This is a genomic window from Rhodoferax sp. P1_F3, assembly GCF_056405715.1.
Map to the genome: position 1 here is coordinate 1 of NZ_JBFUBO010000014.1, position 57,671 is coordinate 57,671.

A 57,671-nucleotide genomic window follows, 5' to 3' on the forward strand; every position below is an offset into this window, starting at 1 on the left:
CCACAGGAAAGTCATCGTGTCACGGTAGACGCTCCACGGAAAAAACTGTAAGAGCAGTGCCACCAGCCCGAAAAAGGTTAGCGGCATGAGCACAATGAAGGAGTCACGGACCACCGTCAACCATAGATTCCCCCGTTCCAACACCTTCTCACTTAGCGATTTCATGGACATATGCTTGTCGAACCTCTCTACGTGGAAGGTGGATTGAGTGCGTGAATTCATCTAGCCAACACAGCTTGATGGCGCCCTTGCGCCTTGGCTTGGTATAGCGCCTCATCAGCGTTCTTTAGCAACTGTTCCGAACCGCCCCCATGCGCAGGCACCATAACCGCAATACCTACACTTACGGTGACATAGTCGAGCGGTGAAAGGGCATGGTTGAGTGCTAGCGCTCGCACTACTGCACACAAGCGCTCAGCAAGTGCGAGGGCGCCCGCCACTTGTGTGGAGGCAGAGAGGAAGACAAACTCCTCACCACCATAGCGCGCCACGAGATCCCCCGCGCGGGAAGCTTGTGTTTTCAATGCTTGGGCAACGCCCCGCAAGCAGTCGTCTCCGGCCTGATGACCATAGTGGTCGTTGTATTTCTTAAACCAATCTACATCGACCATGGCCAATGCCAGTGATGTCCCTGCTCTCTGCGCGCGGTGCCATTCCAGTTCCAGCGCTCTATCAAAATGCCGACGATTGGCAATGCCTGTCAACCCATCGGTCACACTGAGCTCCGCCAGCTGCCGATTCGCCGCCTCAAGTTCTGCCGTGCGCTCCTGGACCTTGGACTCCAACTGTGATTGGCTCTCTTGCACACGCTCCACCATGTTTGAAAAATCGCGCGCCAACGCACCGATTTCATCGGCAGATTCAAGAGGAAGGGCGTCCTTGTCCAAACGTTCTTTGGAAGCCCCAAAGCGCTGTGTCGCGTGAATCAACCGGTGAAGTGGGATAGCCACCTGCTTCTGCAAAATGGATCGCAGCAGAAAGACCTCCACCAGCAACGTCATCAGCCCCAGAGCAATCACGATGGCCAGGTTACGATAAATGTCCGGTGCCATCAGCGTTCGGGGGTAGTGCACGCTCAACACCCAAGGAGTTCCGGGAATCATGCCCATTGCAATGATGTTTTCTTGCGTATGAAGGATGGTGGCCTTGCCCGGAATCAACGCATTCGCCGCTTGCAGCAGTGGGTAATCACTCGCAATTCGCAGCGATTGGATGGAGGCCGTACCTTCGCTACTTTTGATGTCACCCACAAACTGAGGGTGGTAAATCAGCGTGCCTTGGGCATCTGCCAAAAAAATGGTGCTATACGCCCCTTGAATGGATGGCCGAGCTGTTCGACCCATCAGCTCATCCAGCAACACGTCCACACACGCCAGTATCCGGTGCTTGCCCAAGGTGTCGGGGGTATCCGGAGTAGCGATGGTGGTCATCCACGCGTTGTTGGAGACGTCCCAATACATGCGGGTGAAGAACGCGTCTTCATCAGGCGCCGCAAATCCCCTTGTATAGAACTCGTAGGTCTCGAGTTTCAGTGCGTCGGGGCCGGAGTAAGTAAATGCCTGAGCAACGTCACTGGTCTGGAAGATCGGGAATCCCTTCTCCGGAACGACGCCATAAAAGTTGAACAATCGCCCTTGGGCACTGGAGCCGTACTTGTGAGAGAGGATGTAGGACAGGGCAAACCGCGCCTTGGTGTCGTCATTGGGCGGAATGTCTGGGGCATAGGTGGCCGACATGCCAGCAAACTGCCGGCCATCTGCAAGCGCTTTGCCTTCAAACAAGTTTGGACGCTGGGTATACGACCCGCCGGGATGGCGATAGAAAAATCGGTCAAAGTCCCGTACCAGAATCGCCTTTTGACCCGGACGTGTATAGATGCCCTGAAATTCCCGCAAAAAGTTGCGTTCCAAATCCTTGATTTCTTTGAACGGCAGAGATTCGCGTTGCAGAGTCTGTTCGGTCGAAAGCAGGAGCTGTTTGATCACCGACTCTTCGATCGCCGATTGGTTGACGAAGTACGAAACCACCCCGCCCAAAAGGGCAACGAACCCAATGCGTACAACGGCCAAGCGTAGCGCGCGCCCAGCTAAGGAAGTGGTACGAAAGAGCTCGGCCATAAAAATTACTCTGGTGTATCTGCCAATCCAACACTGGCAGGCAGTGCATACACTGCTTTTGGTCATCTCTTCAGCCCTGGTCCGGGCACTTTGAGCTTACGTTTTGCGACGCACGCTCAAGTTGAAGAAACCCGGAAGAAGCCCATGACTTCCTGCAGTTGTGCCGCTTGCCCGCTCATCTCTTCCGCCGTGGCAGCCAGCTCCTCACTGCTGCTGGCGTTTTGCTGCGTGATCTGGTTGAGCTGATTCATGGCCGTGTTGATCTGGCCCACGCCGCTGGACTGCTCGCTCGATGCCGCAGCAATCTCCTGCACCAGCTCCGAGGTCTTGCCAATCGCGGGCACTATGGTCTCCAGTAGTTTTCCCGCGCTCTCGGCCTTCTCCACGCTGCCGCCAGCCAGTTCGCTGATTTCCTGTGCCGCCACCTGGCTGCGTTCGGCCAGCTTGCGCACTTCGGCGGCCACCACGGCAAAGCCCTTGCCATGCTCGCCGGCACGGGCGGCTTCAATGGCGGCGTTCAGCGCCAACAGGTTGGTCTGGTAGGCAATGTCGTCGATGATGCCGATCTTGCCGGCAATGCTCTTCATTGCTGCCACTGTTTCTTTCACCGCAGCACCACCCTGGACTGCTTCTTTGGCCGCTTGCGAGGCCATGCCGTCCGTCACCTTGGCGTTTTCGGTGTTCTGGTTGATGCTGGCGCTCATCTGCTCGACCGAGGCACTGGTTTCTTCCAAGCTTGCCGCTTGTTCGCTGGTGGCCTGGCTCATGCTCTGGGCAGTGGTACTGACTTGTTCGCTAACCGATGCAATGTTGGTGGCGGCGCTGTTGACCTCGCCGATGATCTGCGAAAGCTTGGCCACCGTGTTGTTGATGGACAACTTGAGCGTGGCAAAAGCACCGCGGTAATCCTTGCGGATACGCTGTGTCAGGTCACCCTGCTCCAAATATCCCAACACCTTTATCACATCGTTCAGGCCGCTTTCATTAGTGCCCATGACCTCGTTCATGCCTTCGGCGACCTGCTTGTAGAAGCCCTGCTTGCCGGCGATGTTGACGCGTTTGGAGAAGTCACCCTCGGTCGCAGCGGTGACCAGCATAGCAATCTCCTGCTCAGCAATCACCTCTGCGGTGCGGTCCGTCCATTCGAGCACGGTCCCCAGGCGCTTGCCATCACCACCAAATATCGGACTGGCACTCAGCTTGAAGATGATGTCGCCCACGGTGATCTGGGTCTCGTGGGTACCCGTCAAATGGGCCAGCATGTTGCGCTGGTGGCTAGGGTTCTTGTGGAAGATATCGAAGTTCTGGTCAATGATCTTGTCAGCACTGAAGTGCGGCAAGGCCTTGCGCAGGTTCGACTCCGAACGGCGCATCAGCGCCTCGGTGGCCTTGTTCATGTAGCGGATGATGCCGTCGTTGTCGGCCATCATCACGTTGACAGCGGCATTGTCCAGCGTGGTCTTGACCTGTATCGCGGCTTGAGTCACCGCTGCGGCTTCCTTTTCGGCAGCCACGTCGGCGGTGCAGTCAGTCCACTCCAGCACCGTGCCCAGGCGCTCGCCCTTCTCGTCATGAATCGGGCTAGCGGACAGCTTGAAGATCATGTCGCCTACCGGAATCTGGGTGACGTGCGTGCCACGCAGGCTGCCCAGCAGGTGGCGCTGGTGGCTGGGGTTCTTGTGGAAGATGTCGAAGTTTGCGCCGATGATCTTGTCGGCGCTGAATTGTGGCAGCACCTTGCGCATGTTGGCTTCGGAGCGCTGCATCAGCGCCTCGGTGGCCTTGTTCATGTAGCGGATGATGCCGTCGTTGTCGGCCATCATCACGTTGACAGCGGCGTTGTCCAGCGTGGTCTTGATGCGCATGGACACTTCAGCAGCGGACGCTGCGTCCCGAAGCACCTCGCTCATGGTCTTCATCGCGGCCATCAAGCTGGTGCGGTCGCCTGACTTGAGATCGATTTGGGTACTCAGGTCGCCCGCGGCTATTCGGCGCGCAATATCGGTGGCGGTCTGCGGTTCACCACCAAGCTCGCGCAGCAGCCCGCGCGTGATCAACCAGCCCATCAGCACCGCAAGCAGCATGGCTGCCACACTCAAGCCCAGCAGGGCCTGGCGGGCGCTGGCGTAGCTCTCGGCGGAAGCGCGCGCATCGGCATTCATGAGTTCACTCTGGAAACGGCTCAAGTCCTGCAGCGCCGCCATATAAGCTCGGTTGACGGGAACGAATTCCTTGAGCAAAAATTCATGGGCATGGGCCTTGTCATTCTTGACCACGCCATACAGCGATTCGTATTTAGCGGCCAGCTCGCTGCGTTTGCTCACGGCTGCGGCGAGCAATTCGCGGCCTTTGGGCACCACCTCCATTTTGTCGATCTTTGCCAAGAGTTCGTCGTTCTCAGCCTTCAGCGTATCGATCTTTTGTCGCATACCCGCGACTTCGCTCTCGGGGACCAAGATCACATCGCGCAGCCGCAGTCCCTGGTCCAGTGCATTGCGCACCACGGTATCGAGCATTTTCACCTTGACGTTGCGGTCCTCAAGGATCAACGTGGTGCTGGCGTGCATGGATGACATGCTGTTGAAAGACATTACCACGATGCCCAGCAGCAACGCCACGACGATGCCAAAACCCAGTGCGAGCTTGGTGCCCACACGCATTTGCGTTTTCATTTTTAGTCCCTGTGTTTCCGCATAGTTGAAAAAACGCATGTCGCCTGCACTAGGCTGGCGATGCTTCGCCGCCCGCCACCCCAGCCAGCGTTGCCATCTCATCGACCGAGAGCACATGGTGGATGTTGAGGATGATCACGAATTTGCCATTGACCTTGCCCATACCGTTCATGAACTCTGCGCGGATGTTGGCACCAAAAGACGGTGGAGGTTCGATCTCGTTTTTCGGTATCTCCAGCACCGCGTTGACCGCATCCACCATCACCCCCACCACCTGGGTTTCGACTTCCGCGGCGTTGCCGCTGGCCACTTCCACGATCACGATGCAGGTACGCCGTGTGACGGTGGTGGCAGCCTTGCCGAAGCGCGCGCTCAGGTCAATCACCGGCACCACCGCGCCACGCAGGTTGATGACCCCGCGAATGAAAGCAGGCATGCGGGGCACTTCGGTCAGGTTGCCGAATTCAATGATTTCCTTGATGGCCAGAATGCCCATGGCGTAGACCTCGCCTCCGAGCATGAAGGTCAGGTACTGGTCTGTTTGTCCCACGCCCTGCCCCATCAGAGTCGCTGGCGTTTGTTGTCTGGCTGCTACCAATGCGTTCATGGCATGGCCTCCTTAGAAGCGTACAAAGCTGGCTTCACTCACCGGCATGTTTTTTGACGCTGTCACCCGGCTTGCCTTGGTTTTTGGAGCCATGGAAGTAGGGCGAGCCGGATTGGCCCTCTGCGCTGGGGCTTGTTCCCCGGTTCTGAAGAAGCCCATCACCTCCTGCAGCTGCGCGGCCTGGCTGCTCATCTCCTCGGCCGTGGCCGCGAGCTCTTCACTGCTGCTGGCGTTTTGCTGCGTGATCTGATTGAGCTGATTCATCGCCGTGTTGATCTGGCCCACGCCGCTGGACTGCTCGCTCGATGCCGCAGCAATCTCCTGCACCAGCTCCGAGGTCTTGCCGATGGCGGGCACGATGGCGTCCAGCAGCTTGCCCGCGCTCTCGGCCTTCTCCACGCTGCCGCCAGCCAGTTCGCTGATTTCCTGTGCCGCCACCTGGCTGCGCTCGGCCAGCTTGCGCACTTCGGCGGCCACCACGGCAAAGCCTTTGCCATGTTCACCCGCGCGGGCCGCCTCAATCGCCGCGTTCAAGGCCAGCAGGTTGGTCTGGTAGGCGATGTCGTCGATGATGCCGATCTTGCCGGCAATGGATTTCATGGCCGTTACGGTTGCCTTGACGGCCTCACCGCCTTGCACCGCTTCTTTGGCCGCTTGCGAGGCCATGCCGTCCGTGACTTTGGCGTTGTCGGTGTTCTGGTTGATCGACGCACTCATCTGCTCGACCGAGGCGCTGGTTTCCTCCACGCTGGCCGCTTGCTCGCTGGTGGCCTGGCTCATGCTCTGGGCTGTGGTAGAGACTTGTTCGCTGGCCGAGGCGATGTTGCTGGCCGCCGCGTTGACCTCTCCAATCACCTGCGAAAGCTTTGCCACCGTGTTGTTGAGGGCTTGCTTGACTTGGTCAAACGCACCTTCATAGTCGCGGGTAACCACCTGGGTCAGGTCACCACGCTCCAGGGCCTGCGCTACCTGGATGGTGTCTTTGAACGCGGTGTCGACCGTATCGGAGAGCTGGTTGAGCAATTCGGAGAGATCCTTGGTGAAGCCTGCCTTGCCCTCCAGGCCCATCTTGGTGCTGAAGTCCCCCATGTTGGCGGAGGCAACGATGTCCCGGATTTCACCAACGATGCCCTTGAGGTTGCCGCGCAGCTGCTCGATAGTGTTGTTGATGAACACTTTCTTGCCAGGCAGCTTCTCCATGGGGGCGTCAAGGTTGCCTTCACCAAACTCCTTGATGCAGGCCATGGCCTTTTTCTTGACTTCAATGTGTCCAAACACCATGGTATTGACGCCCTTGGCCATCTGTGCAAAGTCGTTCTTGAACTTGCCTTCGTCGATCCTGACGTCAATGTCGCCCTTGTCGTGTTCGGCCGACATATGGTTCATCTCGGCAATCAGTCCCTTGAGGTTGCCGCGCATCTGTTCGATGGTGTCGTTGATGAATACCTTTTTGCCAGGCAGCTTCTCCATCGGTGCATCGAAGTTGCCATGACCGAATTCCTGGATACAAGCCATGGCCTTTTTCTTGACCGCGATGTGGCCGCCCACCATGGTGTTGACGCCTTCGGCCATGGCTTTGTACGAACCACCGAATTTGCTGCCGTCCATCGCCACGTCAATATCGCCCCGGTCATGCTCGGTGGACATGTGGTTCATCTGGGCAATCAAGGCTTGCAGGGTGACATTCATGTTCTTCATCGCCGCCATCAGGCTGGTGCGGTCACCTGCCTTGAGCTCGATCTCGGCGCTCAGGTCACCAGCCGCTATCTGGTTGGCAATATCCGCTGCCACATCCGGCTCGCCACCCAGCTGGCGCAGAAAGGAGCGTGTCACGGTGAGGGCGATGATGCCGACCGCCGCCAACGTGAGGCCGGCAATCAGAAGCGAAAGGTTCAGCGCATGGCCCTTGATGGCAGCAGCCTCCTCAGCGCTCTTTTTACCCAATTCGATGTTGTATTGCACATCTTCATCAAAAACCGCAGCCATTTTCTCGGCAACCGGGCGGTTCTTTTCCATGAGCGCCCGCGCCTTTGCCAAACCGGCTTCGCCTTTGCGGGACTCCACCAGGATGGGCTCAATCAGGGTCACGTACTCCGCGAACAGGTTTTTAACCTGAAGCAGCAATGCCTTGTCTTTGTCGTCGCCAATGCAGGAAGCACCCATGCAACCGTCCTTTTCGTACTTCTCGATACCCTCTTGCACACCCTGGATATTTTTCTTGAGGGCAGCCTCAATTTCGTCCCTCCTTGCATCGTCGGTGTTCAGGACGTGCTGGGCTATGCCGAGCCGGGTACGCAACAGATATTTGCGGATATCGCCCAGGAGAGCCAGGCTGGGCACGGTACTGGCGTTGCCGTAATTGGCCGCCTCATACACCTGGTTCATTTGCCGCTGGCCGAGGCCGGTCAGCAGCGCAATGCCGAGCAGCGCGGAGCTGGCCAGCAGAATCATTTTTTGGGTGACGGTGAGTTTCATCTGATTTCTCCTTTATTTGGAACGACTTTTGTTAGATATTTACGCTTGCAGCCCCCGTTGAATGGGCGCAAGCAGCTACTACTTTGATAGCACTCAGCGTCCCAACGCGAGTGTCCGGTTATGTTCTTCCATCGGGTCCTCCCCGGTCATCACCTGGCGCATCAGCCCTGGCACGTCCAGAATCAGCGCTACCTCGCCACTGCCCAAAATGGTGAAACCACCAATGCCTTGGATCAGATTGAACACCTTGCCCAGCGGCTTGATGACGGTCTGGAACTCTCCCATAAGGCGGTCCACCACGAGACCGGCCTTGTGTTCTCCGTAGCGCACCACCACGACGTTTTCGCGCCGTGTCGGCTGGCCCAGCACCTCAAAGTGCTCGCGCAGGCGTCGATAGGGGAGCACCTCACCGCGCAAATTGAGGTAACGCTTGTCGCTGCCGCTTTCGTGGTCCATGTCACTGAGCTCTATACACTCGACCACCGTGTCCAGTGGAATGACGTATGTGGCGTTGCCCACGCCCACCAGAAAGCCATCGATGATGGCCAGCGTCAGGGGCAGGCGGATACGCACCGTGCTGCCTTGGCCCTCCACGCTGTCCAGGTCCACCGTGCCGCGCAGGGCGGCGATGTTGCGTCGCACCACGTCCATGCCAACGCCGCGGCCCGACAGATTGCTCACCGCATCGGCGGTGGAAAAGCCGGCCTCGAAGATCAGGTTGTGAATTTCCTTGTCGCTTAAGGCTTGGCCCTCGTTGACCAGGCCGCGCTCGATGGCCTTCTTGAGAATGCGCTCCTTGTTCAGGCCGCCGCCATCGTCCGAGACTTCGATCACGATGCTGCCCGCGTCGTGGAAGGCGTTGAGCTTGAGCGTGCCCTTGGCCGGCTTGCCCCGGGCCAGTCGCAGCTCGACCGATTCGATGCCGTGGTCCATGGAGTTGCGCACCAGATGGGTCAACGGATCGCCAATGCGCTCCACTACAGTCTTGTCCAGCTCAGTGTCGGCACCGCTAATGTGCAGCTCGATGTCTTTGCCCAGTTCCTTGCCAACATCGCGCACCACGCGCTGGAAGCGATTGAAGGTGCCGCCGATCTGGACCATGCGCAGGTCCAGTGCGGAATCGCGCACTTCTTCCACCAGCCGGGAGATCGTCGCCGTGCTCTCCAATAGCTCGGGCACACCGGCACGCCGGGCGGCCAGACTGGCGCCGGCGCCGGCGATGATGAGTTCACCGACCAGGTTGATCAGAGCGTCCAGCTTGTCGGCATCTACACGGATCAGGTTGGCCTCGGCGGCCTTGCTGTCCTTGCGTTGCTTTTGTTTCTCCAGCGCGGCATCCACCACCGGGGGTTGCACCATGTGTTGCCCCACCAGCACTTCACCAATGGGCTGCGTGGCCTCACCTTGCATGTGGGACTGCGCTTTCTGGATGCGCAGCGCGGTGTCAAGCTCGTTTTGCGTCAAGGTGCCGCAGCGCACCAGCATGTCACCCAGCAGCAGATCCTGCTCCTGCTGCATGTCGCCCAACAGACTCCGGTACTCGTCGATCTTGCTGTGCGGTGGCAGGATGCGGATGCGGCAGTCCTCACGTACGAACTCGAACACGTTCTCGATGGTGGCCTTGTCGGCCTCGCTCTTGAAGCTGATTTCAAAGCCCAGGTAGCAGGTCTCGGGGTCCATGCTGGCTACCGGGGGAATGGCATCCAGCAGCGTGACGATATGCACCACCTGGCCCAACGTGCCCAGGTAGCGGATGAAGGACAGGGGGTCCATGCCGTTGCGCAGCACGTCGTGCCCAAAGCGCAGCGACAGGTGCCAGTGGTCGGCTTGCACCTCACCACCTACGTGGGCGGTGGGAACTGGCACGAACGCCACAGGTACCTTGGCTGCGGATGCAGACGCCTGCGCCGCAGGCTTGTCATCCAAATAGTCACTCAGCTGTTCGACCAGTGCCTGCCCTTGGGCCAACACCTGCGTGGATGGCTCACCGCCCTGGGCGAGGTGGTCCACCAGCTCCCGCATGTGGTCGCCACTTTGCAGCAGCACAGCCACCAGCTCGGGGGTCACATCCAGCTCGTTGGCGCGGACCTTGTCCAGCACGCTCTCAGCCACATGCGTAAAGGCCACGATGCCGTCCAAGCCAAAGAGCCCGGCCGAGCCCTTGATGGTGTGCGCCGCACGGAAGATGGCGTTGACGGTGTCTGCGTCGTCCGGGGCCTGCTCGATGCACAAGAGCGCCTCTTCCATGTGCTGCAGCAGGTCCCGGGCTTCGGCAATGAAGGTTTGTAGTGCGTCGTCGAAATTCATGGGGTGGACTCCGCTACGTGGACCAATACGGTGTCGCCAAAGAAGCCTTCCAGGTCGCACAGGTCCAAGATATCCAGCACGCACGGGCTGTGGTCGGTGATGCTCAGGGTTTTGTCCTGCGCATGCGCCTCGGTCTTGACCAGTACCAACAATTGCAATCCAGCGGAGTCGATCTCGGTGACGGCACCCAGGTTGAGTTCAACTTGCTTGTATTGCTCCAGCGGTGCCAGCAATTGATCCTTCAATTCTTGCGCGGTGTAGATCGTCATTTCACCCTCGACGAGGATGCGGCACAGGCCATCCTTGGTGCGTTCAACAGTCACTCCCATGGTGTCTCCTTGGTGGGTTGTGTTTGGGTGTGGGGCGAGGGACCACTCAAGGCAGAATCAGCTTGGCAACTGCGGCCAGCATTTGCGCCGGCTGGAAGGGTTTGACCACCCATGCCTTGGCACCCGCGGCTTGACCGGCCTGCTTTTTGGCCTCACCGGCCTCGGTGGTGAGCATGATGATGGGGGTGAATTTGTAGGCGGGTAGCTTCTTGGCCTCGGCGACGAAGGTGATGCCGTCCATGTTGGGCATGTTCACGTCGCTAATGATGAGGTGAATCTTTTGGCCGTTGAGCTTGGTCAAGGCATCGCGCCCATCGCAGCCTTCGATGACGTCATAACCCGCCCCCTTGAGGGTAATGCTGACGACCTGGCGCAGAGAGGCGGAATCGTCCACGATCAGAATGGTTTTAGCCACGTGTTTCTCCTAAAAAAAAGTAATTTCGGTTGAGTCGCTGAGTGTCTGGGTGTGTGTTGGGCCACTGCCACCGTGCGTCGCGTACTGTTCTTGCGTGGTGTAGGTGCTGGCCAGCTCCTCCAGCCACGCATGCGTGTCGATGGGTTGGGGCCGGGTGCCCTCCGCAATGGCGTGCGCGCTCTGCTCCAAGGTCTGGATGAGCTTGCCCTGGTCGTCCCGAACATGGCCCAGCATCTGGCTGACGCGGTCCTGGAACTGCAGGGCCACCAGCACATCGGAGATTTCGCTCTGCATGCGTTGACTTTCCTCGCGCAGCACGTCGGCAGAGTGGCTCAGATCGTTGGCAGTGTTGCCGAACTCCCCCAGCACGGTCTCGATCACTCGCTCGGAGTGGGACACCATTTGGGCGTCTTTGTCGGCGTATTGGCGTGAGACTTGCAACGTGCTGGCAATGGCCTTGTTGACGGTGTCCACGGTTTCGGCGATCTTCTTGCCGGTCTCCCCCGATTGCTTGGAGAGCATGCGCACTTCACTGGCCACCACCGCGAAGCCACGCCCGACTTCACCGGCGCGCGCGGCTTCGATGGCGGCATTGATGGCCAGCAGATTGGTCTGTTGGGCGATGGCACCCACGTCCTTCGCCATTTGCTGCAACGCGTCGGTAAAACTAGACAGGCCGTGCACCTCCTGAAGCAGGTCTTCTTTTTCTTTCAGGCTGGAGCGCAACGCAGCGATGATTGCATTGAGTTCGGTTTGGCTGTCGTTGAGGAGTGCCACCACACCCTTGGTGACACCATCACCACTGGCACTGCTATGTGAGGCGGCAACCGCACTTTGCAGGTGCTGGGACAGGTTGGCAAAGCGCGTCGCCAGGTCGTTGATGCCTTGTTCGGTCTGGGAGCGCGCCATTTCGATCTGGCTGGACCAGACCGGCAACACGCCCACGCACAGGGGCTCCAGGCCCGCTATGGACTGAGCGCGCACACCGTGTTCGACGCGCCGGCACAGGGCACGGGCTTGCCCCACGGCCCACCAGGCCGCGCCCATCGTGACCAACGCCGTACCCGCGGCCAGAACCAGCGGGGGCAGGTCCATGGGAACCATGATGGCCGCAATGCCGAAGGCACCACATGCAACAACCGGCCCACTCGCCTGGTAGATACCACTCCCACTTACAGTCTTTCGCATGCTCGTCCATTCCCAGGGTTGCCTTGTACGGTGGCTGTGTCGGAACCAAAAAAGCCCCTGACACTTGCATGGAGAATGAACGAACCGGGAACAATGGACTATCAGGCGATCTTGATTTGCGTGTAAGGAAATGTGTCAAAGGTGTAGGGATGGAGCCAAAAATTGGTAGGCCCATTCCTACGTCAAGACGAGAGCAGTCGCCTTCCTCCAGCGGTTCAATGCGGCGTCCGGGCCACCACGCCCATCTCGGCGCTGCCCATGAGCGTGACGATGTCCAACAAGATCAACATGCGGTCATCCAGCGCACCAAGGGCCAACAGGTGCTCGTTTCCGATGACCGACGACAACTCGGGCACCGCACGCAGTTGGTCTGGCATGAGTGTCATGACATCCGACACTCCATCAACCACCATACCTATCACCCGCTCGCCGATGTTGAGCATGATGACCACTGTCGCGTCGTCATAGTTCACCTGCTCCAGGTTGAACTTCATGCGCATGTCAATGATCGGCACGATCACGCCGCGCAGATTGATCATTCCCTTGATGAAAGCCGGCGCGTGCGCCATACGGGTGGGCTCCTCGTAGGAGCGAACCTCTTGCACCCGCAAGATGTCGATGCCGTACTCCTCGCTTCCGAGTTTGAAAGCCAAGAACTCACGAATGGAGGTGATTTGCTGTTGCTGCATACCGTCGATCTCACCAAGGTTCGTGAGTTATTTAGGCCATCATCCCTTGTCTAAAGGGCGCGAGATGCTATCAAAACAGTAGCATTTCTAGATTGACTCCGGTTGATCGTGGGCATCCCATCCAAGTGGAAGACGCCCACCATCCGGGACAAATCACTAGCCTTGTCCTGCAGTGCGCGGGCCACGGCTCCGGTTTCCTCCACCAGCGCGGCGTTTTGCTGCGTGACCGAGTCCATCTGCGCAATGGCGATGTTGATCTGCTCGATGCCCAGGAACTGCTCCCGGCTGGCGATGGTAATTTCACCCATGATGTCGGTCACCTTTTTGACGCTGTCGACGATGTCGCCCATCGTCTCCCCAGCTTCGCCAACCAGGCGGCTGCCAACCTCGACCTTGCTGACCGAGTCGTCGATCAGGGTCTTGATTTCCTTGGCGGCGTCGGCCGAGCGTTTGGCAAGGCCACGCACCTCAGACGCCACCACAGCAAAGCCCCGGCCTTGCTCCCCGGCCCGGGCCGCTTCCACTGCCGCGTTCAGGGCCAAGATGTTGGTCTGGAAGGCAATGCCATCGATGACACCAATGATGTCCACGATCTTGCGGGAAGAGTCGTTGATGGAGCCCATGGTCTGAACCACCTGTGCCACCACCTCACCCCCTCTGACGGCCACTAGCGACGCCGAGGTCGCCAGCTCGTTGCCTTGGCGTGCATTGTCGGCATTGGCCTTCACAGTACTGGTCAGTTCCTCCATCGCGCTGGCCGTATTCTCCAACGCGCTGGCCTGGTTTTCGGTACGTGTCGCCAGCTCCTGATTGCCTGCGGCAATCTGGCTGGTGGTGCTGACGACGGTGTCGGTACCCGCGCGTACCCCACCCACGATGCCGACCAGACTGTCGCGCATGGCTTTCATAGCCGCCATCAAGCTGCCTCGATCGTTGGGCGCTGTATGGATAGCAACAGTCAGGTCACCGGACGCAATCCTGGTGGCGATGTCGGCTGCATCGTTGGGCTCGCCCCCGAGTTGGGCGAGTAAACCGCGCACGATTCTCCAGAAGATCAGGGTGACCAAGCCACTGGAGGACAGCAGTAGCACCAGCATGACCCAGTTAGCGTTCTCGATTGCCGATCTGGCATTGGCTTCGTCGGTTTCGTTGCGTTTGTTGGCCAGCTCCACCAGGGTGTTGACGGCGCTGCGATGCGCATCGTAGCTTTGCTTCATGGCGTCCAGCGCAGCATTGGCCGCGGCCATGTCATCCTTTTCCAAGGCCGGTATCAATTGACCCAAGGCGACTTGGTAGAACGCCTGTGCTGGCTTGTCGGCTTGGTTAAGCAATTGGTCCTTGAGCGCCGCATCCAGATTTTCCTTGACCCAAAAGTCGTGCCGGGTGTCATAGTCCTTCTTCAAGGCTTTGAAACTGTCAATCAGGGTCGGGCGCTGGGCGGACGGTGCTGCCATCAGCTGCAGGGTCACCAGATAGGACTCGATGATGTACTCAGGGGGCGGGAGGATGTCGGCAATCAGATCCTTGCCCTGCACAATGCGCTGATAGAACGGTCCGTTGACCTTCAGGTTATTTAGTACCTTGAACGACCAAGCGCCATAGGCCACAAAGCTGAGCAGGATGATGAGCAACAAAGCGAGCAGACGCTGCGACAGTTTCATACGTTCAAAAATCATAGGGACACTCGATGGGAATAGCCGGAAGACGACAGACTACAAAAATCCATCCAATCGGACCATCGGACCGGTCTGATTTACCTGTAGGGATATGCAACAAGGCCCGTAGGGATGACCCTACTGCAACCCACTCGTATCACACGTCAACGATGCGAATCTCCAGCGTGGTGCCGTGATCAGGGGAGGATTCAATTGATAACTCGCCACCCAGGTGGAGCGCCCCCTCGGAAAGACCAATCAGGCCAAAGCAACCATCACCACGCAGTGCTGCCGGGTCAAAACCACAACCATTGTCGTGCACAACCAAGCAGCAGACACCATCATCGGCAACGAGTGAAACAGTCACCTGCGTGGCTGCCGCATGCAGGGCGACATTCAACAGGGCTTCCTTCGTGGCGCGGTACAAGAAAGTGTTGAATGCATCGCTGAGCACAATGCCATCTTGCAGGGTCAGGACGAAATCGAGCCCAACGCCCTTGAAATCGTCCGTAAGCCATTGCAAAGCAGAAACCAACCCCAAGTCGAGTACCGCAGGCCGCAGCGCGGATACCATACCGCGAATGCGGGCGATGCCGTGGTCTGCAATGCTGTGCATAGTTTTGAGCACTTGCGAGTGTTTGGCGTCGGCATCGCCCATCTCCAGCGATGCGAGGTGTAGGCGCAGGGCTGCAAAGTTCTGGGCCAAGTCTTCATGCATCTCGTAGGCCAACCGTCTGCGCTCCTTCTCGCGCTCGGTTTCCTGGTGCGCGGCCAGCGCGCGCACAATATCGCGGGATCTTCGCAGGCGCTCCTCCGCGATCCTGCGTTCCGAAATATTCAAGACAAAGCATGTCAGACCCACGACATCACCGGCCTCCGAACGGATGGGGGCCCAATGGTTCAACCAATGTTGGCGCGAAAGCAGCTCGCTGCCATAGGTTTCTTCCAACACAAAACTATCGCCTGCCAAAGCGCGGGCCATGCTAGTTTGGGCTACCAGACGGTCGGGGTGATCGCCAATCACATCCAGCATGTTCATGCCAATGCCGATATCTTTGCCCCAAATTGCTTGCATCGTCCCTCGGTGTTTGCGGTTGAAAGCCAAATAACGATACGTTGTATCCAGCGCAAAAATGATGATCTCGGGAGAGCTCTCAACGATGGCCTGCAAGAGCTCATTGCGCGACTGAATGTGCGCCTCGCTGGCCCGCAAGGCCAGTTCAGCTTCCTTTCGTTCAGTGATATCGCGGGCAATACCGAGCACACCTGTGACCTTGCCATCGGCTCCGTAAACCGGCACCTTACGTGTTTCCAATAAGGCTCGTCGCCCGTCGTCAGCGTAATTGACCCACTCCTCATTCAAACGAATGGTGCCTACCTCGATTGCTTTCAAATCCTGCTCGCGAAAAAAGTCGGCCAGCTCGGTATCAAAAAGATCGTAGTCGGTTCGTCCAAAAATATAGGACTCTGTCATTCCGGTCAGACGCGAGAACGCGTGGTTGCTTAGCTGATAAACACCTTCCGCATCTTTGAACCAAACCATGTCCGGCATGGTTTGCAGCACGCTCAACAGGCGCTTTCTGGTTTCATCCAGACGCTGCTGCGCCTCCATATTCTTTGTCACATCGCGCGACAAAACCAGGAACGTCGCATCGGATGGTGCGCGGCCTAATTTCTTTGCGATGGAGTGCTCGTACCAGAATGACTCTCCGCCCGGCTGTTCAACGCAGATGGCTTTGCTGAAAGACGAACCTCTTGCATCGGCCTCGGCGATGGCTTGCATGGCGGTTGCGGCATTTTCCGGGGAAAGCACATCGTAGAGTGTTTTGCTCAGAAGGTCGGATTTTTGAGTGGCCTGTACATTCGGGTTTTGCATCCACACATTCAGGTACCGCCCCTCGCGATCAACCTCAAACAGAGTGTCCGGGACTGCGTTGATAACCCCGTTGCTGAACTCCAGCGCTTCCTTGAGTCGCTGCTCGGCATGCTTGCGATCCGTGATGTCGTGGCAAATGCTGAACACACTCTTAACCTCGCCATCCGCACCCAATTCAGGCGCAAAACGGTTATGAAAATACCGCCGTTGTCCGTCTGCGTCTACATGCTCCACTTCGATTTCACCAGGTTCGCCCGTCTCGCAAATGCGCCGAACCAAGGCCACTATGGCGGCACCCTCATGGGTCGAAATGATTTTTCCGTCCGAAGACGCTCCACCCACTAGCAATGGGGCAGGTATCCCGGCGATGCGCTCAACGGCGGCATTGACATAGATACGGCGACCATCTGGGGCATAGCGGAAGATGGGCTCGGGTGCGTTTTCCACAAGGGTGCGGAATTCCTGCTCACGTGCGAGAAGTTCTGTCTCCATGCACTTTCGCTCTGTGATATTGACCGCAAAGATGGTCAATCCAATGATTTCACCTTGGTGGTTGCGAATCGGCGAGCCGTGGTTTTCGTGGAACTCGTTCGTTGTGACCCCATTCTTGACCATCACCTCATGCGATTCGAGGGAGAAACTATGCCCAGCCAGCACCCGGTCGAATCCATTGCGGCAAAATTCCCGGTACGCTTCGGTATCGACTGCATCAAGCATGCTCATACCGACCGAGATGTCTACTCTCCAAGCGCGCTTGGCCGCTTCTCGAAATTTTTCATTGAAGGCCAAGAAACGGTAGCTGCGGTCCAGCGCATAGATGTAAATGCGCGATGGGCTCTCAAAAATCGATTCCAGCAGGTTAGCGGTTTGCGCCTGCTTGCGCTCGGTGATGTCGTGAATGAAGCCATGCCAAACCACGCCTCCGTCTGTGTGGTGCTGCGGGTTGCTATGCCCCTCCATCCAGCGCTCCCCCCGCGCGGGGCGGACAATGCGGTATTCCACATGCCATGGTGTCATAGTGCGCGCAGATTGGGCCCCCGACTCGCGCAGCCGCTGAACGTCGTCGGGGTGGATCAGTGCCAAAAGGGGTTGTGCATCATCAACGACGTCTTGCGGACTAAGGCCGAAAAACTCCCAAATCCGCGGAGAAACATACGGTATGCAAATCGAACCATCCGCGCGCAAATGAAAGCTGACCGACATGCCCGGAGAGGCGTCCAACAGGGTTCGAAGTTCCTGTTCACGCTGCTCGAGGGTCAGTTCCCTGCGCCTACGCTCTATGCGCCCACCACAGGAAAACGCCAGCAAACCGGCCGCCAAACGCCGAAATAAACGAGTCCATTTAAGCGTCAAATCACTCATAGCCCGGATGCGACCCCTGTGATTTCTTCTTTGATAGCTGCAATTCACTCATGGATTTCTTATGGGCGTGGCTTTTTTTAAACGAATGGAAGAGATGCCACATCCGGATGACTATCAGGAATTCTTGTTTCCAGTGTATGGAGAGAGGTAATTCCTGTAGGGATAGGATTATCTGCACGCGGGGCTACTCCACAAGACCATGAGCGAGTGCGTAGCGCACCAGCTCGGCATTGCTGTGAATGCCCATTTTTTCCATGAGACGCGCTTTGTGGGTACTGACCGTCTTGTTGCTAATGGCCAATTCCTCCGCGATGTTATTGATACTTCTGCCACGACTCCACAGCCGCAGGATATGAAGCTCGCGATCAGTCAGTCTTTGGTGACGGGGCCCCTGGCCATCGGTGCTCCCCGCAAACACAATGTGCTCAGCCAGTTTAGGGTCAATATACTGCCCCCCAGTAGCAGTCTTTCGGATGGCGGCCATCAGGTCTCGCGGATCGTTGTCCTTGGTCAGGTAGCCGGTTGCGCCGGCCCGCAGCACACGCACGACGACTGCTGGTTCGTTATGCATGCTCAGCACCAGAATGGGTAGTGCCGGAAATTTAGCTTGCACCCAGCAAATCAGGTCTACGCCGCTGACGTCGGGCATGGTGAGATCGAGCAGCATCAAGTCGAACTCTCCCTCGCGCAGAAGCTCCATGACCCGAGCGCCATTCTCGGCTTCTGCCGCAACCACCACGTCGTCACTCAGGGCAACTATCTGTTTCACACCCTCTCGCATGAGGGCATGATCGTCAGCGACCAGCAACCGGATCATTGTCAACTCGATACTGCATATACCGAGAGCGTACCGGCAATCAAGCCATTGCGCTGTCAGGCGATCTTGATTGTCTGTAGGGATTTACTCAATCAGGCCATGCGCAACGGCATAACGCACCAGCTCAGAGTTATTCTGAAAGTTCATTTTCAGCATCAGCCGTGCCTTGTGGGTGCTGACGGTCTTGTTACTAATAGCCAGCTCTTCGGCGACGTCGTTAACGCTCATGCCCCGAACCAACAGCCGCAGAATATGAAATTCACGGTCCGAAAGAAGCTCATGTGGCGGGCGTTGCGCAGAACTCCCCACCTCGAACACCATTTGTTCAGCCAGACTGGGATCAATGAAGCGCCCGCCGGCCGCCACCTTGCAAATGGCCGCAATCAAGATTTCGGGCCGACTGTCCTTGGTCAGATAACCCGACGCTCCCGCATTGAGCGCACGCCGAGCAACCTGCAGTTCGTTGTGCATACTGAGAACCAGAATGGGAGGAGCTCCGTCCTGCGCACAGATACGGTTAATTAGATTCACCCCGCTTACTCCAGGCATGGTCATGTCGAGCAGCACCACGTCAAAGCGCTCTCTACGCAAAACCTCCAATACCTGAGCACCATCGGTCGCCTCACCCGCCACTACGACATCGACGTCCAATGCAAACAGTTGCTTCAACCCCTCACGCACGATGGCGTGGTCATCAGCTATCAATACCCGTATCATGTCTCTACCGCATTCATTGACTGATGGTGAATAGGAAATTCCAAACGGACTGTTACCCAGCCCGGTGTACCAGATATCTCCACCTTCCCTCCCAAGAGTAGCGCCCGCTCCCGGATACCAACCAGCCCAAAGGATTTTTCCTGGCGCAGGGTAGGATCAAATCCTATGCCATTGTCCCGCACTTCTAACCAGACGCACTCGCTTTTTTGCTCCAACGTGATATTCACTTGAGTCGCTTGCGCGTGCCGCACAATGTTGGTAAGCGATTCTTGGACGATTCGAAAAATCGCCGTTGCACGCACGTCATCCAAATGGATATCGTCCTCGCGTAAATGCAGTTCACACTGGATACCGGTTCGCTCAACATAGTCGCCGGCCAACCACTCCAGAGCCGACACGATCCCCATGTCCAGCGCCGCTGGCCGCAAAGAAGTCACGACGTCGCGCACCACTTTGATAGTGGAATCCACCATATCAACCAAGCGCAGCGTCTTTTCCCGCAGAGACACATTGCTCGCCCCGAACTCCAAGTCCACCACCGAAATACCCAAGCGCAGCGCCAACAAGTACTGCCCCAATTCATCGTGCAACTCCCGCTTGAGATGCCGACGCTCATCCTCACGCGCAACCTCATTGCGTGCCGCCAACTGACGCAGCAAATGCTGCGACTCCTCAATGCGAAGCTCCATCTGCTTGCGTTCGGTAATATCGCGCGAGATCCCCACAATGCGGTGAATGCGACCGCTGTCATCACGCACAGGAATAAGGGTTGAATGGTAGTGGCGCAGCCCACTGGGCATATCGAGCGCTAACTCCTCGTCGATCGCGATGCCGGCCGCAATGCATCTGCGGTATTTACCAATAACGAGCCGGGCCGTTTCTGGTGGCACCGCTTCTTCGACGAATTTTCCGACGAGTTCTGTGTTGGATATACCTGACGATTTCTCAAATGCGCGATTAACTTCAAGATTGCGAAAACGCCCGTCGGGCGTCACTTCGAGTAAATAGAGCGTATCCAGAACATTGTCGAAAATTCCTCTGTAACGCTGCTCCCGTTCGCTCAACGCCTGCTCCATGCGCTTGCGCTCGGTAATGTCCCGAGAAAGACCTATGAAGCGTGGCTCCCGCCCCGCAACGACATTTTTACGAGCGACCGAGAGTTCAAACCAAAACGTTCCGTGCGGGAGTTTCAGTTCCAACTGTTTGCCAAACGACGTGCCGGTTTCGTGAGCCTCGCGCAGTGCTGACATGCAGACCTCCGCCGACTCAGCGGACATGACGTCAAACACCGTTTTTCCGATGAGATCTTCAGGCGGCGCAACCAGCAAACTGGAGCGGGGGGGGTGAACGCTGTAGTAACGGCCATCCAGCCCCAGCTCGAACAACAAGTCCGGCATCGCGTCCAGGGTAGCCTGTAGCTTGTTCTGAGAGCGCCGCACTTTCTCATTCAGTATCTTCAGCTTGCGATTGGAACGTCGCAGATGGAGCAAGAAATACGCGCCTCCGGCACAAACAAGAGCACCGTTTCCGAACAGTGTCCATAACCAGCGCTGCAGGAGTTCGCGTTGGCGCAGCTCCGCGGTCTGTTGCGCACCGCGTTGCGTCAACGCATCAATTTCTCGTTGCGTGGCCTCCGCCTCATGCAGCTGGGCGAGTTCGACCACGCGTACGCCGGTTCTTTCTGCCCATACCGCAGTTGGCAGGCCAAGGCACCAACACAACGCCAACCAACCAACCAACGCTTGCACCAACGTCGGGCAGATGTTGTTTGCGCGCACCGAATAAACACCCGCTTTCAACAACTTCGTAGGTTTCACATGCATCAAGTTCACCCAAACAGATTTGTGGTCGATAAATCGTGATGAGACTGGGAAAGCGCACATCGATTCGTATGTAAATCCTTCGCGGCAAACTACTTTTTTATAAAAATGAACGCTGCAGATTGTAGTTCTATGGTGCTCATCTTGACAGGATAAGCCTATAACAAGTCTTCAAAAGATCAGAACTGAAATTGATGGCCTCAACCAGGAGAAAGGCTAGAGCTAACTCAGGAATCCAGTTTTCGTTTTCCTCTCAACAACTCTTTCAGTTCATCTTGCGGCAATGGTTTGCTGAAGTAATAGCCCTGCATCTCATCACAATCGTGTGCCAGCAAAAAATCCAGTTGCGCACGTGTTTCCACACCTTCTGCAATCACCTTCATTCCCAATGTATGCGCCATGTCAATAATGGCTCGAACAATGGCGCCGCCATTCAAATCGTCTGGTAAGTCCACCACAAAGGACCTATCTATTTTGAGATAGTCCAGTGGAAAAGTCTTGAGGTAACTGAGCGACGAATAGCCAGTTCCAAAATCATCAATGGAGAGGCGGACTCCAATCTCCTTCAATGCCTCCAACGCTTGTAAAACCCGCGCCGCATCATGCACCAACATGCTCTCGGTCAGCTCGAGTTCAAGCAAATGGGCGGGCAAGCCAGTTTCCTCCAGTACACGAACAACCAGCTTGACGATGTCAGCATCACGCAGTTGGCGAGCCGATAGATTGACCGCCACATTGACCGCGACGTTGCCCTCTTCCTGCCACTGCCGTGCCTGACGGCACGCCTCAAACAATACCCACTCCCCTATGGGCAGAATCATGCCGTTGCGTTCGGCTATGGGGATGAAATCGGCGGGAGAAATCTGCCCCACATCCTCCGCACACCAGCGGATCAACGCCTCAACCCCCGTCACTTGCCCATTGCCTAGCGACACGCGTGGCTGAAAATGCAAGGCGAACTCCGATTTTTTGAAAGCGCTGCGCAAGCGACTACTGAGATCAACGCGCCGTTGTATGGATGAATCCATTTCGGGGGTGAACCACTGGGCTCTATTCCTTCCGGCGTCTTTCGCTCGGTACATGGCCGCCTCGGCGTTACGTAGCAGTGCATTGCCATCACCTTGATTGAAGGAGTGGATCGTGACGCCAATGCTGCAACTCACAATGACTTCGTGGCCTTCAATGACGCGCGGTCGGGCTATTTCACTCAACAGCGCTTCCACCCGCTGGTTGATTGCCGTTGGGCTACCGCCGTCCCCAATCAGCACGGAAAATCCATCCGCCCCCATACGAGCCGCGATGTCAGATGCGCCCATTGAGGACGTCAGTTGCCAAGCCACGGCTTTGAGCACCTCATCCCCCATGGCGTGCCCCAATGTGTCGTTGATATCCTTGAAGTTGTCGAGATCAATGAACAAAATGCCCAACACCTGATCACGGCGCTGCGCAATAGCCCGCTCTAGCTGTTCACAGAAGAATCTGCGGTTTGGCAATGCGGTCAAGGCATCGTAGCTGGCCTGAAACAGCATCTGCGATTCGTATTGCCGCAGGTCCGTTGCGTCGCGCAACACAAAAAAGATACCTTGCACGTCACCCGTTACGTCGCAAAATTGCGTTGCATTGCAAACAATATCAGTCACGCCACCACTTGCATTTACGACTTTCCAAGCGTTGTCGCGCACTTCCCGCTCCAGCAATACCCGCTGAAGAATCAGCAGAACCAGTTCAGGCTGAGAAAAATAAAGAACAAACTCGCTTCCCAGCAGCTGGGCACACGAAACCCCTGTCATCTTGGCCATGGCTGCGTTGGCTTCAATAATCGTGCCCCGCAGATCAACAACGACCAAGGGGTCCGAGCTGAACTCGAACACATCCGTAAACAGACGTCCTCTGGCGGACTTGTCGGCCCAAGCGGACTGTGTGAGCGAATGGCCCATTAGCGCGCGCCCTGCAGCGCCCGAAGAATCTCCGCGGGGATGTCATCCAACGGCAACACCCGATCCACAGCCCCGAGTTTCACCGCCTCCTTGGGCATGCCGTACACCACGCAGGTCTCTTCATCCTGGGCCAGCGTTCGGGCGCCGGTGTCATGTAGTTCCTTCAGCCCACGAGCGCCATCGTCCCCCATGCCCGTCATGATGACGCCCAGTGCATTGCGGCCCGCGCACTTGGCCACGGAGCGAAACAGCACGTCAACAGAGGGACGGTGGCGGCTCACCGGTGGGCCATCGACGATCTCCACGTGGTACTGGGCGCCACTGCGCTTGAGCAACATGTGGCGTCCCCCGGGTGCAATCAGCGCCCGCCCCGGTATGACACGGTCGCCACTTTTTGCTTCACGCACTTCGAGCTTGCATAAGCTATCGAGCCGGTTGGCAAAGGCCTCTGTGAATTTTTCCGGCATATGCTGAACGATCACGATCCCTGGGCACACGCGCGGCAGCATGGTGAGCACGCCTTCTAGCGCCTGGGTGCCGCCGGTGGAGGTGCCAATAGCCACCACCCGATCTGTGGTTTCCGCCATGGCGTGGGTGAATGCAGGGAGCACCGCGTCGGCCGACAGCTTGGGTGGAACGGTTTGCTGCACACCGGCCGGGACCAAACGGCGCACATTGGAGCGCGCCGCGGCCTTCACCGCGCTGATCAGATCATTAGAACTGTCCTGCAAGAACTGCTTGAGACCCAGCGTGGGCTTGGTGACGATGCTGACCGCCCCGGCAGCCAGTGCGTGCATAGTTGTTGCCGCGCCCTTTTCGGTCAGCGTGGAGCAAATCACCACGGGTGTGGGATGCTCGGCCATGAGTTTTTTTAGAAAGGTGATGCCGTCCATGCGCGGCATCTCCACATCCAACACAATCACATCCGGCCACCGAACGCGCATGCGCTCCATAGCAAACACCGGGTCGGACGCAGCCCCAATCACTTCGATTCCCGGGTCCTGGCTCAGCGTGGCTGTCAGCACCTGGCGCACCACGGCAGAATCATCGACGATCAACACCTTCACTGCTCGCATAGCGCACCTTTTGAAACGTCGCCAAGCACCGGTGGTTGGTGGCACATCCAGACGTGACCATTCCACATGTCAAACATCAGGTTGCGATATCCCGCTCCCCCTAAGTGTTCAGCGTGCGTCGAAAAGCCATGGCGCTTCATTAACACGCGCGCCATCTCCACATTTTTCTTGCCCACATGATCTACGCCTGCGGCCTGGTGCGCAGAAAACATATGCCCGCCACCAAAAAGCTTGACCTGGTATTCCATGGGCGCGGTGTAGGCTTCGCGTATCTCGCACAACATCAACTCCATGGCTTCATCGGCGTAGCGGCCATCCAGCACATGCTGTCTTTCACGCGAAACGCGTGGCAGCATGTAGTGGCACATGCCGCCGGCCAGCATGCCCGGATGCCACATCGTGATGGCCACGCAAGAGCCCAACAAGGTTCGTATGCGTGTGTCACGCCCCCCAAAAAATACATCGCCCGGTTGCAGACAGATATCGACGGTGTGCACCGGCTTGTGCATCAATCAGGCTTTCTGTATATCGCCGGGGCAATGGGTTTGACTTCGGAGGTAACCCCATTCAGACTTTCTGAATGACCTATCAGAAAATACCCCCCAGGGCGAAGCAGCGGTAACAGATTCCTCACCACCTTTTGTTTGGTTTCCTGATCAAAATAAATCATCACGTTGCGCAGCAATATCACATCGAACTCACCAAGCTTTACAGGTGCGTCCGTCAGGTTGTGCAGCATGAAGCGAACCCGCTCGCGCAAGGTTTTATCAATCAACAAGGTGCCGTCATATTCGCCGACTCCCTTCAGGCAATGGCGGCTCAGGTACGGTTTGGGGATCTCAGGCAAACGATCCAGACTGAACAAACCGCTACGAGCCTTGTCCAGAATACGGGTACTGATGTCCGACGCCACCACCTCCCAGGGCTGGTTTCCCAACAGCTCGTCGAGAACCATAGCAACGCTGTAGGGCTCCTCGCCACTGGAGCACGCTGCGCTCCACACACGAAAACTCGTGCCTTTGCGGCGCTCAGGAAGGATGCGCTGGCGCAAAAAATCAAAATGCTTGGGCTCGCGAAAGAAGTGCGTCTCGTTGGTGGTCAGCATGTCCACCGCCATTTGCAATTCGTCTTTTCCCTGAGGAGAGTTGATCAACCGGAAGTAGTCGGCATAACTGCCCAGGTTGTAATGTTTCAGTCGCCTGGCTAGGCGACTAGAAACCAGCGGCTTCTTGGTCGGCGCCATGTTGATTCCGGCAATGCGGTACATCATGTCACTGAACTGAGCGAACTCCCTATCCTGCAAGACCACCACACCCGCCAACACACCATTGTTGTGATGGGGCACGGACTTATTTTTTTCTGCCGACACCGACATTGATTTTCCCCGCTATCAAAATCCGTTCGCCTTGAAACGAAGAACAGTGGAGGAAGAATGGCCCAGATTCAGGATGCCGCCTATCAGGCAATCTTGTTTGTTCTGTAGGGATTCAGCAATCGCATGTAGGGATTTCTTTACGCACAGACCGACAACTTTTCTTATTTGCAATTGCACAATCCCACTCCGCAACGGCAATAATCCAGTAGGGCAATGGCACAAGCACGCCAGAAGCACCGGAATCCCACCATCAAGATAGCGAAAGCAACCCCACCATGGAAAGCCCTAGCGCGCAGGTACCGCTGTCAACCATCTTGGACGAGAACCGGGAAACGGTCGAAAAAGACCTTGCCCGACGCTTGGGCAAGCAAGAGATGGCATCCGGTTTGTTTTCATTTCTCGGGTACGGGCCACAAGCACTGTTTTTGAAGGATGTGATTCGCCACGATTTTCTGTGGACATGGCTGGCCGTGGTGGTGGCAGCGGAAATGACCAATGCGGCGATCAGTTTCTTCCTGCAAAAATCGTACGAACAACCCGCCCAGCGCCGACGCCTCACGGGCTTTCTCATGGTCAGCCAGGCGATCAGCGGCAGCGTCTGGGGAAGCGTCATCCTGCTCCCCGGCTTGACAGACGCCCCCTTTACCTTGGCTCTGCAACTGGTTGCCATCGGTGTCGTTGCCATTGCTTCCACACAGGCGCTGGCCGCGCACCGGGGCTGTCTGGCCATATTCACCTTTGGGATGCTCGCGCCGACGATCCTGTCGGGCCTTTTCGGAACAACCGTTCCCCTTCCCTTCGGCATCATGGCCATCGGCCTTTTCATCATGTGCCAGCTATACGGCTGGACAACGCGCAAGCTGGTGATCGACGCCATCGTGGCGGAACTGACTATCCGCAAGGCCAAGGATGCCGCCGAAACTGCCAACAGCGCAAAAAGCGTGTTTTTGTCCAACATGAGCCACGAGCTGCGCACGCCGCTCAACGCAATCCTCGGCTATACGCAGATACTGTCCCGGGAAGACAACATGACAAGACAACAGCTGCGGCAGCTCGGGGTCATGCATGCCAGTGGCGAGCACCTGCTGACCCTGATTGGCGACATCCTAGACCTCAGCAAGATCGAAGCGCAAAAGATGGAGATCACCCCCGCTCCCTTTTCACTAAGCAAGCTGCTGGAGCAGGTCATCGACATCACGCGCCCCCGGGCGATTCAGAAAGGCCTAGGCCTGCACCTTGAGCCGGACCCATCGCTTCCAACTTGGGTACTGGGCGATGAAATCCGGATCCGGCAAGTCCTGCTCAATCTCCTGGCCAATGCTGTCAAATTCACCCCCACTGGCAGTATCACTCTGCGTGCCCGTTACTCCGCACACAACGGCGGCACACTTGTCTGTGAAGTGGAAGACACGGGAACCGGTATGCCCGGAGACAAACTGGAGGCGATCTTCGAACCCTTCACGCAACTGGCAACCGAAGCTCAGCGGGGCGAAGGCGCGGGCCTGGGTCTGGCGATCTGCCGCCGTCTGGCTGCACTGATGGATGGAAACGTGACGGCAACCAGCCGCCTTGGCTTGGGCAGCGTATTTCGCTTCCATGCCTTGCTGCCCACGGCCCTTATCGGCAAAACGACCTCCGCACCGAACCATCAAAAAATCCGCGGTTATCTTGGCGCGCGTAAACATATTCTGGTGGTGGATGACAACCCCATCAATGTCGTGTTGCTGTCCGACATTCTCGTTCCGTTCGGTTTCGACGTGAGAACGGCAAGCTCGGGCAGGGAAGCCATACGCCTGGCCGAGGAGTCGCCCCCCGACCTCTTGTTGCTCGACCTAGTCATGCCGGGTCTGGACGGTATCGAAACGGCCCGCGAACTGCGGCGCCAAACCAAGTTCGACGCCCTGCGCATCGTTGGCGTGTCGGCGACGGTCACTGACGGCGAGCGCAAACAGGCATTTACCGAGGCTTGTGATGCCTTTCTCGGCAAACCCGTGCAGTTGGAAGCGTTGCTGAAAACTATCGGCGGCCTGCTCAGTCTCGAATGGCAGATGGCCGACCAGCCCATGCCGATACAGCCCGCCGCAAGGCTCACTCCGGACATGCTTGCCACCTTGCCACCCGATCTCCGCAAGGAACTCGGCGATGCAGCCTTGGCTCTGGACGGCGAACGCATTGCGGCCCTCATTCCCCGTATCGAGACCGTTACCCCATCCTTGGCCCGGACCTTGTCTGACCTCGCAGAGCACTTCGACTATCAATCGATACTGAACGCGCTCGGGGAAGAACCCGCCTGAATAGGGGAAACACGATGCAGAACAAGGGAAGCATTCTCGCGGTCGACGATACCGAAGCATCGCTCAAGGTTCTTTCCGATCTCTTGAAGGGGGCTGGCTATTCGGTCCGTTCCGCGATCAGCGGAACACTGGCCCTGCGATCGGCCGCCCATCAGCCGCCCGACCTTGTGTTGCTCGACATCCGTATGCCGGACATGGACGGATTCGAGGTTTACCGACAGCTCAAGGCACGACCAGAAACGCGGGATGTTCCAGTCATCTTCTTCAGCGCACGGACCGAGACCGACGACAAACTCCGCGGATACGAGCTCGGCGCGGTTGATTACTTCACCAAACCCTACCGGCGCGAAGAACTGTTGGCCCGCGTCGCGACCCACATCAATCTGCGACGCAGCCAGTTGCAGGTCACGGCCCAGAATGAGGAATTGCGTCGGTATCGGGCAGAACTGGAAGAGCTAGTGACCCGGCGTACCGCCGAACTGCAGGAAAGCAACCGGCAATTGAGCCTCATGAGTTTCGCCCTTGACCATGTACGCGAAGCAGCTTACTTGATGGACGGGAATGGTCGTTTCTACTATGTCAACCAGGAAGCATGCCGGGCGCATGGCTACGGTGCCGAGGAATTGTGCCGCATGGATCTGACGGCGATTGATCCCGACTATTCACCGGAAGTGTGTGCCTCGGTCTGGGCACAGGCCTTGGCGGAGGGTGCAGTTACTTTCGAGACCAGGCACCGCCGACGCGACGGCACGATTTTTCCCGTCGAGATCACCACCAGTGCCATCCGCTTCGAAGATCGCGACCTGGCGCTTTCCCTTGCTCGCGACATCAGCGAGCGCAAGGAAGCTGAGCGGCGTCTGCATGAGTCCTACACCCAACTTCAGGCATTGAGCTCCCACCGGGAAACCGACCGGGAACAGGAGCGCAAGCGCATTGCCCATGAACTTCACGATGAACTCGGCCAACACTTGACCGCCCTGCACCTCGGACTCAGTACGATTCTCTATCGCATGGGAAACGAGAATGCATGGTTGGCCGAACGCTTGGAGGTATTGACATCCAACGCATACGAAACCATCCAGGTGGTGCGCAATGTTGCGGCTTCGCTTCGCCCGCCAGTGCTCGACATGGGCATCGGCGAGGCATTGGACAGCTTGGCCGAACAATTCCGAACTACGACAGGACTGGTCTGCAATGTCACCCTGCCCACGCCTTTCCGCTCCTTGACCAAAGAGGCATTGATCGCAATGTACCGCGTCGTGCAAGAAGCACTGACCAACGTTGCCCGCCATGCGCAAGCTACCACTGTAGACATTGCCATCGTGCAAGACAACTCTCGCTGCTGGCTCGAAATAAGCGATGACGGCCAAGGATTTGATCCATCGGTGAACCGGGGTAAGTCATTCGGATTGCTTGGTATGAAGGAACGCATCGAATTACTTGGCGGAGAATTTTCTATCAGCACCACCCCCGGGAAGGGCGTGCGCATCGAAGTACGCATTCCCGGTTAGCAACTCGCCTAGGGGGGTCTGCAAAACCGCCGTTGAATCGGCAGTTCTGCGGCTTCTCTTCCATCGTCCGGTTGTTGATATCCGCCACAGTTGCAAGTGGTGGATATCAGCATGGTCTCACGGCAAACGTCCGCCAATTTGCCGACCTTCCTTAGGTCATTTGCGCGACAAAACATCCGCTAACTGACGCTGAGCACTCTCGGGTGTGACCTTTGGATCATTGAAAAAATCTGCAACGATATCGATCCACCCTTGGGACATTTGCGATGGCATGATCATGGATTGAGCGGAAACTTGGGTGTTTGGACGCGAAATCAAATCCAAACCGATTTTTCCGCAAGCATCCAGAGTTTTGCGTTGAATATCGGTCCGCACCGGAATCGAACCCTTGGAACGGTTGAAGGCGAGTTGATTGTCGACATTCATGACCTGGCGCGCAAAGCGAAGCTGGGATTGACGATCTTGGTCGTTGTTGGTGGACGGAAAGGCAAAAGCGTCAACTACGACAAAATACACCGACTCTGTCCCCGGTGCCAACGTGCAACGGTAATCCTTGTCAACGACAAGGCCAGCGGCAGTTAGTTCGCCCTTGGCATAGTCGCCCATGAACTGCATTCCAGCCTTCCCCCGACCAACAGAGAGTGCCGCGTCGGCCCAAGACTTACCGGTCCGCTCAGTGGGAACAAAAGCGCTGAGACGTCGCAAAATACCAAGCGCTTTCAACATCTCTGGGCGCATAGCGAAACTCGGGTCACCCGCGGCCATCAGGCGTGCATAGCCACCAGGGCCATAAACAGAATAAACAATGTCATTGAAGATGAGAGAAATCTCCCATGTGCCAGATCCAAGTGCAATGGGGGTATGACCGGCGGCTTTGATTTTTGCGGCGCTATCCAGAATACTGTCCCAACTTGTCGGGGAGGGAAGTTTTAGTTTGTCAAATATCTTTGTGTTGGTCCATATCCAGTTTTCCGCATGAATATTGGTCGGCGCAAAATAAATATGTCCTTTGTAGCTTATCTGATTAAGCACAATTTGAGGCAGGAAATCTCGCCAACGATCGGCGGTTGCGACCTCTTCGATATCCTGGATGATGCCCATCGCCGGCAGCTCCTTGCTACCCTCATTCGCATGCCATTGCATGACAGTAGGGGGATAGCCATTGGCAATCCGATCTGAGACCATCTTCAATTCGGCTTGCTTATCCTTGGTCGGGGTATCGATCCATTTGCCGCCAAGGTTCTTCCAAGCGCTGCGATATACGTCAAGGGCATTACTTTCACTTCGTGAAATCCAGAAATGCGTCACCTCTATGCTGGGTTGAATTACGCTGCTGGTAGGTGCTGAAGGTGATTCAGCGTGCACGAATGATATTAGGGACAATGGGAGCAACAAGGCCATGCATTGTGAGAGGAAATAATATATGTTTCTTGTCATTATCAACTCTTTTAGTAGAAGCTTTTATGGAATTACATTGAATCACTGCATGCAGTGATCCGATTTCGATGTTGTGCTGGATCAAACGAATCATATGGAAATTCGCCTAGCTCCAACCCACGCGTTACAGTTTCAAATGGTTGCGGTTGTGCGAAAAAATATCCTTGCACAATATTGCACCCTGCTTGTTGCAAAAACAGCAACTGCGCCTCAGTCTCCACGCCCTCAGCAATACTGCTATTTCCCAGGTTTCTGGCGAGATCAATCATGGATTTAATAATTTGTTCTGATTTTTCATCGACTCCTATATTAGAAATAAAACTCCGATCAATCTTGATATCATCAAATGGAAAATCTCGCAGATTGGTTAAAGATGCAAAACCAGTCCCAAAATCGTCAAGCGCTATTGATACTCCAAGTTCGCGTAATTTAATGACGGTTGCCGAAATTTGTTCTGTATATTTACTCATAAAAACATCTTCCGTAATTTCAATCGAAAAATCACTCCACTCGAGTGCGTGACGCTTCACTGCATGGGCCAGCATGTCAAAGGCCATTCCGGAAATCAAAATAGCTTCGGGCATATTGATTGCCACACTTCCAGGAGATAAACCCTTATCACGCCAGCGTCGGATGTCTTGGGCTACCTGATTGACGACACACTCGGTCATTGATGTAATTGATGACCCGGTATTGAAGAGATGCAAAAAACGTCCCGGCGATAGAATTCCAAATTCTGGGTGAGGCCACCGTACCAGCGCTTCAAACGCCAATTGGTTATTTTGAATATTAATCTTGGGCTGATAATAAACAACGAGATCTTCATTCTCGACAGCCTTAAACAACGCGGTTCGAAGCTCACTTTCTGCCAGACGGTCCGCCATCATTTCTTCATTGAAGATGATCACGTTGTTGCGCTTTGTTTTTGCAGCATAGAGTGCAAGATCGGCACACCGAATAATATTCCCTGCGCTCGTACCGTGGTCAGGGAACATGGCACCACCAATACTGCCTGATATACGAAGCGTGTGTCCCTCGGTAGTAAAAGGCTTCGACAGGTTTTTGCGTATCCGCAAGGCAACCTCTTCAGCTTCGGCGGGGTTGGAAAGATTGGGCAATAAAATCGCAAATTCGTCCCCCCCCAAGCGCGCGGCGAAGGATCCGCCCTCCAAAGCTGAAGAGATTCGCTTTGCAGCTTCGACCAGCAACGCATCTCCGGTCTGATGCCCAAATATGTCGTTAACCGACTTAAAATGATCGAGATCAATCAAAAGAAGAACGAACGAGTCACTTTTTAAATATTCTTCATCTGCTTCTTTAAGCTTGACGAGTCGATCAAACATTTGATTGAACGACATGCGGTTGGGTAGGTTAGTTAGTTCATCCCTGTGTGCACGAATTGATAATTCTTGTTCAAATACCTTTTTTCTCTCATACTCTTCCCGCAGTTTCTTGAGTAATGGCATTAAGACAAAAACACCCACAATGAATAGTGCAACCAAAGGCGACAAAATCAGCAATGCGCTGATACTCTTTGCCGTGCCGATACTCGCCTCGCTCATGGAAAAGGATTTTTGAATCTGCTCCTGGAAGCTACGCATGATGAAACCATCCGACGCAGTGGCAAAATCAATGGGGCCCCAAAAGGCGTAACGACGACCACGACTGATATGGTCAATATCGGCCAGCCGCTCTGCCCGCTCTAGAAAAGTTTGAAGACGAAGATCAAGATCACTGGGCGCGGAATTCTCGTCAAGACGGCGATGAAGAATAAGCAATTGCGCATTAATATCGCTGAGTTCTATGATTTCATGGTGCATCTCTTCGGTTAGCTTATCAAGCACTTTGCTTGGAATAGCTTCGTCTGCAGATGCACGCATTAGAGCGCGCGCCGTATTGGCCAGTTGCTGGAATTTAATGAATTGATTGCTGGTGAGAAAACTGACATTTTGCTGCACAGAATGTCGATCAAGGACAAGCTGCATGGCAGCATAGATAATGAGCGCAACGATCGTAATCGCAGCAAAGGCGCCCACATAATAACGGGAGGCAGATTTGATATATCGATCAAGTGAAACGCGATCAATTTTTTCGATATAGCTATATTTCATGAGAGGATCTCAATGCTTTTTTCATACTCCCATTGCGTATTGGCCTGATCTTTCATCAGATTTGCTTGCAGAGTTCAGAATCGCCTTCTTTCTCTTAGCGACTGCTTTGAAGCAATATGTACCCCGGCTCCCTCCAAGAATGAAGGAACGGAAGAACTATGGCTATCAGACATTCCTGAAATTCAGGTCAGCAAATGACTACAGACAGTTGGGACGAAAGGGTGCGCGGTTTAGGTGTCGCAGCAGAACCTGGCCGACTGCGCAAGGTCATGGACTTCAAACGCGGCACGCTCTTCACAGTTCTTTGCAATCGACCGCGGAACCCCTCTGGTAATTTGCACCTCTCACCCTATCTGAGGGGCAGTTGTCCGCGCAACAGGTGTGCGGTGCGGCGTTCCATAGCCATGTTCTTTCTGACGGAGGTACTTCACCATGGAAACCAAACACAAATCGATATACATCAAGGCCACTGCGACAGGCCTGCTGGCCTCCAGCTGCTTCCTGGGCGGCTACGCGATTTCGCAACGCAGCCCGACGCCGCCTGGACCCGACGCGGCGCCAGCAGCCATCGTCGCTGCCGCGCCCGGCGCGCGCGGATTGCCACCCACCAACTTCTCCGACATTGCCGAGCAGCAGGGCCTGGCGGTGGTCAACATCAGCGTGGAGGGTATGGTCAAGACCAGCGCACAAGCGCGTGGCCCGCAGCTGGATCCCAATGATCCGTTTTACGAATTCTTCCGCCGCTTCCAGGCGCCCCAGGCCCCCAGCGACACACCCACGCGTGGTACCGGGTCGGGCTTCATCGTCAAGTCTGACGGCGTGGTGCTGACCAACGCCCATGTGGTGGCCGACGCCAATGAAGTGACGGTGAAGCTGCGCGACAAGCGCGAGTTCAAGGCCAAGGTGATTGGGCTGGACAAGGTGTCCGACGTCGCGGTGCTGAAAATTGATGCAAAGGACCTGCCCACCGTGCATATTGGCGATCCCAAGGCGGCCCGCGTGGGCGAGTGGGTGGTGGCCATTGGCTCGCCTTTCGGGTTCGAGAACACGGTCACCGCGGGCATCGTCTCGGCCAAGTCGCGCACGCTGCCGGACGACGGCTACGTGCCCTTCCTGCAAACCGACGTGGCCATCAACCCTGGCAACTCGGGCGGCCCGCTATTCAACCTGGCGGGCGAGGTGATTGGCATCAACTCGCAGATCTACAGCCGCAGCGGCGGCTACCAGGGCCTGTCGTTTGCCATCCCCATTGATGTGGCCATGAAGGTGGAAGGCCAGTTATTGGCACACGGCAAGGTCACCCGCGGCCGCCTGGGCGTGACCATCCAGGAAGTGAGCCCCGAGCTGGCGGAGTCCTTTGGCCTGGACAAGCCCACCGGCGCGCTGGTGAACTCGGTGGAAAAAGGCACGGCAGCCGACAAGGCTGGCCTACAACCCGGCGATGTGATCCTGAAGTTCAACGGCACCGCGGTCAGCCAGTCGTCGGAACTGCCGCCGCTGGTGTCGGACACCGCGCCAGGCGCCAAAGTCAACGTCACTGTATGGCGCAAGGGCCAGACCAGGGACATCAGCCTGAGCGTGGGCCAGATGGACGTGGCGCAAGCTGCGCCCGAGGCCAGCCCGGCGTCGGACAAGCAATTGGGCTTGGCCGTGCGCCCTCTGACGCGCCAGGAGCGCAACGAAGCACAGGTGGCGGGCGGCCTGGTGGTGGAAGACGTGGCCGATGGCCCGGCCAAACGTGCTGGCCTACGCCCGGGTGACGTCATCCTGTCGGTGAATGGCGAGATGGCGGGGGTGGACAGCCTCAAGGCCCAACTGGGCAAAGACCGCAAGAAACTGGCCCTGCTGGTGCTGCGCGACGACGCACGGCTGTTTGTGCCCCTAACCCTAGGCTAGCCCGCGTAGAACCTGCGCCAGCAGCTATAGTTTCAGGAGCATTTGCGCCAGCACCAGGCGCGCACTGGACAGGTTGGTGGCGCAGGGCACATCGTGCACGTCGCAGGCACGCACCAAAGCGTTGATGTCGGGTTCGTGCGGTTGGGGGGTCATGGGGTCACGCAAAAAGATGACCACATCCACCTCGCCCACGGCCAGCCGCGCACCGATCTGCAGGTCGCCGCCCCAGGGACCGCTGAGCATGCGCTCCACATTCAGCCCCACTTCGTTGACCAGGCGCCCGCCCGTGGTGCCGGTGGCCATCAGCGTGCACTGCTGCAGGTAGGGCGCGAACTCGCGGGCGAGCTCGACCATGGTGTCTTTTTTGCGGTCGTGCGCAATCAGCGCAATGCGCGGGCGGTCTGACGGGGTGGGGGTTGCAGGGGCATTGCTCATGCCCCCAATGCTAATCCAGCAGGCGCGAAGACTTGGGCACGTGGGCCATCAAAAACTCCATCTGGTCCGCCAGGATGCGGCGGTTGCGCAGGATGAAGTCTTCCCACAGGCTGGGCACATAGGGGGTGTACAGCAGCGGCATGTGCGCCTGCTCGGGTGTGCGGTGGCTTTTGCGGTGGTTGCAGGGCTTGCAGGCCGTCACCACGTTCATCCAGGTGTCGATGCCATGCTGGGCGAAGGGAATGATGTGCTCGCGCGTCAGCTCGCTCTCGTGGAAATGGCCGCCGCAGTAGGCGCACACATTGCGGTCGCGGATGAAGAGCTTGGCGTTGGTCAGGCCGGGGCGCAGATTGAAGGGGTTGATGTTGGGCACACCGCGCGTGCCAATGATGCTGTTGACCCGGACGATTGACTGCTGGCCGGTCATGGCGTTGTGTCCACCGTGGAACACGGCGACCTCGCCCCCCGACTCCCAGCGCACCTCGCCGGAAGCATAGTGAATCACCGCCTGTTCCAGCGAGATCCAGGACTGGGGAAGCCCCTGGGCCGACAACTTCAAGACTTTCACGCAACGCCTCCATCAACGGTAAAACCTACCACCAACACGGACTGCCAAATGTCTGCAAGTGCGCGCCAGACATGCGTCTGGGCCCTGCTAGGTGACAATATACAGTGTTTCCATGACAAATTGGCTTCAAGCCCCGGCAGCGTTTGCGCGGCCTGCTATCAAAAAGATAACAACTCCATGAAGGTTTTCCGCGGTTTCAAGCACCCTGGCGTTGCCAGCGCGAGTGCGGTCACGATTGGCAATTTCGATGGCGTCCACCGGGGTCACCAGGCCATGCTGGCCCTGCTCAAGGGCGAAGCCCAGCAGCGCGGCGTGGCCAGCGTGGTGCTGACCTTTGAGCCCCACCCGCGCGACTATTTCGCCGAACTGCACAAAAAGCCCGATCTGGCCCCGGCCCGCGTGGGCACCCTGCGCGACAAACTGGAAGACCTGGCCACAGCCGGTGTGGACCAGACCGTGGTGCTGCCCTTTGACGCCCGGCTGGCCAACCAGAGCCCCCAGGAATTCATTGACCAAGTGCTGCTGGGCGGCTTGGGCGCGCGCTACGTGCTGGTGGGCGATGACTTCCGCTTTGGCAAGGCCCGGGCGGGTGACTACGCGCTCTTGGACGCCGCCGGCGACGCCCAGGGCTTCGACGTGGCGCGCATGAACAGCTACGAAGTCCACGGCCTGCGCGTCTCCAGCTCGGCGGTGCGCGAGGCATTGGGCCAGGGCCGCATGCAGGATGCAGCCCGCCTGCTGGGCCGACCCTATTGCATCAGCGGCCACGTGGTGCACGGGCGCAAGCTGGGCCGCACGCTGGGCTTCAAAACCCTGAATTTGCGCTTTGCACACTGGAAACCGGCCGCCAGCGGCATCTTTGTGGTGCTGGTGCATGGCCTCTCAAGCAAGCCCTTGCGCGGCGTTGCCAACCTGGGCGTACGCCCCTCGCTGGACCCCACCGATGTGAACGGTGGCCGGGTGCTGCTGGAAACCCATTGCCTAGACTGGCCCGACGCGCTGGGGGCCGAGGGGGCCTACGGTAAAATCATCCGCGTGGAACTGCTACACAAACTGCACGACGAGCTGAAATACGACGGTCTGGACGCCCTCACCAAGGGCATCCACCAAGACTGCGACGATGCACGCGCCTGGCTCGTATCCCAGGCTGATACGCGAATTTGACGGGGCCGCCCGACGCACTTTGCCCCGCGTCTTGCCCCCACCGCCTGCCGTGGTGCCCACCGCAGGCCGTTCAACTCCCATTGAGATTTCGCCATGACTGACAAAGTTGATTACCGCAGCACCCTGAACCTGCCCGACAGCCCCTTCCCCATGCGCGGCGACCTGCCCAAGCGTGAACCGGCCTGGGTAAAGACCTGGAACGAGGAAGGCCTGTACAAAAAGCTGCGCGATGCGCGCCACGGCGCCCCGCTGTTCGTGCTGCACGACGGCCCGCCGTACGCGAACGGCAAGCTGCACATCGGCCACGCGCTGAACAAAATCTTGAAAGACATGATCGTCAAGAGCAAACAGCTCGACGGCTTTGATGCGCAATACATCCCCGGCTGGGATTGCCACGGCTTGCCCATCGAAAACGCCATCGAAAAATTGCATGGCCGCAACCTGAGCCGCGACGACATGCAGGCCAAGAGTCGCGCCTTCGCCACCGAACAAATCGACCAGCAGCGCGAAGACTTCAAGCGCCTGGGCGTGCTGGGCGACTGGGAACGCCCCTACAAAACCATGAACCCGGCCAACGAAGCGGGTGAAATCCGCGCGTTCAAGCGCGTGATCGAACGCGGCTTTGTCTACCGCGGCCTGAAGCCCGTGTACTGGTGCTTTGACTGCGGCTCTTCGCTGGCAGAATTCGAAATCGAATACGCCGACAAGAAGAGCGACACGCTGGACGTGGCGTTTGAAACCGATGACGCGGGCAAACTGGCCGCCGCCTTTGGCCTGGCCGCCCTGCCAGCAGGTCAAAGCGCCTTTGCCGTGATCTGGACAACCACAGCGTGGACCATCCCCGCCAACCAGGCCCTGAACGCCCACCCCGAACTGGAATACGCGCTGGTACAGACCGATAAGGGCTGTCTGGTGCTGGCGAAGAGCCTGGTCGACAAATGCATGGTGCGCTTTGGTTTGACTGGCGCCACTGACATTGTCCCGGGTCCAACTCCACCCGAAGGGCAAATGCCTGTCGTCTTGGCTACCACGTTAGGCAAGAACTTGGCGGGCCTGAACTTCCGCCATCCGCTGTATGACATGGACGCAGGCTACAAACGCTTGTCGCCGGTGTACCTGGCCGACTACGTCAGTGATGGCGACGGCACGGGCATCGTGCACTCGGCACCTGCCTATGGTGTGGATGACTTTAACTCTTGCGTGGCCAATGGCCTGAAGTACGACGATATCCTGAACCCGGTGCAAGGCAACGGCGCCTACGCACCCGAGTTCCCGCTGTTTGGTGGACTGCACATCTGGAAGGCTGTGCCGGTCATCCTGGACGCGCTGAAGGTGGCTCGCCGCCTGATGGCCACGGTCGGCATCCAGCACAGCTACCCGCACTGCTGGCGCCACAAAACACCGGTGATCTACCGTGCCGCAGCCCAGTGGTTTATCCGCATGGACGAAGGCCCGGGCGTGTTTACCCAAGACAAAGCGCCCAAGACGCTGCGCCAGCTCGCGCTGGACGCGATTGAGCAAACCAGCTTCTACCCCGAGAACGGCAAGACCCGCCTGCGCGACATGATCGCCAACCGGCCCGACTGGTGCATCTCGCGCCAGCGCAGCTGGGGCGTGCCTGTGCCGTTCTTCTTGCACAAGGACAGCGGCGAGCTGCACCCGCGCACGATGGAGATCCTGGACCAGGCAGCTGACATCGTCGAAAAAGGCGGCATCGAGGCCTGGAGCCGTGTGACGGTCGAAGACATTCTCGGCGTGGCCGACGCACCCAGCTACACCAAGAGCACCGACATTCTGGAAGTGTGGTTCGACTCCGGCAGCACCTTCCAGCACGTGCTGCGCGGCAGCCACAAGGATGCGTATGACCGCGTGCCCTTCCACGCCGAAGGCCCCGAGGCCGACCTGTACCTGGAAGGCCATGACCAACACCGTGGCTGGTTCCACAGCTCGCTGCTCTTGGGTTGCGCGCTGTATGACCGCGCGCCCTACAAGGGACTGTTGACCCACGGCTTTGCCACCGACGGTCAAGGCCGCAAGATGAGCAAGAGCTTGGGCAACACGGTAGACCCACAAACCGTGACCAGCAAGATGGGCGCTGAAATCGTGCGTCTGTGGGTGGCATCGACCGACTATTCGGGTGACCTGAACATCGACGACAAGATCCTGGCCCGCGTGGTGGACACCTACCGCCGTGTGCGCAACACGCTGAAGTTTTTGCTGGCCAACGTCAGCGACTTTGATCCGGCCAAGGACGCCGTGCCGTTTGAGCAATTGCTGGAGATCGACCGCTACGCGTTGAGCCGCGCGGCACAGCTGCAGACGGACATCCTGGCTCACTTCAACGTGTACGAGTTCCACCCCGTGGTGTCCAAACTGCAGGTCTACTGCAGCGAAGACCTGGGCGCGTTCTACCTCGACATCCTGAAGGACCGCCTGTACACCACCGGCGCCAACAGCCTGGCGCGCCGCTCCGCGCAAACCGCGCTTTGGACCATCACCCAGGCCATGCTGCGCTGGATGGCGCCGTTCCTGAGTTTTACCGCCGAAGAGGCGTGGGCGGTGTTGGGCGCCGAGGGCAAGACGCCCGCGGCCACCAAACTGTCCATCTTCATGGACGGCTATGTGCCGTTGGCCGCCGCCGACGAGACCTTGCTGGCCAAGTGGGACCGCATCCGCGCCGTGCGTGAAGCCGTCAACAAGGACATCGAAACCCTGCGCGCTGCCGGCCAAGTGGGCGCCTCGTTGCAAGCCGAGGTAACCCTGACCGTGCCGCCCGAAGAGTTCGCGCTCTTGAGCAGCTTGGGCGACGACCTGAAGTTTGTGTTCATCACCTCTGCTATCACTTTGGTAGCTGGTGGCGCACAGTCCATCGGGGTTACAGCCTCAAATGGCACCAAATGCGAGCGCTGCTGGCACTACCGCCCAGACATTGGCGTGGATGCCGCGCACCCCACGCTGTGCGGCCGCTGCGTCACTAACTTGTATGGCGCCGGCGAAATCCGGACGTTTGCCTGATGGCCCGCGGTGGCTTCAAATCCGCCGGTGGCGGCAACAGCAGCATGCTGCAGTGGCTGGGCCTGGCCTTCATCGTGCTGCTGGTGGACCAATTCACCAAGGTGCTGATCATGGGCTACTACCACCTGGGCGACAGCACCTACGTCACCAGCTTTTTCAACGTGGTACGGGCACACAACACGGGGGCGGCATTCTCCTTCCTGCACGACGCCTCAGGCTGGCAGCGCTGGTTCTTCACCGCGCTGGGCCTGGTAGCGGCGGCCGTCATCATCTGGATGCTGCGCTCGCACGCGGGGCAAAAGTTGTTCAGCTTTGCAATGGCCTGTATTCTGGGCGGTGCGATTGGCAACGTCATTGACCGCCTGATGCATGGCTTTGTGGTGGATTTTCTGGATTTCCACTGGAGTGGCATGCACTTTCCGGCCTTTAATGTGGCCGATGCCGCGATCTCCATTGGCGCGGCCTGCCTGATACTGGACGAACTTCTGCGCGTACGCCGCACCCGCTAAAACTTCTCAAGGATTTGCCACTTGACCCATCTGCTGAATCTGTTCGCCGCCATTGCGTTGTTGGTCTGGGGTACCCAGCTGGTGCGCACGGGCATCTTGCGGGTGTTTGGTGCCAATCTGCGCAGCATCCTGGCGCACAGCACCAGCAACCGTTTCACGGCCGCGGTCTCCGGCATAGGCGTCACCGCCGTGGTGCAGTCCAGCACCGCCACCGCACTTATCGTCTCGGCCTTTGTCGGCCAGGGACTCATGAGCCTGCCCTCGGCCCTGGCCGTGATGCTGGGCGCCGACATTGGCACCAGCCTGATGGCGGTGGTGTTCTCGCGCGACCTGTCCTGGCTATCGCCGCTCTTTATCTTCGTGGGCGTGGTGCTGTTCATCTCGCGCCAGTCCACCACCTGGGGCCGCGTGGGCCGCGTGCTGATCGGGTTGGGGCTGATGCTGCTGGCGCTGCGCCTTGTCACACAGTCGGCCAATGTGCTGATCCAGGCCGCGCCGGTCAAGGCGCTACTGGGCACGCTGACCAGTGACCTGCTGCTGGAAATTACCGTGGGTGCCGCGCTGGCTCTGGTGTCGTACTCCAGCCTGGCAATCGTACTGCTGACGGCCACGCTGGCTTCGTCCGGTGTGGTGCCCGTGGATGTAGCGTTGGGCCTGGTGCTGGGTGCCAACCTGGGCAGCGGCGCGCTGGCCGTGCTGACCACGCTGAACGCCAACATCGAAACCCGCCAGGTGCCACTGGGCAACCTGGTGTTCAAGGTGTTGGGCGTGCTGGCCGTACTGCCTTTTTCGGGTGTTTGGATGCGCTATGCAAGCCCTTACCTCACCGATGAAGCCACACTGGTCGTGGGATTCCACCTCGCTTTCAACCTGGGCGTGGGACTGGCCCTGATCAGCTTCACGCAGGTGGTCGCTCGCTGGGTGGAGCACTTGCTACCCAAGCCGCAAAAGACCACGGTAGCTGGCCGCCAGCGCCACCTGGACCCGTCTGCGTTGGCCACGCCCTCACTGGCCATCTCATGCGCCGTGCGCGAGGCCATGCACCAGGCCGATGTGGTCGAGTCCATGCTGCTGGGCGCGCTGAACGTGATCCGCGACAACGACCAGGAATTGGCCCGGCAACTGCGCCACATGGACGACACGGTGGACGAGCTGTACAGCGACATCAAGTACTACCTCACCAAGATTTCGCGTGAGGCCCTGGGTGAAAACGAAGCAAAGCGCTGGACCGACATCATCAGCTTCACCATCAACATGGAGCAGATCGGCGACATCATCGAGCGCGTGATCCAGGATGTGGAAGACAAGAAAATCAACAAAGGCCGCGAGTTTTCTGAGGCTGGCATGCGCGAAATCTGCGAGCTGCACAGCCGCCTGGTGGACAACCTGCGCCTGGGCATGAGCGTGTTTTTGAATGGCAATGTGCGCGATGCACGCCGCCTGCTGGAAGAAAAAACCCGCTTTCGCGATCTGGAGCGCGAATACGCAGCCACCCATATCGAGCGTTTGAGCGACAACACCCTGCCCAGCATCGAAACCAGCTCACTGCACCTGGACCTGATCAGCGACCTCAAGCGCATCAACTCCCACATCTGCTCCATCGCCTACCCCATCCTGGATTCGGCAGGCGAACTGGCCCCCAACCGCCTGCGCTCTGCCCAAGACCCGCTGATGGGAAAATAGGCGCGAACCCGCACGCCCACCATTGAGACACTCCCCTATGCAAACCCTATCCAAAAAAACTCTGGTCGCGGCCGCCCTGGTGTGGTCGTGCTCCGCTGTGATGGCCCAAAGCGTGGTGCTGGCGCAGGCCACTCCAGTGGATACCACCCCAGCGCAGAACGCCACCTCCGCCAAGGTTGACCGCGCACTGAACCAAGACGGCAACTGGTATTTCTCCTGGGGCTACAGCCGCCAGCAGTACGCGCCCTCGGACATCCATGTGTCCCAGCCCAGCCAGGGCAACGATTTCACGGTACACAACGCCAAGGGCAGCGATTTTCCGTCCAGCATTCCTGACACCATCAATTCACTCTTCAACCTGGACTTCACCAACCCGCAGGAGAACGTGCGCATTGGCAAGTTCATGAATGAGGAAAAGACCTTTGCCATCGAGTTTTCGCTAGACCATAGCAAGTACAACGTGGACGCTGGCCAGACCGCAGACGTGAGCGGCACCATCGGAGGCAGCCCCGCACCCAGCAGCATGGTGCTGAACTCCCAGAACTTTGACTACACGCTGCACAACGGCCTGAACCACATCATGATCAACGCGGTCTGGCTGCGCCACCTGACCGGACCCGAGAGAAAGCCGGGTGACCTGCAATTGATCAGCCGCGTGGGCGCCGGCATCTTGCTACCCCATGCCGACAACACCATTCTGGGCAAGCAAAACCAGGTGGGCCCCAAGAACGAGAACGTGTGCTGCTCCGGTAGCAAAGACTGGTGGCAGATCAACGGCTGGACAGCCGGTGTGGAAGTGGGCTTGCGCTACCGGGTCTACAAAAACATGTTCCTGGAACTCACGCAGAAGCTGGCCTACGGCGTGCTCACGAACGTGCCCGTGTACCAGGGCACGGCCGACCAGAAGCTCTGGATGAGCGAACAGGTGCTGTCCGCCGGCTTCCTGTTCTAAGGCTTCGCGCCCTGGCGCATTACAGCGTCAGGATGGTACAGCCCGTGGTCTGGCGGGCTTCCAGATCGCGGTGCGCCTGCTGCACATTTTCCAGCGTGTAGCGCTGGGCAATGTGGATCTTCACCGCGCCACTCTGCACCACGCCAAACAAGTCGTCCGCCATGGCCTGCGTGGCCTCGCGCGTGGCGATGTGGGTGAACAGCGTTTGCCGTGTCACATAGATGGAGCCCTTGGCCCCCAGTATGCCGGGCGCAAACGGCGCCACCGGGCCGGAGGCATTGCCAAAGCTGGCCATCAGACCAAACGGGGCCAGGCAGTCCAGCGACTGGTCCCAGGTGTCCTTGCCTACGCTGTCGTACACCACCTTCACGCCTTTGCCCCCAGTGATTTCCTTGACGCGTTTGGCAAAATCGTCCGCTGCGTAATTGATAGCAAACTCTGCCCCATTGGCGAGGGCCAGGGCACACTTGGCATCTGAACCTGCCGTGCCAATCAAACGCAGGCCCAGCGCCTTGGCCCACTGGCTGGCAATCAAGCCCACGCCACCGGCTGCAGCGTGGAACAGCACAAAGTCGCCTGGGTTCAAGCCCCCTTGTGGCAGCGTGCGCTTGAGCAGGTACTGCGCGGTCAGCCCCTTGAGCATCATGGCCGCGCCGGTCTCGAAACTGATGACGTCAGGCAGCTTGCACACGCACTTGGCGGGCAGCACGCGCACCTCGCAATAGGCACCGGGCGGGTTGCTGGCGTAGGCTGCGCGGTCACCCACCTTCAGGTGCGTCACGCCCTCGCCCACTGCCTCGACCACACCGGCGGCCTCCATGCCCAGCTGCACGGGCAGCTGCTGCGGGTACAGGCCGCTGCGCTGGTACACATCGATGAAGTTCAGACCCACCGCGTGGTGGCGAATGCGCACTTCACCCGCGCCGGGCTCGCCCACGGTCACCTGGACCAATTGCAGCTGTTCGGGGCCACCATGTTGGGCGATGTGGATGGCGCGGGAGGCAATGGCGGTCATGGGAACTCCAAGAAAATGAATAGGGATGCGTGGCCGGAATGGTGCCAGAAATGCGCGTCAGCCGCTCGCAAGCGAGGGCATTCACGCCTTGCTACAGTGCGCGCATGACCCAACGCCTGACCCCGACCGCCGCCCTGCTGCTGGTCATCCCTCCTCTCATGTGGTCTGGCAACGCCGTCGTGGGCCGCCTGGTGGCGCCCCTGATTTCGCCGATGACGCTGAACCTGCTGCGCTGGAGCCTGGCCTTCCTCCTGCTGCTGCCGCTGGCCGGCAGCGTGCTGCGCAAAGACAGCGGCCTGTGGCCGCAGTGGCGCCGCTTTGCGCTGCTGAGCCTGTTCAGCATTGGTGGCTACAACGCCCTGCTCTACCTGGCGCTGAACACCTCCACCGCCATCAACGTAACCCTGGTGGGCGCCAGCACCCCGGTGTGGATGCTGATCATTGGTCGGCTGTTCTTCAAGATGGCGGTCACGCGCCGCCAGGTGCTGGGCGCGCTGCTGTCCCTCAGCGGTGTGGTGTTGGTGCTGGGACGGGGCGACTGGCAGGTGATCACCCACCTGCGCCTGGTGCCAGGTGATGTGTATGTGCTGCTGGCCTCGATTGCCTGGGCGCTGTACAGCTGGCTGCTGGCCCACCCCACGGCGGAGTCCGCCAGCATCCGCACCGACTGGGCCCAGTTTCTGCTGGGCCAGGTGGTGCTGGGCTTGGGCTGGTCCGCCCTGTCCACGGCCGGCGAGTGGACCTTTACCGCCGCCCACATCGACTGGAGTTGGCCCCTGGCCGCGGCCCTGACGTTTATTGCCGTAGGTCCGGCCGTGATTGCCTATGGCGCCTGGGGTGCGGGCGTGGCACGCGCGGGGCCGGCGGTGGCGGGGTTCTTTATCAACCTCACACCCCTGTTCACCGCCGTGCTGTCATCGGCCTTTCTGGGAGAGACGCCGCGGTTGTATCACGCGCTGGCATTTGTGCTCATCGTCTCCGGCATCGTGCTGTCCTCACGCAAGTGAGGGCTGGCCCGCAGCATCTTTGGGCTGCTTTTCTGGCACGTAATGCGCGCTCAGCGCCAGGATGGTGGCAGTGACCACCACCACCCCCATGGCCGCGGTGAGCGAGGCGTGCTGGGCAATGCCGCCAATCAGCGGGGGGCCGATCATGAAGCCGCTGTAGCCGATGGACGAGACTGCGGCGATGGCCGCGGCCGGTGTGGTGCCCGGCACGCGGCTGGCCGCGCCAAACAGGATGGGCACCACCATGGCAAGACCTGCACCAATGACCGCAAAGCCCACAATGGAGATGACCGGGCTGCCGCTGAGCAGCACGATGGCCATGGCCACGGCAGTCACCACACCGCTGCCGCGCAACAGCAACTGTTCGCTGTAGCGGGCACGCAGGATGTCGGCCAGGAAGCGCATGACCGCCATGGCACCCGCAAACGCAGCGTAGCCAATGGCTGCGCGGTCCTGGGGCATCAGCACTTCCTGTTTCAGGTAGAGCACCCCCCAATCCTGCATCACACCTTCGGCGCTGGCGCCCGCAAAAATTAGCAAGCCCATGATCAGCAGTGCGCCGCGTGGCCACGCGAACTGCGGTGTCTCGGCCGACTCCTTCGTCTGCGGTGCAGTAGGCAGCATCCAGCGCGAGGCCAGCGCCATCCACACGCTGACACCCAGACCCACACCGCCCAACTGCCAGGCCGCAGGCACCTCCAGGCGCAGCAGCAGCGCGGTCAGCGCCGCACCGGACATGGCACCCACGCTGAACATGCCGTGCAACCCACCCATGATGGGACGGCCTCCCGCAGCCTCCAGCGCCGAGCCTTCGGTATTGATGCCCACGTCGTAAATACTCATGGTGGAACCAAACACCACCGTGGCCAGAAGCAGCGGCACATAGCCGGGCCAGTGCAGCACCAGCGCCAGCATCAATCCCATCACCATACCGGCCAGGGCCACGGCATTGCGCGTGCCCAACCGGCCAATGACACGGCCTGCGACGAACAGCATGCCCACAGTCCCCAGGGCGGCCGCTACCAACACCAAGGACAGCGAGCCTTCGGTCAGCCCATACAGCTCTTTGACCGAGGGAATGTGCACGCCCCAGGCACCGGCCACCACGCCCAGCGCAGCAAACAGCGAACGGGTGGCCCAGGTGGCCTGGCGGATTTGGGCTGGGGTTCCGTGGAGGGCGGCGCTCATGCGGGCCTCCGGACGGAGGAAATAATCAGATTTATCTTGTGTGGCATGGAAATGGGCAGGGAATGGGAGAAAGCAGCAAAATATGGCTTCCACCCTTGCTGTAGCGTAAGGGCAGCCCCTGCGAACCGGCAACGCCAATCCATACCAGCAATATGTCAAAAGTAGCAAAATTCTTGGCTACCTCTCAGCAACCCGACTGCTGCAGCGTGGCGGCCATCTCGCCCGATGATCCCGCCGCCCCTGCACACGCCCAGCGCATGCGCCAAGACCTGGGCGACTTCATCGCCCGCGCCGCCAGCGGCAGCCTGCGCCTGGTCTCGCCACCACCGCAGCTGGGCTGGACCACGCGTGGGGCCGGCCACCTGCACCTGAATGCCGAGCTGTTTTTGCAGGTGCAGGGCCACACCGAATTCCGATTCCCGCATGGCCAGGTCCCACTGCAAGCGGGCGAGGCACTCGTCATGCCGCCCAAACTGCTGCACGACGAGTGGGTGGCCGGTGGCGACGGCCAGCCGTTTTCCAACCTGGTGATCTATGCGGACCACCAAAGCATGTCCTGCCACCTGGCCAACGAAGCCAAGCCCGGCCGCCCCGCCAACCTCTACCTGGAGGTCTACCCGCATGTGGACGCGGCACGCATCGAGGCCTGGCTGAACGACGCCACCAAACCACCCGCGCAAGATGCACATGGCCTGTGGGCGCTGCAGCAGCGCGCGCTGGTGCTCACGGCGCTATCGGCCGTGTCGCGCCTGCTGGATGCGCCCGAGAAAACCGTATCCAGCGAACCCGCCCTGCTGGGCCGCCTGCGTGTCTCGGTACAAAACCGCCTGGGCGAGGTGGAGCTGACGGTGGCCAGCCTGGCCGAAGAACTGGGCTGCACAGCGGACTACCTCTCGCACCTATACAGCCGCAGCACGGGCGAGCACCTGTGGCAGGTGATCTTGCGGCAACGCTTGGCGCGTGCGGCGCGGCTGCTGGCCGAGAGCGATTCGGCGGTGAAAGAGATTGCCTGGTGTTCGGGCTTTGCCAGTGCCAGCTATTTCATTCGCAGCTTCAAGCAGCAATTCGGCATGACACCCAAGGCCTACCGCACGCAGGCGCAGGCCACGGTGCACTGAGCCCGCAGACTAGTACGTGCCGGGGTAGGCGCCACCATCCAGCAGTACGTTCTGCCCGGTCATGTAGGCCGCCTGCTGACTGCACAAGAAAGCACACACCTGCCCAAACTCCTCCGGCGTACCATACCGCCCCATGGGAATCTGCGCCTGCTGCGCCGCGCGGATGTCGTCTACCGACTTGCCGGTCTTAGCCGCCGCAGCCTTCACCGTGGTCGCAATGCGGTCGGTGTCGAACTTGCCAGGCAGCAGGTTGTTGATGGTCACACCCTTGGCCGCCAGGCTGCTACGTGCCACGCCCGCCACAAAACCGGTGAGCCCGCTGCGCGCGCCGTTGGACAGGCCCAGGATGTCAATGGGCGACTTCACCGAACTGGAGGTGATGTTCACGATGCGCCCAAAACCACGTGCGGCCATGCCGTCCACCGTGGCCTTGATGAGTTCGATGGGCGTGAGCATGTTGGCATCCACCGCCTTGATCCAGGCCTCGCGGTCCCAGTCGCGGAAGTCGCCAGGTGGTGGGCCGCCCGCATTCGTCACCACGATATCGAAGTCACGGCGCATGGCAAACACCGCGGCGCGACCCTCCACCGTGGTGATGTCTTGTGCACAAAACAGCACCTCAGCCCCCGTCCGCACTGCGTAAGCCGCTTCCAAATTCATAGCACTGCGCTCCAGCGCCTCGGCGCCACGCGCCACGATGAGCACGTTCACACCCTCGGCCACCAGCGCCTGCGCGCAGCCCAGGCCCAGCCCCTTGCTGGCGCCGCACACCAATGCCCATTTGCCTATGATTCCCAAGTCCATGGTTTTCTCTCCTGTTTCAGCGTTTACGGCTCACCACATACACCCCGGCCAGCACCAGCACGGTGCCGCCCACCACCCACATGTTCATGGGCTCGCCCAGCAGCAACACGCCCATGGCAATGGTGGACATGGGGCCTACCATGCCCACCTGCGCAGCAAGGCCGGCGCCAATGCGTTCAATTGCCATCATCACCATCAGCACGGGCACCACGGTGCACACCGTTGCGTTCAGCACCGACAGCCAGATCACCTGCGGCGCCACCGCAAACGCCGTGTTCAGCGGACGCAGCACCACAAACTGCGCAATGCACAGGACGCAGGCCACGCTGGTGGCCAGCCCCACCAGCCGCTGCGAACCCAGGCGCTGCACCAGCTCGCCGCTGTAGGCCAGGTAGATGGCGTAACTGATGGCGCTGCCAAACACCAGCAGCGCGCCCAGCGCTACGTCGCCCCCAGCCAGGTTCACCTCATGGCCAAACACCAGCAGCACGCCGGCATAGCTGATGGCCATGCCCAGCGCCTGTGCGCCGCTGATGCGCTTGCCATAGAGAAACAGCCCCAGCAACAACACCAGCGTGGGGTTGAGGTACAGGATGAGCCGCTCCAACGAGGCCGAGATATAGGCCAGCCCCGCAAAGTCCAGAAAGCTAGCCAGGTAGTAGCCCGTAAGGCCCAAACCCAGGATGCCCCACTTGTCCCGCGCGGTCAGGCGCGGCAGGACCACGCCAGACAAACGCGCCTTGCGCCCAGTCCACCAGACGATGGCCAGAAAGAACGGCAGCGCAATCAGCATGCGCAGCATGATGAGAGTCACCGCATCGACCCCGTGGCGATAGGCCAGCTTGATGATGATGGCCTTGCCGCTGAAGGCAATCGCTCCCGCGATCGCGAGAAACAAACCGGTTGCTATGGATTTGGGAGCTGCTTGCGCACTGTTCATGGGGGCCAGAGGCACTTTCTATTTAAAAAACTTCATCACGCGCTGCACCGCCAACACGCCCAGCAGCACCAGCGCGCCGGCTGCCACGCCCACCACCGCGTCGCCCACAAAGGACAGAGGCATGCCGTCGAGCAGGTGGTGCAAAAAAGGCAGACCGTGCACCAAAATGCCACCGCCCACCAGAAACATGGCGGCGGTGCCCGCCACCGACAGCACCTTCATGAGGATGGGCGCCGCCCGCAACAGGCCGCGGCCCAGGGCCTGCTTGCCCCGTGCGAAGGTGCCGGTGCCGGATTGTCGGCTCAGATACAGGCCCGCGTCGTCGATTTTCACGATGCCCGCCACCACGCCATACACACCCACCGTCATCAGCAACGCCACGCCGGCCAGCACCGTGAGCTGGGTGGTCCAAGGCTGGTTTTGCACCGTGCCCAGCGTGATGGCGATGATCTCGGCCGAGAGGATGAAGTCGGTGCGGATGGCGCCCTTGACCTTGTCTTTCTCCAGCGTCAGCAGGTCCACACTGGGGTCGGTCAGCGCCTGCATCAGCGCGTCCTCATGGGCCTGATCATCCTCGGCGCGGTGCAGAAACTTGTGCGCCAGTTTCTCGAAGCCTTCAAAGCACAAAAAAGCCCCACCCACCATCAGCAGTGGCGTGATGGCCCATGGCAGCACGATGCTGATCGCCAGCGCGGCCGGCACTAAGATGGCCTTGTTGACCAGCGAGCCCTTGCACACAGCCCACACCACGGGCAGCTCGCGGTCGGCGCTCACACCGGACACCTGTTGCGCATTCAGCGCCAGGTCATCGCCCAGCACGCCGGCCGTCTTTTTGGCGGCCACTTTGGTCAGGACGGCCACGTCGTCGAGGATGGTGGCGATGTCGTCAATCAGGGCAAGAAGGCTGCTGGCCATGGTGGGTGGGTGCGGAAGTGAAAGAGGCGTCCATTGTCACCCGTTTGGCGTATGCCCCTTAGTGCTTACCCGTACAGCACTGGCGCAAAGCTTGCTGGACAATGGCTATGAACAACGGCGCCGCACCCCTCCCCATGTCCCAGACCCCACCGGTGCCCCACGACCCTCACGCGCCCAGCCCCACAGTGCTGGACATCGAGGCCTCTGGCCTGGGTCGGAGCAGCTACCCCATCGAAGTGGGCTATGTGCTACCCGACGGCCATGCCTACTGCACGCTGGTGCAACCCGAACCCGAATGGACCCACTGGGACGAAGCCGCCGCCGCGCTGCACCGCATCCCGCGCGACCTGCTGCAGGCCCGCGGCCTGCCCGCTCGCGAAGTGGCTCAGCGCCTGAATGCCCAACTGGCCGGGCAAGTGGTGTACTCCGACGGCTGGGCCAACGACTACACCTGGCTGTCCGCCCTGTTTGAGGCAGCCGAGATGAGCCCCCACTTCAAGCTGGAGAACTTGCGCAGCCTGCTGACCGAGCAAGAGGCCGACCAGTGGCACCAGGTGAAGGCCCAAATTGCCAGCGAACGCGGCACCCAACGCCACCGCGCCAGCTCGGACGCACGGTTGCTGCAGCTCACGCTGCAGCGCCTGCGTGGGCCGCACTGAGGCAGTAACATGCACCGTCCAACATTCACAACAAGGAGACACACACCATGGCCGTTACCGTAGAGATCAACCTGGGCTACGAATTTGAAGTGAAGGCCAAGGCCGCTGAGGTCTTTGACGTCTTGTCCGACGTGCCCACCTCGGCCAGCCACTTCCCCAAGGTCGACAAGCTGGTGGACCTGGGCGGCGGCGCCTACCGCTGGGAGATGGAGAAGATCGGCATTGCCTCCGTCAGCTTGCAAACGGTGTATGCCTCCAAGTACGTGTCCAACAAAGCCAAGGGCACCGTAGTGTGGACCCCCGTGAAGGGCGAAGGCAACGCGCTGGTGTCGGGCAGCTGGAAGATCACCGACAACAAAAAATCCACCAAGCTGGAGCTGGAAATTCAGGGCGAACTGACCCTGCCCCTGCCTGGCCTCATGAAAATGGTGGTCGGCCCCGTGACCGAGGCAGAGTTCGAGAAGATGGTGGAGCAGTACATCGCAAACCTCACCAAACGGTTTGGTGGGGAAGCGTAAACCCTCTTCCTCCAAGTTGCTCGTATGGCGCAGCGATGCGCTATGAAAATGGGAGCTGCTAGCGCACTGTTTATAAGGGCCAGCGGCTCTTTTTTATCTATTCATCAAAATCACCCGGGTCTGGCACATAGCGCTGCCAGTTGTCCATGACTTCCTGAAGCATCGTCTCCGGATTCATGATGAATGAACGCGTGATTTGGTAGTGCTCCGTATCCTGACAGGCCACTCTGGCCACCCCGCTTGGGGTGAATTGGTAGATCCAGGCGTCGGGATAGGCCATCAATATGGGCGAATGCGTTGCAATGATGAATTGCGAATTGGATGACGCGAGGTCATGAATTCTGGCAAGCGCTTCAAGTTGACGCCGAGGAGACAGCGCGGCTTCCGGTTCGTCCAGAAGATAGAGGCCATGCCCTCCAAAGCGATTTAAGAGCAACGCCATGAACGATTCGCCATGCGACTGTTCATGCAACGACTGCCCACCGTAATGCGTGATCACCGGTGGACCGAAACTTGGCTCAGAATCTAGGTTTTCAATTTCAGTCGCGACATTGAAGAAGCTTTCTGCACGCAAAAAGAAACCGTCCCGTGGTCGCTTGTACCCCTTGGCGATCCGCAAATATTCATGCAGGACGGAATGCGATGCTCTGGTCCCAAAGCGAAAGTTCTTCGTGCCACCCTCCGGGTTGAATCCCATCGACGTGGCAATGGCTTCAAGCAAAGTGGATTTGCCCGATCCGTTCTCACCCACAAAAAACGTCACCTTGGGATGCGGCTCGATATCTTCCAGCGAACGAACCGCTGGCAGCGAAAAGGGGTAGGCATCGAATGATTCAATTTTGTCCCTTCGCAGCGAGATTCGGCTAATGTACTGACTGGAAATCATGGGACCTGGGGTTTAAGGTTTGAGGTGCTACGGCAATGGATGAAACGCACCCACAGCTGGCATCCTATCGATGATAGAGAGGGCTCAGGTGACACGCGGCAGTGTCACGGTGATGGAGGTGGTATTGCTGCTGTCGTCCACAGAGAGACTAATGCCGCCATGTTGTGCTTCACTAAGAAGCTTGGCCGAGTAGGTTCCCAATCCTGTGCCGCCCTGCTTTCCAGAAGTCACAAATTTCTCAAAAAAACGCTCGCGGATGACAGCGGGCACAGCCCCGACATTGCGCACCACGACGCGCAGCGGATCGTCATCGAAGAGCGTGATGCTGACGGTGCTACCCGATGGAGCCGCTTCGCAGGCGTTCTTGACGATGTTCTGGAACAGCGAATAGCACAGGGTGCTTTCCCCCATGGCGCGCGGCGGCTCGCTGCCCACGGGAACATCCACGTCGACTGAAATCGTCACCTCCTTGGCGGAGAAGGTCTGGCGGTTCAACTCAGCCACCCGGCGCAGGATGGAGGTCAGTTCCACGGGCGCGGCACGCAATTCGAAACGCCCGGTTTCCATCTTCAGAAGTTCTGACGACATATTGACGATGTTCATGATCGTCATGGCGGTCTCTTCCACCAGGGTCAGCATCTCGGCCTGGCGTCGGGTGGTGTTTTCATCGACAATCATTCCCTGAAGCAATCCCATCACACCCGCCAGCGGGCCCTTGATGTCATGGCGCGTGATGTGCTCCACCTGTTCGCGCAAGCGCGCAGTCTCTACCATCTGATCGAAATCAGCCTGCATCGATTTGCGCAGTTGCACGTAGCGCATGAAATTGCGCACACGGGGTTTAAGCAAAGCCGGGTCGACAGGTTTGGTAATAAAGTCCACGGCACCTAGCTCCATGCCTTGCGCACGGGCGTCGCTGGTAGTCAGTGCTGTGACGAAGATCACTGGGGTTGACTCCGAATTAGGATGTTCACGCATACGTTTTGCGACTTCAAAACCGTCCATCTCCGGCATCATGACGTCCAGCAGAACCAAATCTGGCGGATCATCGGAACTGCAAATCTCCAGTGCCTTGAGACCGGTGGACGCCAATCTAACCCTGTACTCGTCCTTGAGCAGGTGGCTGAGCAGTGTCAGGTTGTCCGGCGTATCGTCGACCACCAGCACCGTCAGACGATCAGTTTCTTCGCGCGTGGCCTTGGTGGCCGTATCCACGCTGCGTCCCGCCTGGGTTTTATTGGCCACAGGTGTGTCTGCGCCTGCAGTCAACGTCATCCGGCGGTGCTTGGCCGCCACGGCCCGCTCAAGACGGTGCCCCAGCTGATTGGGGGAATAGGGTTTTAGCAACATCGCACTGACCCCACTCGCAACTGCTTGCTCGACATGGTGTCGCTCTGCTTCGGCGGTAATCATGACAAAGGGCAAGGTAAACAGCCGCTCATCCGCGCGCACCGCCTTGAGCAAATCGATCCCGGTCATAACCGGCATGTTCCAGTCGGAGAGGACCATATCCACGTGCTGGCTGCGCAAAATACGCAGGGCCTGCATGCCGTCATTCGCCGTGAGGATGTTCTCCGCCCCCAGCAACTTGAGCTGGTTCACCGTGACACGGCGCATGGTGTCATAGTCGTCGACCACCAGATAGGTTTTGCGTTTGTCCAATTGAAAAAAACTGCGTTCTTCAACAAGTGGCATAACGTTACTCCGTAGATTGGTTTTGCAGCGCAGCGAGCATCCGTCGCAACGGTATCAGGGCGTCATCGAAGTCGAAAACGTTCAGGGCTTTCTCCACTGCGGCCAACTCCTGGGCAAGCGCCGTTCCTTCGGCCCGGTGTTGAAGCTGCTCCAGCACATCTGCGGCCTCGCCGTCGCTGCGCGCCAGCAGCCTCTCCAGTTTGTGCAGCTCGGGTTGAATTTCATCGAACAGATCCGCCACAGAGACCACCGGTGCGGCCAGAGGGACTGCGCCGTCTTCCAACTGGTGCAGCCCCGCAATGACAGGTTCCAGCGTACGCACCACAGCGTCCAGCAGGGCACGCCGAATGGCTTCGCCAGCGCCTTCATGGCAGGCTTTCTCCAGGGCTGCCGCCGCAGCCTGAACATCGTGGGCACCAATATTCCCCGCCGTTCCCTTCAGGGTGTGCGCCGCGCGTGCCGGGGCGGTGGAATCCGCATCCTGGCAGGCCGCTTCAAACAGCTGGGCGAAAGGCCCCTGGCTGTCCCGAAACTTCACCAACAGGCGCGCATACAGCTTGGCGTTTTGCATGGTGGTCGCCAGCCCTGCAGCCACGTCAATACCGGGCAAGGGTGGTAGCCCTCCGGTCGCCACCGCGCTGCTGGTAGGGGCCTGCGATGCCGGGGCCTCGCGTGCTGCACCCTCCGGCCCACTGCGAGGATGTACCCAGCGCGCAATGGTGTTGAACATGGCCTCCACGTTCAGGGGCTTGGCAATGTGGTCCCACATGCCAGCCTCCAGCACCTTGTCCTTGTCCCCCGCCATGGCGTTGGCGGTCATGGCGATGATGGGCAGGTTCTGGAACGCTGGGTTCTTGCGGATCTCACGCGTAGCGGTATAGCCATCCATGACCGGCATCTGGCAGTCCATCAGCACACCGTCAAATGCGGTGTCAGTGCACAAAATGTCCAGCGCTTCCTGCCCATGGTTGGCGATCACCACGTCGATCTGCGCGCTGCGCAGCAACTCCATGGCCAGCTCCTGGTTCATGTCGTTGTCTTCCACCAGCAGAAGGCGTGCGCCGGCCAATTGCGCCACGGCATCGGAATGGATATCGGACTTGGCAGTGGCCCGGGTTTCCACCAGCCCCCCCTTTCCAAGGGCTTCCCCTACGGCCTCCAGCAGGGTCGAAGCCGTCACGGGTTTGGTCAGCACGGAATGCAGGCATACCCCCCGCAACTCGGCCGAGCCCATGGCCTCCTCGCGACCATAGGCAGTGACCATGATGACCATGGGCATCTGCGTCAATTTTTCAGCTTGCAGTTGTTGAATGGTTTGCACGCCATCCATGACCGGCATCTTCCAATCCATGAGCACCAGGTCGTAGGGCAGCTTCTTCTGATCAGCCTCTCCCACCATGCGCAGTGCCTCCTGGCCCGTGCGCACAGCATCCACTTCCAAACCAAAGGAGCGGGCCATGGAGGACAGAATTTCGAGCGCCGCAGCGTTGTCGTCAACGACGAGAACACGCACACCCAATAGCTCATCGGCACGGAACATGCGCCGGGGCTGCGGCACTTCCTGTATTCCAAAACGCGCGGTGAAATGGAAGACCGACCCCTTGCCGGGCTCGCTTTCCACCCAGATGCGGCCTTGCATCATCTCGACCAGATTTTTGGAAATAGCCAATCCCAGACCCGTGCCGCCGTACTTGCGGGTGGTGGAGGCGTCCGCCTGGCTGAAGGACTGGAACATCTTGCCGCACTGCTCCGGCGTCATGCCGATGCCCGAATCCTGTACCCGAAAATGCAGTTCTATGCCATTGGTGTCTTCTGCCACCTTCTCAATGCCGATCACAATTTCACCGGTATCGGTGAACTTGACCGCGTTGTTGCCCAAATTGATCAGGACCTGACCCAAGCGCAAAGGATCGCCCTGCAGCGCCGTGGGCACATCCGCTGCCGCGTTGAACAGTAGCTCCAACCCCTTGTCCTCGGCCTTCATGCCCACCAGATTGGCCAGGTTGTCCATCACGTCTTCCAACCGGAAAGCGATGTTCTCCATGGACATCTTGCCGGCCTCGATCTTTGAGAAGTCGAGGATGTCGTTGATGATGCCCAACAGGTTCTCTCCGGAGCGGTGCACCTTCTCGATGTAATTGCGCTGCTTCTTGTCCAGGCTGGTCTGCAGCGCCAGATGGCTCATACCAATGATGGCGTTCATGGGGGTGCGGATTTCGTGGCTCATATTGGCCAGGAAATCGCTCTTGGCCTTGGTGGCCTCCATGGCTTGCTCGCGCGCCAGCAGAATTTCTACCTCCGTTTTCTTTTGCTGCGTGATGTCCTGGTAGGCCCCGTACATGAACAGCACCTTGCCGGTCGATTCGTCACGCACCAACTTTCCGCCCGCGTGAACCCAAACGATTTCGCCGTCCACCGGGCGCTTGTACGCGTAGACAGAATCGTACTTGTCGTACTTGCCGTCTAGCGCGCCCTGGTAACGATCTGCCGTTGCATTGGCGGTTTCCAGGTTAGCGTCCTGCAGGCGTCCAAACCATTCGCTGTCGAGGTTATATCGGCCATCGGGTTTGACAGGTTCTCCCAAAATGCGTGCCGCACGCTCGGACTGGTAGTAGTGATCTGGATCGCTGTAGTCCACGTACCAGTAGCCACTGCCGGTCAATTCCAGAGCGATGTCAGCCAGGAAGTTGGTACGCTGGATTTCCGCCTCCATGCGCTTTCGCTCGGTGATGTCCTGCAGCATCCACACCGTGCCCCGATCCAGGTCATTGGAATCAATAGCCGCGCCGCTGAGCAGGCACCAAAAGCGTGTTCCGTCAGTACGCACCAGCTCCTGCTCACGCTGATGCATCTCGCCACGCGCAAGCTGCTCGTAGACAGCGTTTCCTCCCAGAACATATTCGTCTTCCGATGCGTACCAGTGACGCGTGGATTGACCGATCTGGGCACCATCGCGGGCACCAAACAGCACGTCCAACTTGCTGTTGCTGCGCACAATCACCCGGTCCTTGATGAAGGCAATGCCCAGCGTGGTCGCCTCGAACATGGCGGTCTGCTCGGCATTGGCGACGCGCATAGCCTCTTGGGCCTTCTTGTGCTCGGTGATATCGGTAGCAATGCCACAGATACCGTAAATCTCACCCGCCTCGTTGACCAGCGGCGTCTTGGTGGTCATGAACGCGCGCAGCTCTGACCCATTGGCGGTGGGTATGGTCTCCTCGTAGGTAATGGCCTCCCCGGTCTCCAGTACCCGGTTTTCAACCTCTGCGATTCTGTCTGCCACTTCCTGGGGCAGCATGTCGTAGGCGCTCTTCCCCACGACATCTTTCTCGCTGATACCCATGTACCTGGCATACGTGGCGTTCAACAGCTGGTAGCGGCCTTGGCGGTCCTTCAGGGTGATGATGGACCCGATGCTGTCCACCAGCGTGCGGATCTGGCGCTGGCTGTTGCGGACTTCCTGCTCCACACGGTTGCGCTCGGTCACATCGCGTACCGACGCACACACACAGATGCCACGGCCGCCGATGGCAGGCAGGCGCGACAAGCCGACCTCGACCGGGAATTCGCTGCCATCTTTGCGCACCCCCCGGAGACTGCCGTCGGCACTTCCCATATTGCGGGCACGACCGACATGCAGAAACCCCTGACGCAGCGTGGGGTGCCTGTCGCGTACCGCTTGCGGCACCAGTAGTTCCACAGGCTGGCCCACGAGTTCATGTTCCGCATAACCAAAGAGGTCCTGCATGCGCGGGTTGACCATGATGATGGTGCCGTGTTCGTCGGTCACTATCAGCCCATCGGGCGCGGATTCGATGATGCCGCGGTACCAGGCCTCGGTGGCGGCAATGGAGTCCTTCTGCGCTTCAAGCTCCACCGCTTGCTCTTCCAGTGTGGCGGCCTGCTCCTGCATAGCA

General features: G+C 58.8%; 42 protein-coding genes (1 of these 42 running past the window's edge). 12 read left to right on the forward strand and 30 right to left on the reverse strand.

Translation table 11 applies throughout. The annotated features are described in order from the left end of the window. Positions 1-218: 218 nt before the first annotated feature. From AC1DZ5_RS18985 to AC1DZ5_RS19070, 18 genes are all read right to left on the reverse strand, one after another. Positions 219-2,117: a GGDEF domain-containing protein gene (locus AC1DZ5_RS18985; RefSeq protein ID WP_477891932.1), complete on the reverse strand. Its 1,899-nt coding sequence runs from the start codon at positions 2,115-2,117 to the stop codon at positions 219-221. A gap of 116 nt (positions 2,118-2,233) precedes the next feature. Beyond that, positions 2,234-4,789 carry a methyl-accepting chemotaxis protein gene (locus tag AC1DZ5_RS18990; RefSeq protein ID WP_477891934.1) on the reverse strand — a complete coding sequence of 852 codons (2,556 nt, stop codon included), beginning with the start codon at positions 4,787-4,789 and terminating at the stop codon, positions 2,234-2,236. Between the two features lie 49 nt (positions 4,790-4,838). Continuing rightward, a complete protein-coding gene (locus AC1DZ5_RS18995; protein ID WP_477891936.1) occupies positions 4,839-5,396 on the reverse strand; it encodes a chemotaxis protein CheW in 558 nt (185 codons plus the stop codon). A gap of 12 nt (positions 5,397-5,408) precedes the next feature. After that, a complete protein-coding gene (locus AC1DZ5_RS19000; protein ID WP_477891938.1) occupies positions 5,409-7,871 on the reverse strand; it encodes a methyl-accepting chemotaxis protein in 2,463 nt (820 codons plus the stop codon). 93 nt (positions 7,872-7,964) lie between these two features. Next, positions 7,965-10,178: a chemotaxis protein CheA gene (locus AC1DZ5_RS19005; protein WP_477891940.1), complete on the reverse strand. Its 2,214-nt coding sequence runs from the start codon at positions 10,176-10,178 to the stop codon at positions 7,965-7,967. Continuing rightward, positions 10,175-10,507, reverse strand: a complete 333-nt coding sequence (locus tag AC1DZ5_RS19010) for an STAS domain-containing protein (protein ID WP_477891942.1) — start codon at positions 10,505-10,507, stop codon at positions 10,175-10,177. The genes AC1DZ5_RS19005 and AC1DZ5_RS19010 overlap by 4 nt, the downstream gene beginning before the upstream one ends. Positions 10,508-10,553: 46 nt before the next feature. Continuing rightward, positions 10,554-10,922 (reverse strand): response regulator, encoded by a 369-nt coding sequence (locus AC1DZ5_RS19015; RefSeq protein WP_477891943.1) that lies wholly within the window; start codon positions 10,920-10,922, stop codon positions 10,554-10,556. Between the two features lie 9 nt (positions 10,923-10,931). Next, positions 10,932-12,110: a methyl-accepting chemotaxis protein gene (locus tag AC1DZ5_RS19020; protein ID WP_477891944.1), complete on the reverse strand. Its 1,179-nt coding sequence runs from the start codon at positions 12,108-12,110 to the stop codon at positions 10,932-10,934. Positions 12,111-12,325: 215 nt separating this feature from the next. Continuing rightward, positions 12,326-12,799: a chemotaxis protein CheW gene (locus AC1DZ5_RS19025; protein WP_477891946.1), complete on the reverse strand. Its 474-nt coding sequence runs from the start codon at positions 12,797-12,799 to the stop codon at positions 12,326-12,328. Positions 12,800-12,849: 50 nt separating this feature from the next. Continuing rightward, positions 12,850-14,475, reverse strand: coding sequence for a methyl-accepting chemotaxis protein (locus AC1DZ5_RS19030; protein WP_477891948.1), 1,626 nt, complete (start codon positions 14,473-14,475; stop codon positions 12,850-12,852). A gap of 136 nt (positions 14,476-14,611) precedes the next feature. Continuing rightward, entirely contained in the window at positions 14,612-17,692 is a 3,081-nt protein-coding gene (locus tag AC1DZ5_RS19035) for a PAS domain S-box protein (RefSeq protein ID WP_477891950.1), read from the reverse strand. Positions 17,693-17,876: 184 nt separating this feature from the next. After that, the gene (locus AC1DZ5_RS19040) at positions 17,877-18,509 is read right to left on the reverse strand and encodes a response regulator (RefSeq protein WP_477891952.1); all 633 of its coding nucleotides are present in this window, start codon (positions 18,507-18,509) and stop codon (positions 17,877-17,879) included. Between the two features lie 84 nt (positions 18,510-18,593). Further along, entirely contained in the window at positions 18,594-19,226 is a 633-nt protein-coding gene (locus AC1DZ5_RS19045; RefSeq protein ID WP_310346302.1) for a response regulator, read from the reverse strand. Continuing rightward, positions 19,223-21,049, reverse strand: coding sequence for a PAS domain-containing sensor histidine kinase (locus tag AC1DZ5_RS19050; protein WP_477891954.1), 1,827 nt, complete (start codon positions 21,047-21,049; stop codon positions 19,223-19,225). The genes AC1DZ5_RS19045 and AC1DZ5_RS19050 overlap by 4 nt, the downstream gene beginning before the upstream one ends. Before the next feature lie 224 nt (positions 21,050-21,273). After that, a complete protein-coding gene (locus AC1DZ5_RS19055) occupies positions 21,274-22,983 on the reverse strand; it encodes a putative bifunctional diguanylate cyclase/phosphodiesterase (RefSeq protein WP_477891956.1) in 1,710 nt (569 codons plus the stop codon). Next, positions 22,983-24,059, reverse strand: a complete 1,077-nt coding sequence (locus AC1DZ5_RS19060; protein ID WP_477891958.1) for a protein-glutamate methylesterase/protein-glutamine glutaminase — start codon at positions 24,057-24,059, stop codon at positions 22,983-22,985. The genes AC1DZ5_RS19055 and AC1DZ5_RS19060 overlap by 1 nt, the downstream gene beginning before the upstream one ends. Continuing rightward, a complete protein-coding gene (locus tag AC1DZ5_RS19065; protein WP_477891960.1) occupies positions 24,047-24,568 on the reverse strand; it encodes a chemotaxis protein CheD in 522 nt (173 codons plus the stop codon). Before AC1DZ5_RS19065 ends, AC1DZ5_RS19060 begins: the two co-directional genes overlap by 13 nt. Next, a complete protein-coding gene (locus AC1DZ5_RS19070; protein WP_477891962.1) occupies positions 24,568-25,434 on the reverse strand; it encodes a CheR family methyltransferase in 867 nt (288 codons plus the stop codon). Before AC1DZ5_RS19070 ends, AC1DZ5_RS19065 begins: the two co-directional genes overlap by 1 nt. Before the next feature lie 275 nt (positions 25,435-25,709). On the opposite strand from AC1DZ5_RS19070, the gene AC1DZ5_RS19075 reads away from it, so the two are divergent. Both AC1DZ5_RS19075 and AC1DZ5_RS19080 read left to right on the forward strand, forming a co-directional pair. After that, positions 25,710-27,728, forward strand: coding sequence for an ATP-binding protein (locus tag AC1DZ5_RS19075; RefSeq protein WP_477891964.1), 2,019 nt, complete (start codon positions 25,710-25,712; stop codon positions 27,726-27,728). Between the two features lie 14 nt (positions 27,729-27,742). Continuing rightward, positions 27,743-29,239 (forward strand): hybrid sensor histidine kinase/response regulator, encoded by a 1,497-nt coding sequence (locus AC1DZ5_RS19080; protein WP_477891966.1) that lies wholly within the window; start codon positions 27,743-27,745, stop codon positions 29,237-29,239. 156 nt (positions 29,240-29,395) lie between these two features. On the opposite strand, the gene AC1DZ5_RS19085 is transcribed toward AC1DZ5_RS19080, so the two are convergent. Both AC1DZ5_RS19085 and AC1DZ5_RS19090 read right to left on the reverse strand, forming a co-directional pair. Beyond that, positions 29,396-30,640 carry an ABC transporter substrate-binding protein gene (locus AC1DZ5_RS19085; RefSeq protein WP_477891968.1) on the reverse strand — a complete coding sequence of 415 codons (1,245 nt, stop codon included), beginning with the start codon at positions 30,638-30,640 and terminating at the stop codon, positions 29,396-29,398. A gap of 68 nt (positions 30,641-30,708) precedes the next feature. Next, on the reverse strand, positions 30,709-32,787 hold the full coding sequence (locus tag AC1DZ5_RS19090) for a putative bifunctional diguanylate cyclase/phosphodiesterase (RefSeq protein WP_477891970.1): 2,079 nt from the start codon (positions 32,785-32,787) through the stop codon (positions 30,709-30,711). A gap of 432 nt (positions 32,788-33,219) precedes the next feature. On the opposite strand from AC1DZ5_RS19090, the gene AC1DZ5_RS19095 reads away from it, so the two are divergent. Then, the gene (locus AC1DZ5_RS19095) at positions 33,220-34,683 is read left to right on the forward strand and encodes a DegQ family serine endoprotease (RefSeq protein WP_477891972.1); all 1,464 of its coding nucleotides are present in this window, start codon (positions 33,220-33,222) and stop codon (positions 34,681-34,683) included. A gap of 24 nt (positions 34,684-34,707) precedes the next feature. Here the strand turns inward: AC1DZ5_RS19095 and AC1DZ5_RS19100 are convergent, their stop codons facing one another. Both AC1DZ5_RS19100 and AC1DZ5_RS19105 read right to left on the reverse strand, forming a co-directional pair. Further along, positions 34,708-35,118: a methylglyoxal synthase gene (locus tag AC1DZ5_RS19100; RefSeq protein WP_477891974.1), complete on the reverse strand. Its 411-nt coding sequence runs from the start codon at positions 35,116-35,118 to the stop codon at positions 34,708-34,710. A 10-nt stretch (positions 35,119-35,128) separates the two neighbouring features. Next, positions 35,129-35,686 (reverse strand): HNH endonuclease, encoded by a 558-nt coding sequence (locus AC1DZ5_RS19105; RefSeq protein ID WP_477891976.1) that lies wholly within the window; start codon positions 35,684-35,686, stop codon positions 35,129-35,131. A 177-nt stretch (positions 35,687-35,863) separates the two neighbouring features. On the opposite strand from AC1DZ5_RS19105, the gene AC1DZ5_RS19110 reads away from it, so the two are divergent. The 5 genes from AC1DZ5_RS19110 (at position 35,864) to AC1DZ5_RS19130 (ending at position 43,009) form a co-directional block, all read left to right on the forward strand. After that, positions 35,864-36,850 carry a bifunctional riboflavin kinase/FAD synthetase gene (locus AC1DZ5_RS19110; RefSeq protein ID WP_477891978.1) on the forward strand — a complete coding sequence of 329 codons (987 nt, stop codon included), beginning with the start codon at positions 35,864-35,866 and terminating at the stop codon, positions 36,848-36,850. Between the two features lie 93 nt (positions 36,851-36,943). Continuing rightward, the gene (ileS, locus tag AC1DZ5_RS19115; protein WP_477891980.1) at positions 36,944-39,865 is read left to right on the forward strand and encodes an isoleucine--tRNA ligase; all 2,922 of its coding nucleotides are present in this window, start codon (positions 36,944-36,946) and stop codon (positions 39,863-39,865) included. After that, positions 39,865-40,374 carry a signal peptidase II gene (lspA, locus tag AC1DZ5_RS19120; RefSeq protein WP_477891982.1) on the forward strand — a complete coding sequence of 170 codons (510 nt, stop codon included), beginning with the start codon at positions 39,865-39,867 and terminating at the stop codon, positions 40,372-40,374. Before ileS ends, lspA begins: the two co-directional genes overlap by 1 nt. A 21-nt stretch (positions 40,375-40,395) precedes the next feature. Next, the gene (locus tag AC1DZ5_RS19125) at positions 40,396-42,057 is read left to right on the forward strand and encodes a Na/Pi cotransporter family protein (RefSeq protein ID WP_477891984.1); all 1,662 of its coding nucleotides are present in this window, start codon (positions 40,396-40,398) and stop codon (positions 42,055-42,057) included. Between the two features lie 37 nt (positions 42,058-42,094). Next, entirely contained in the window at positions 42,095-43,009 is a 915-nt protein-coding gene (locus AC1DZ5_RS19130) for a hypothetical protein (RefSeq protein ID WP_477891986.1), read from the forward strand. A gap of 19 nt (positions 43,010-43,028) precedes the next feature. Here the strand turns inward: AC1DZ5_RS19130 and AC1DZ5_RS19135 are convergent, their stop codons facing one another. Next, positions 43,029-44,024, reverse strand: a complete 996-nt coding sequence (locus AC1DZ5_RS19135; RefSeq protein ID WP_477891988.1) for a quinone oxidoreductase family protein — start codon at positions 44,022-44,024, stop codon at positions 43,029-43,031. 104 nt (positions 44,025-44,128) lie between these two features. On the opposite strand from AC1DZ5_RS19135, the gene AC1DZ5_RS19140 reads away from it, so the two are divergent. Then, a complete protein-coding gene (locus AC1DZ5_RS19140; RefSeq protein WP_477891990.1) occupies positions 44,129-45,031 on the forward strand; it encodes a DMT family transporter in 903 nt (300 codons plus the stop codon). Here the strand turns inward: AC1DZ5_RS19140 and AC1DZ5_RS19145 are convergent. Next, the gene (locus AC1DZ5_RS19145; RefSeq protein ID WP_477891992.1) at positions 45,020-46,219 is read right to left on the reverse strand and encodes an MFS transporter; all 1,200 of its coding nucleotides are present in this window, start codon (positions 46,217-46,219) and stop codon (positions 45,020-45,022) included. The two genes, AC1DZ5_RS19140 and AC1DZ5_RS19145, sit on opposite strands and share 12 nt — an antisense overlap. A gap of 173 nt (positions 46,220-46,392) precedes the next feature. Here AC1DZ5_RS19145 and AC1DZ5_RS19150 point away from each other — a divergent pair, with 173 nt between their 5' ends. Next, positions 46,393-47,337 carry a helix-turn-helix transcriptional regulator gene (locus AC1DZ5_RS19150; RefSeq protein WP_477891994.1) on the forward strand — a complete coding sequence of 315 codons (945 nt, stop codon included), beginning with the start codon at positions 46,393-46,395 and terminating at the stop codon, positions 47,335-47,337. 9 nt (positions 47,338-47,346) lie between these two features. On the opposite strand, the gene AC1DZ5_RS19155 is transcribed toward AC1DZ5_RS19150, so the two are convergent. The 3 genes from AC1DZ5_RS19155 to AC1DZ5_RS19165 are packed head-to-tail and all read right to left on the reverse strand — an operon-like array spanning position 47,347 to position 49,996. After that, positions 47,347-48,141 carry an SDR family oxidoreductase gene (locus tag AC1DZ5_RS19155; RefSeq protein WP_477891996.1) on the reverse strand — a complete coding sequence of 265 codons (795 nt, stop codon included), beginning with the start codon at positions 48,139-48,141 and terminating at the stop codon, positions 47,347-47,349. 16 nt (positions 48,142-48,157) lie between these two features. Continuing rightward, complete coding sequence (locus AC1DZ5_RS19160) at positions 48,158-49,081, reverse strand: DMT family transporter (RefSeq protein ID WP_477891998.1); 924 nt, start codon at positions 49,079-49,081, stop codon at positions 48,158-48,160. Positions 49,082-49,099: 18 nt separating this feature from the next. Continuing rightward, on the reverse strand, positions 49,100-49,996 hold the full coding sequence (locus tag AC1DZ5_RS19165; RefSeq protein ID WP_477892000.1) for a DUF808 domain-containing protein: 897 nt from the start codon (positions 49,994-49,996) through the stop codon (positions 49,100-49,102). Positions 49,997-50,103: 107 nt separating this feature from the next. Here AC1DZ5_RS19165 and AC1DZ5_RS19170 point away from each other — a divergent pair, with 107 nt between their 5' ends. After that, the gene (locus tag AC1DZ5_RS19170) at positions 50,104-50,655 is read left to right on the forward strand and encodes a 3'-5' exonuclease family protein (protein WP_477892002.1); all 552 of its coding nucleotides are present in this window, start codon (positions 50,104-50,106) and stop codon (positions 50,653-50,655) included. Positions 50,656-50,702: 47 nt separating this feature from the next. Continuing rightward, the gene (locus AC1DZ5_RS19175) at positions 50,703-51,173 is read left to right on the forward strand and encodes an SRPBCC family protein (protein WP_477892004.1); all 471 of its coding nucleotides are present in this window, start codon (positions 50,703-50,705) and stop codon (positions 51,171-51,173) included. Positions 51,174-51,270: 97 nt separating this feature from the next. Here AC1DZ5_RS19175 and AC1DZ5_RS19180 read toward each other — a convergent pair whose 3' ends face one another. The 3 genes from AC1DZ5_RS19180 to AC1DZ5_RS19190 all read right to left on the reverse strand — a co-directional run. Next, positions 51,271-52,059 (reverse strand): AAA family ATPase, encoded by a 789-nt coding sequence (locus tag AC1DZ5_RS19180; RefSeq protein ID WP_477892006.1) that lies wholly within the window; start codon positions 52,057-52,059, stop codon positions 51,271-51,273. Positions 52,060-52,143: 84 nt separating this feature from the next. Beyond that, a complete protein-coding gene (locus AC1DZ5_RS19185; RefSeq protein ID WP_477892008.1) occupies positions 52,144-53,754 on the reverse strand; it encodes a response regulator in 1,611 nt (536 codons plus the stop codon). Between the two features lie 4 nt (positions 53,755-53,758). Next, positions 53,759-57,671, reverse strand: partial view of a PAS domain S-box protein gene (locus tag AC1DZ5_RS19190; RefSeq protein ID WP_477892010.1) — the 3' portion only. 1,337 nt of this gene lie beyond the right edge of the window; the window shows 3,913 of its 5,250 coding nt (coding positions 1,338-5,250); the start codon falls outside the window, past its right edge; it ends in the stop codon at positions 53,759-53,761.

Excerpts from the sequence above, each read along its gene's own strand:
- AC1DZ5_RS18985 (WP_477891932.1), bottom strand. The coding sequence starts at position 2,117 with ATGGCCGAGCTCTTTCGTACCACTTCCTTAGCTGGGCGCGCGCTACGC.
- AC1DZ5_RS18990 (WP_477891934.1), bottom strand. The coding sequence starts at position 4,789 with ATGAAAACGCAAATGCGTGTGGGCACCAAGCTCGCACTGGGTTTTGGC.
- AC1DZ5_RS18995 (WP_477891936.1), bottom strand. The coding sequence starts at position 5,396 with ATGAACGCATTGGTAGCAGCCAGACAACAAACGCCAGCGACTCTGATG.
- AC1DZ5_RS19000 (WP_477891938.1), bottom strand. The coding sequence starts at position 7,871 with ATGAAACTCACCGTCACCCAAAAAATGATTCTGCTGGCCAGCTCCGCG.
- AC1DZ5_RS19005 (WP_477891940.1), bottom strand. The coding sequence starts at position 10,178 with ATGAATTTCGACGACGCACTACAAACCTTCATTGCCGAAGCCCGGGAC.
- AC1DZ5_RS19010 (WP_477891942.1), bottom strand. The coding sequence starts at position 10,507 with ATGGGAGTGACTGTTGAACGCACCAAGGATGGCCTGTGCCGCATCCTC.
- AC1DZ5_RS19020 (WP_477891944.1), bottom strand. The coding sequence starts at position 12,110 with ATGCGAAAGACTGTAAGTGGGAGTGGTATCTACCAGGCGAGTGGGCCG.
- AC1DZ5_RS19025 (WP_477891946.1), bottom strand. The coding sequence starts at position 12,799 with ATGCAGCAACAGCAAATCACCTCCATTCGTGAGTTCTTGGCTTTCAAA.
- AC1DZ5_RS19030 (WP_477891948.1), bottom strand. The coding sequence starts at position 14,475 with ATGATTTTTGAACGTATGAAACTGTCGCAGCGTCTGCTCGCTTTGTTG.
- AC1DZ5_RS19035 (WP_477891950.1), bottom strand. The coding sequence starts at position 17,692 with ATGAGTGATTTGACGCTTAAATGGACTCGTTTATTTCGGCGTTTGGCG.
- AC1DZ5_RS19040 (WP_477891952.1), bottom strand. The coding sequence starts at position 18,509 with ATGATCCGGTTGCTGGTCGCTGACGATCATGCCCTCATGCGAGAGGGT.
- AC1DZ5_RS19045 (WP_310346302.1), bottom strand. The coding sequence starts at position 19,226 with ATGATACGGGTATTGATAGCTGATGACCACGCCATCGTGCGTGAGGGG.
- AC1DZ5_RS19050 (WP_477891954.1), bottom strand. The coding sequence starts at position 21,049 with ATGCATGTGAAACCTACGAAGTTGTTGAAAGCGGGTGTTTATTCGGTG.
- AC1DZ5_RS19055 (WP_477891956.1), bottom strand. The coding sequence starts at position 22,983 with ATGGGCCATTCGCTCACACAGTCCGCTTGGGCCGACAAGTCCGCCAGA.
- AC1DZ5_RS19060 (WP_477891958.1), bottom strand. The coding sequence starts at position 24,059 with ATGCGAGCAGTGAAGGTGTTGATCGTCGATGATTCTGCCGTGGTGCGC.
- AC1DZ5_RS19065 (WP_477891960.1), bottom strand. The coding sequence starts at position 24,568 with ATGCACAAGCCGGTGCACACCGTCGATATCTGTCTGCAACCGGGCGAT.
- AC1DZ5_RS19070 (WP_477891962.1), bottom strand. The coding sequence starts at position 25,434 with ATGTCGGTGTCGGCAGAAAAAAATAAGTCCGTGCCCCATCACAACAAT.
- AC1DZ5_RS19075 (WP_477891964.1), top strand. The coding sequence starts at position 25,710 with ATGGAAAGCCCTAGCGCGCAGGTACCGCTGTCAACCATCTTGGACGAG.
- AC1DZ5_RS19080 (WP_477891966.1), top strand. The coding sequence starts at position 27,743 with ATGCAGAACAAGGGAAGCATTCTCGCGGTCGACGATACCGAAGCATCG.
- AC1DZ5_RS19085 (WP_477891968.1), bottom strand. The coding sequence starts at position 30,640 with ATGGCCTTGTTGCTCCCATTGTCCCTAATATCATTCGTGCACGCTGAA.
- AC1DZ5_RS19090 (WP_477891970.1), bottom strand. The coding sequence starts at position 32,787 with ATGAAATATAGCTATATCGAAAAAATTGATCGCGTTTCACTTGATCGA.
- AC1DZ5_RS19095 (WP_477891972.1), top strand. The coding sequence starts at position 33,220 with ATGGAAACCAAACACAAATCGATATACATCAAGGCCACTGCGACAGGC.
- AC1DZ5_RS19100 (WP_477891974.1), bottom strand. The coding sequence starts at position 35,118 with ATGAGCAATGCCCCTGCAACCCCCACCCCGTCAGACCGCCCGCGCATT.
- AC1DZ5_RS19110 (WP_477891978.1), top strand. The coding sequence starts at position 35,864 with ATGAAGGTTTTCCGCGGTTTCAAGCACCCTGGCGTTGCCAGCGCGAGT.
- ileS (WP_477891980.1), top strand. The coding sequence starts at position 36,944 with ATGACTGACAAAGTTGATTACCGCAGCACCCTGAACCTGCCCGACAGC.
- lspA (WP_477891982.1), top strand. The coding sequence starts at position 39,865 with ATGGCCCGCGGTGGCTTCAAATCCGCCGGTGGCGGCAACAGCAGCATG.
- AC1DZ5_RS19130 (WP_477891986.1), top strand. The coding sequence starts at position 42,095 with ATGCAAACCCTATCCAAAAAAACTCTGGTCGCGGCCGCCCTGGTGTGG.
- AC1DZ5_RS19135 (WP_477891988.1), bottom strand. The coding sequence starts at position 44,024 with ATGACCGCCATTGCCTCCCGCGCCATCCACATCGCCCAACATGGTGGC.
- AC1DZ5_RS19140 (WP_477891990.1), top strand. The coding sequence starts at position 44,129 with ATGACCCAACGCCTGACCCCGACCGCCGCCCTGCTGCTGGTCATCCCT.
- AC1DZ5_RS19145 (WP_477891992.1), bottom strand. The coding sequence starts at position 46,219 with ATGAGCGCCGCCCTCCACGGAACCCCAGCCCAAATCCGCCAGGCCACC.
- AC1DZ5_RS19155 (WP_477891996.1), bottom strand. The coding sequence starts at position 48,141 with ATGGACTTGGGAATCATAGGCAAATGGGCATTGGTGTGCGGCGCCAGC.
- AC1DZ5_RS19160 (WP_477891998.1), bottom strand. The coding sequence starts at position 49,081 with ATGAACAGTGCGCAAGCAGCTCCCAAATCCATAGCAACCGGTTTGTTT.
- AC1DZ5_RS19165 (WP_477892000.1), bottom strand. The coding sequence starts at position 49,996 with ATGGCCAGCAGCCTTCTTGCCCTGATTGACGACATCGCCACCATCCTC.
- AC1DZ5_RS19170 (WP_477892002.1), top strand. The coding sequence starts at position 50,104 with ATGAACAACGGCGCCGCACCCCTCCCCATGTCCCAGACCCCACCGGTG.
- AC1DZ5_RS19175 (WP_477892004.1), top strand. The coding sequence starts at position 50,703 with ATGGCCGTTACCGTAGAGATCAACCTGGGCTACGAATTTGAAGTGAAG.
- AC1DZ5_RS19180 (WP_477892006.1), bottom strand. The coding sequence starts at position 52,059 with ATGATTTCCAGTCAGTACATTAGCCGAATCTCGCTGCGAAGGGACAAA.
- AC1DZ5_RS19185 (WP_477892008.1), bottom strand. The coding sequence starts at position 53,754 with ATGCCACTTGTTGAAGAACGCAGTTTTTTTCAATTGGACAAACGCAAA.